This is a genomic window from Variovorax sp. AB1(2024) (assembly GCF_037482385.2).
Classification (GTDB): domain Bacteria; phylum Pseudomonadota; class Gammaproteobacteria; order Burkholderiales; family Burkholderiaceae_C; genus Variovorax.
Genome location: NZ_JBBHKP020000001.1, coordinates 4,738,101 through 4,793,335, shown reverse-complemented (window position 1 = coordinate 4,793,335; position 55,235 = coordinate 4,738,101). Strand labels below are relative to the sequence as shown.

Sequence of the window (55,235 nt, the reverse complement as noted above, 5' to 3'; positions counted from 1 at the left end):
TGTTCCGCGAAGTCCCACCCCTCGTCGGGCCCCAGCACGGTCAGCACGGTGGCCAGTGCGTCGGCTTCCATGCACTGCGCATGCAGCACGGTGACGCTGGCCAGCGCATGGGCGACCGGCTCCCCGGTGCGCGGGTCGATGGTGTGCGACCAGCGCTTGCCTTCGTGCGCCCGCTGGTGCCACCGGTCGCCGGAGGTCGCGACAGCCATGTCGGCCAACGCGATGCGCTGCGCGGCTGCAAGGCCGGTGTCGACCTGCACCTGCCACGGCTGCCCGCCGGGACGCCGCCCGACGCCCCGCAGCTCGCCGCCTATTTCAAACAGGAAATCGGCGAGGCCCAAAGCCCGGAGCGCCTGCGTACCGTGATCGACCGCGAAGCCCTTGGCGATGCCGGAAAGGTCGAGCGCCACGCCACCCGGCTGCGTCAGCGAGCCTTCGGCTGCATCGAAGGCCAACCGCTGCCAGCCGACCTGCGAGCGTGCCGCGGCAAGAGCCTGCGCGGAAGGCAAGCCGGATTCATCCGCCGAGGGCCCGAAGCCCCAGCAGGCGACAAGAGGTCCCACCGTCGGATCGATTGCCCCGCCGCTGGCAGCTGCCCAGCTTGCCGCGCAGCGCATCACCTCGGCGAACTCCTTCGGAAGCACATGACGTGACCGGGCGGGCGCACGGTTGATCCGGCTGATGTCCGAATCCTGTTCCCAGTGGCTCATCTGCGCGACCACGACGCCCAGCGCGCCCTCGACAGCTGCGCGTACCGCCGCCAGCGGCAGCATCCGCGGGTTGTCGAACCGCAGCGACCAGGTGGTGCCCATCGTCTGGCCTGCCAACTGCTGGAGACTGGCAGGGTCGGCGGGGCGAGGGACGGCGGCGTTGGCGTAGCCGCCGGCGCGCCAGGTGCTGAACGAAAGTCCCAAGGGCGCTTGCCGCGTCAGGGCATCACTTCGAGGGTGGCGGCGTAGCTCAGGCGGCGTTCCCTGGCTTGCGGCACGGTGGTCTTGTTGTCCTTGGTGCTGGCGTCGAGCCAGTACATGCCGGCGGCCGGCCAGGTCACGCTGAACTGGCCCTTGTCGTCGGTCTTGAGCTTGATTTCCTCGAGCTTGTCGCGGTACTGCGTGTTGCCTGCCGTCACGGTCACTTCGAGGTCTTTCGCGGGCTGGCCGTCGAGGTTGAGCGTGAAGGTGGCTTTCTCGCCCTTGGCCAGGTCGGTCGGGCTGCCGGCGGAGACCAGTTCCAGGCCCTGGCCGACCGGCTTGAGCGCCGAAGGCTTGCCGACGGTCACGAAGGTCTCGATGCGGCCGGACGACTGCGTGATCGTCACGTCCGTTGCATCGGCCGGTACTTCCTTGGCAATGCTCTCGGCCGTGCCGCGTGCGCGCCTGGTCTGGCCGGTGGCCTTGTCCTTCCAGCTCGCGAACGCGCCGGCGTTGACCACTGCGATGCGGTAGGTGCCGGTCTGTGCCACGTTCACGTCGAAAACGTTGCGCAGCTTGAGCTTGGCTTCGGCCTCGGGCTTGACGGTGCTTCCGTCGGGCGCGGTGATCTGCAGGCCGTCCAGGCGCAGCGGCGCGTGGTTGGCGACGAACAGGTCGTTCGACACCGCGGCGTCGACCGAAACGGTGTCGGCCTTGGAAAACACGGTGGACGAGGGCAGCAGCCAGGCGTTGTGCGCTTGGGCCAGCGAGGCGATGGCGCTGAGGGCGATGGCGCTGAGGGCGATGGCGAGGCTGGCGGCGCGCAGTTTGAGATGGGTCATGCTGTTGGATCCTGGAAGTGACGGGCTGGCGGTGAGGGGCGGTCGGGCGGCTCGGTCAGGGCTTGAGTTCGAGCTTGATCTCGCCCAGCTCTTCCTTGCCGGAAGCGGTCGGCTGCGCGGCGGCGGTCGGCGGCCACTGGAAGGGAATGCTCACGACTTCGCGGCCGCCCACTTCGCGCGCGGCCTCCACCACCAGCTTGTAGGCGCCCGGCGCGAGCTTGGGCATCTGGGCCGAGCCTTCGGTGAAGCTCAGCTGATGCTTGCCGGCTGGCTTGGTGGCGCCCGTCACGCCGTCGACCGGCACCGCGAGTTCACGGCCGCCGCGGCGCCACCATTGGCGCAGGTCCTTCAGCCACTTCGTGCCTTCGCCCTCGGGGTTGTTGGTCTTGGTGCGCACGTCGTACCAGACGGCCAGCGTGCCGGCGACAGTGTTGTCGGCACGCTCGATCCAGGTCGCCACGTAGGGGCGGTGGTACTCGGAGACATTCAGCCGCGGAATCTCGATATTGACCGCCAGCCCGGCTGCGAAGGCCGGAGCCGCGAACAGTGCCGACATGGCAAGCGGCGCGAGTGAGTAGCGAACGTGCACGGGAACCTCTTTTTTTGTGAAAACGACGGATGGATCAGTGAATGAACAGCAGCGCGAGCAGCACCGGCACCACCAGTCCCATGCCCACCATGGGCCAGGTGAACGGACGGTTGCCGGCGTGCATCTTGAGAATGAACAGGCCGGTGATCGAGAAGACCAGCGCGGCGCCCGCGAAGATGTCGATGAACCAGCTCCAAGCAGCGCCGGTGTTGCGGCCCTTGTGGAGGTCGTTGAAGTAGGAGAGCCAGCCGCGGTCGGTGCGCTCGTATTCGATCTCGCCGTCGGCCAGGTTCAGGCGCAGCCAGGCGTCGCCGCCTGGGCGCGGGAGCGAAAGATAGATTTCCTCGTCGGACCACTCGGCGTCGCGGCCGGCGGTGGCGATGTCCCAGTGCTGTTGGACCCAGGCCTGGAGTTCCAAGGGCAGGGGGGCCTTGCCCTTCTCGGCCTTGGCGGCTGGCAACTGCTTTTCAAGCTGCGCGCGCAAGGCTTCGTCGACCGTGCCACTGAGCCTGGTGACGGCCGGCTTGGCCTCGATCTGGCCGGCGTGATTCAGCGTGAAACCCGTGACGCTGAACAGGATCATGCCGATCAGGCAGATCGCGGAGCTGACCCAGTGCCATTCATGCAGGGTCTTGAGCCAGTAAGCGCGGCGTCGGTTGTCAGGGCGGGCGGCAATCATTGAAGGCGCGGATTCTATCTGCGCAAATGAGAATGACTGCTAATTGAGGTCGGTTAAGTTACGTAAAGCAATAAAAAACGGGACCGAAGTCCCGTTGGCTGGCAAGCGCGGAAGCCTTGCTTATTCGAGTTCGCCCATCTGCGACTGCAGGTAGTTCTGCAGGCCGACCTTGTCGATCAGGTCGATCTGGGTTTCGAGGAAGTCGATGTGCTCCTCGGTGTCGTCCAGGATCTCCTGCAGCAGATCGCGCGACACATAGTCGCGCACCGATTCGCAATGCGCGATGCCGTCCTTGATGGTGGCTTGCGCGCCGGTTTCGGCGCCTAGGTCGCAACGCAGCAGCTCCGGCACGTCTTCACCGATGTTCAGCTTGCCCAGGTCCTGCAGGTTGGGCAGGCCGTCGAGCATGAAGATGCGGTCCATCAGCTTGTCGGCGTGCTTCATTTCGCCGATCGATTCCTCGTATTCCTTCTTCGCCAGCTTGTCCAGACCCCAATGCTTGAGCATGCGGTAGTGGAGGAAGTACTGGTTGATTGCGGTCAGCTCGTTCTTGAGCTGCGCCTGCAGATGTTCGATGACCTTGGGGTCGCCCTTCATGACTTTTTCCTTGTTCTGAAAGAGGGGATTGTCAGAGGAGCGTACACGCGCTTGCAAGCAATCCCATGCTGCGCCGGTCTGCATGCGTGTGATGCTGATACACGTTCGTATTGGTTCACATCCGACGGCGTTTCGCAGCCATCGTGAACATAGCAAGCTCCAATACTTTTAATAGTTACCAGCTATTGATTGTGTGCGATTGGTAGTTATACTAATGGCTCGCACTTATCTTTGTCCAACCGCAGCATCTAAGGAATTTCAATGTCCCTGATCAACACCCAAGTCCAGCCCTTCAAGACCCAGGCCTACCTCAACGGCAAGTTCATCGACGTGTCCGACGAGACGCTCAAGGGCAAGTGGTCTGTGCTGATCTTCATGCCGGCGGCGTTCACCTTCAACTGCCCGACCGAAGTCGAAGACGCGGCCGACAACTACCCCGAGTTCCAGAAGCTGGGTGCCGAGGTCTACATCGTGACCACCGACACGCACTTCTCGCACAAGGTCTGGCACGACACCTCGCCGGCCGTCGGCAAGGCCAAGTTCCCGCTGGTGGGCGACCCGACCCACACGCTGACCAACGCTTTCGGCGTGCACATCCCCGAAGAAGGCCTGGCGCTGCGCGGCACCTTCGTGATCAATCCTGAAGGCATCATCAAGACGGCCGAAGTGCACTCCAACGAAATCGCCCGCGACGTCAAGGAAACCCTGCGCAAGCTCAAGGCAGCCGTCTACACCGCCGCTCACCCGAACGAAGTGTGCCCGGCCAAGTGGAACGAAGGCGACAAGACGATCGCTCCGTCGTTCGACCTCGTCGGCAAGATCTAAGCATCCCGGTGCGAAAGCCCGGGCGCTCACGAGGCCCCGGGCTTTTTTGTCCCCCAGTTGATAGTTTCCAGTTATCGAAAGAGAGTTCCTCATGCTCGACGCAAACACCAAAGCCCAATTGAAGAGTTACCTCGAACGCGCCACGCAGCCGATCGAGATCGTCGCCTCGCTCGACGACAGCAAGGCCTCGGGCGAAGTGTTGTCGCTGCTGAAGGACGTGGCTGATGTGTCCCCGCTGGTCAAGCTGACCGAAAGCCGCGACGACAACCACCGCAAGCCCTCGTTCTCCATCAACCGCCCGAGCGAAAACCACGGCCCGCGCTTTGCCGGCCTGCCCATGGGCCATGAATTCACGTCGCTGATCCTCGCGCTGCTGCAGATCGGCGGCTATCCCCCGAAGGTCGAGCAGGCCGTGCTCGACCAGATCAAGGCGCTCGACGGCGACTTCGAGTTCGAAATCTACGTCTCGCTCACCTGCCATAACTGCCCCGACGTGGTCCAGGCGCTGAACCTGATGGCGGTGCAGAACCCGCGCATCCGCGCCACCATGATCGAAGGCGGCACCTTCCAGGAAGAGGTCAAGGAACGCCAGATCATGGCCGTGCCGACCGTGTTCCTGAACGGCACCGAATTTGGCCAGGGCCGCATGAGCCTGGAAGAAATCCTCGCCAAGATCGACAACAGCGGCGTCGAGCGCGAAGCGAAGAAGATTGCCGGCAAAGATGCATTCGACGTGCTGATCGTCGGTGGCGGCCCGGCCGGCGCCGCGGCAGCCGTGTACGCCGCGCGCAAGGGCATCCGCACCGGCGTGGCCTCGGAGCGCTTCGGCGGCCAGGTGCTCGACACCATGGGCATCGAGAACTTCATCTCGATCAAGGAAACCGAAGGGCCCAAGTTCGCCCACGCCCTCGAGGAGCATGTGCGCGACTACGAGGTCGACATCATGAACCTGCAGCGTGCCAAGGCACTGGTGCCGGGCAACGACCTCATCGAGGTGCAGCTCGAAAGCGGCGCCTCGCTCAAGAGCAAGACCGTGATCATTTCGACCGGCGCGCGCTGGCGCAACATCAACGTGCCCGGTGAGCACGAGTTCAAGAACAAGGGCGTGGCCTACTGCCCGCACTGCGACGGCCCGCTGTTCAAGGGCAAGCGCGTCGCGGTCATCGGTGGCGGCAACTCGGGCGTCGAAGCGGCGATCGACCTGGCCGGCATCGTGGGCCACGTCACGCTGATCGAGTTCGACACGCAACTGCGCGCCGACGCCGTTCTGCAGCGGAAGCTAAAGAGCCTGAACAACGTCGACATCTTCACCAATGCGCAGACCACCGAGATCACCGGCGACCAGAAGGTCAACGGCCTGGTCTTCAAGGACCGTGCGACGGGCGAACTGAAGACGGTTGAGCTCGAAGGCGTGTTCATCCAGATCGGCCTGGTGCCCAACACCGACTGGCTCAAGGGCACGGTCGAGCTGTCGAAGCACGGCGAAATCATCGTCGACGCACGCGGCCAGACCTCGGTGCCGGGCGTGTTCGCGGCGGGCGACGCCACCACCGTGCCGTTCAAGCAGATCATCATCGCGGCGGGCGACGGCGCGAAGGCGGCGCTGGGCGCGTTCGATCACCTGATTCGCACATCGGCTCCTGCCTGAGGGCGCGTCGGTCGAGCCATCCATGAAAAAGCGCCCGCCAGCCGGGCGCTTTTTGCTATCCAGAAGATAGCGGAATCAGTACGTCAGCCGCTCGGGCCGCAGTTCCTGCAGGATCGTCGTCGCGATTTCCTCGATCGACTTGGTGGTGGTCGACAGCCATCGGATGCCGGCGCGCCGCATCATCGCCTCGGCCTCGCTCACCTCGTGGCGGCAGTTCTCGAGGCTGGCGTAGCGGGAGTTCGGCCTGCGCTCGTTGCGGATCTCGCTGAGCCGGTCGGGCTGGATGGTCAGTCCGAAAATCTTCTTGCGGTGTGGCGTCAGGGCCGGCGGCAGCTGGCGGCGGTCGAAGTCTTCCGGTATCAGCGGATAGTTGGCCGCCTTCAGGCCGTGCTGCATTGCCAGGTAGAGGGAGGTAGGCGTCTTGCCGCTGCGGCTCACGCCCACCAGGATCACGTCGGCGCCCTCGAGGTCGCGGTTGCTCTGGCCGTCGTCGTGCTGCAGGCTGAAATCGATCGCGGCGATGCGGTCGTTGTATTCCTTGCTCTTGCTGACGTCGCTGAAGCGGCCGATGCGGTGGTTGGATTTCACGCCCAGCTCTATTTCCAGCGGCCGCACGAAGGTGCCGAACATGTCCAGCAGCATGCCCTTGCAGCCGGTTTCGATCACTTCCAGCACGTCCATGTTGGCCAGCGTGGTGAAGACGATGGGGCGCACGCCCTCGAGTTCGGCGGTGTGGTTGATCTGCCGCACTGCCTGGTGGGCCTTGTCGACCGTGTCGGTGAAAGGCAGCCGGACGTGGCGCGGTTTCATCTCGAACTGGGCCAGAACGGCGTTGCCGAAGGTCTCCGCGGTAATACCGGTGCCGTCGGAAATGAAGAAAACTGTGCGTGAATGCGTGGTCATGCGGCCTTGTCCTGCGGCGCGGACAACCTCGCCACGCCTACAATCCGGGCCATTATCGGGAATCCGCTTCCCGGCCCCAATTCTTTCCATGCACACCGCGCTCGCACCCAAAGCAACGACAACGATCGTGCCGCGCCGTCTGCATGCGGCACCGGTTTCAACTTCTGGAGCTTCCCCATGTCTGCACTTTTCGACGCGACCGCCCTGGTCGTACCGTTTGAAAACCTGAGAATGACCGACGTCGAGGCGGTTGGCGGCAAGAACGCCAGCCTCGGCGAAATGATCTCGCAGCTGCCGCAGGGCGTGCGGGTGCCGACCGGTTTCGCGACCACGGCGCACGCATTCCGCCAGTTCCTGGCCCACGACGGCCTGGCCGACAAGATCAGCAAGCGCCTGGCCGCCCTGGACACCGAAGACGTGCGCGCGCTGGCCGCCGCCGGCGCCGAGATCCGCGCCATGGTCGAGGCCCAGCCTTTCCCGGCCGACCTGCAGAAAGCCATCGGCGAGGCCTTTGCCACGCTGAGCGCCGGCAACCCGGCCGCGTCGTTCGCCGTGCGTTCCTCCGCCACCGCGGAAGACCTGCCCGACGCCTCGTTCGCCGGCCAGCAAGAGACTTTCCTGAACGTGGTCGGCATCGACGACGTGCTGCACAAGATGAAGGAGGTCTTCGCCTCCCTCTACAACGATCGCGCCATCAGCTACCGCGTGCACAAGGGCTTCGAGCACGACGTGGTCGCGCTGTCGGCCGGCGTGCAGCGCATGGTGCGCTCCGACCTCGGCGCCGCCGGCGTCATGTTCACCATCGACACCGAATCGGGCTTCGAAGACGTGGTGTTCATCACCTCCAGCTACGGCCTGGGCGAAACGGTGGTGCAGGGCGCCGTGAACCCCGACGAGTTCTACGTGCACAAGCCGACGCTCAAGGCCGGCAAGAAGGCCGTGATCCGCCGCAACCTCGGCTCCAAGCTGATCCAGATGGAGTTCGCGACGCCCGAAGAGAAAAAGGCGAGCGGCAAGCTGGTGAAGACCACCGACGTCAAGGCCGAGCAGCGCAACCGCTACTCGCTGAGCGACGCCGACGTCGAGCAACTGGCCAGGTATGCGCTGGTCATCGAAGAGCACTACGGCCGCCCGATGGACATCGAGTGGGGCAAGGACGGCACCGACGGCCACCTCTACATCCTGCAGGCACGCCCCGAGACGGTGAAGAGCCAGCAGCAGGGCAAGGCCGAGCAGCGCTACAAGCTGCTGGGCAAGGGCGCAGTGCTGGCCGAGGGCCGCGCCATCGGCCAGAAGATCGGCACCGGCCCCGTGCGGCTGGTGCACAACATCAGCGAAATGGACAAGGTGCAGGCCGGCGACGTGCTCGTCACCGACATGACCGATCCCAACTGGGAGCCGGTGATGAAGCGCGCCGCCGCCATCGTCACCAACCGTGGCGGGCGTACCTGCCACGCGGCCATCATCGCGCGTGAACTCGGCATTCCGGCCGTGGTCGGCTGTGGCGACGCCACCGACCTGCTGAAAGACGGCACCCTGGTGACCGTGAGCTGCGCCGAGGGCGACACCGGCTTCATCTACGACGGCCTGCTCGAGACCGAAGTGACAGAAGTGCAGCGCGGCGTGATGCCCGAGATCGATCTCAAGATCATGATGAACGTGGGCAACCCGCAGCTCGCCTTCGACTTCGCGCAGTTGCCGAACCACGGCGTGGGCCTCGCCCGCCTGGAGTTCATCATCAACAACAACATCGGCGTGCACCCGAAGGCGATCCTCGACTATCCGAACGTCGACAACGACCTGAAGAAGGCCGTCGAGTCGGTGGCCCGCGGCCACGCCTCGCCGCGCGCGTTCTACGTCGACAAGGTGGCCGAAGGCATCGCGACCATCGCGGCGGCGTTCTGGCCCAAGCCCGTCATCGTGCGCCTGTCCGACTTCAAGTCGAACGAGTACCGCAAGCTGATCGGCGGCAGCCGCTACGAGCCGGAAGAAGAAAACCCGATGCTGGGTTTCCGCGGCGCAGCGCGCTACCTGAGCGCCGATTTCGGCGAAGCCTTTGCCATGGAATGCGAGGCGCTGAAGCGTGTGCGCAACGACATGGGCCTGACCAACGTGCAGATCATGGTGCCCTTCGTGCGCACGCTGGGCCAGGCAGAGCGCGTGACCGGCCTGCTCGGCGAGCACGGCCTGAAGCGCGGCGAGAACGAGCTCAAGCTGATCATGATGTGCGAGGTGCCCAGCAACGCCATCCTGGCGGACGAGTTCCTGCAGTTCTTCGACGGCTTCTCGATCGGCTCGAACGACCTGACCCAGCTCACCCTGGGCCTGGACCGCGACTCGGGCCTCGAACTGCTGGCCGCCGACTTCGACGAGCGCGACCCTGCCGTGAAGGCCATGCTGAGCCGCGCCATCAAGGCCTGCAAGGCGCAGGGCAAGTACGTCGGCATCTGCGGTCAGGGCCCCAGCGACCACCCCGACTTCGCGCTGTGGCTGGCGGAGCAGGGCATCGAGTCGATCTCGCTGAACCCCGACAGCGTGATCGACACCTGGCAACAACTCGCCAAGCGCTGAAGCCCGTGGATTGCGGAAATCCCCCATGGGGGATTCCCGCGTCATCGGCCTGTTTTTGAAACAAATTGCGTATTTGCTGCCAGACTTGAGGGAACTCACGGGCGCATCCCGGAACGGGGACCACCATGATTCTTCTCAAGACCGAAGCGGGCCACCAGGCCCTCAAAGACCGGTCGGTCCCGCTGTCGCCGCGCCAGCGCTCGGCGTTCATCCTGTTCGACGGCAAGCGGTCGGTCGATGACGTGCTCGCCGCGGGCATGGGCATTTCGCGGGAGGACATCGATCAGATGATCTCGCTCGGCGTGCTGGAGCCTGTGGGCGGCAAGGCCGCGCAGCCTGTTGCCGCGGGCCCGGCCCCTGCCGAGGAGCCGAAGCCGGCCGCCAGCGGCTCCGGCCGCAGCAAGCAGCAGCGCTACAAGGACGCCTATCCCATCGCCACCCAGCTCACCGGCAGCCTGGGCCTGATGGGCTTCCGGCTCAACCTCCAGGTCGAGGGCACGACCAGCTACGACGACCTGATGGCGCTGGCGCCCAAGATCCGTGCCGCGGTCGGCCCGGAGAAGGCTGCCGCCCTGGACAAGGCGCTGGGCGACTGAGCCGCCTTGCCGGAGTGCCGATTACAGGGCTATAATCGCCGGCTTTGCCTTGCCACACTGCGCCCGACGCTGCAGGTGGCTTTTCCTCTTCTTCGGAAGAATCCACAAGGAGTGCCATGCGTCACTACGAAATCATTTTGCTGATCCACCCGGATCAGAGCGAACAAGTTCCGGCCATGCTGGAGCGCTACAAGGGCCTGATCACGGCCGGCGGCGGCAATGTCCACCGCGTTGAAGACTGGGGCCGCCGTCAGCTGGCTTACCAGATCAACAAGCTCAACAAGGCGCACTACCTGTGCGTCAACATCGAAGCCGAACAAGCCGTGATGGCCGAACTGGAACACGCGTTCAAGTTCAACGACGCCGTGCTGCGCCACCTGACCGTCCAGAAGAAGAAGGCCGAAACCGGTCCTTCGTCGATGATGAAGACGGTCGAGCGCGAAGAGGCCCGCAAGGCCCAGCAGGCCGAGTACGCCGCCAACAACAACTGATGGTGTGACTGCTGCCGCTGCGGCAACCGGGGTCAACCAGCTTCTGCTGTCCGCCTCCGTTGCCGAACTCGGAGCCTTGCGATTCACGCCGGCCGGCTTGCCCGCCATCGACCTGAAGCTCGAACACGAGTCGACGCTCCAGGAAGAGGGCAAGCCCCGGCAGGTCAAGACGGCCCTCAAGGCCGTGGCCTTCGGCGCAATCGCCGAACGGCTCGCAAAGCAGTCGATGGGGAGCCTCTGGCGTTTTCAGGGCTTTCTCGCGACACCGGGCAACGGCAAGCATCCGGTCCTGCATATCCAGGATTTTCAGCAAGATTAATTTTCGAAAAGAGGTCCTCAAATGGCCACGTTCAAGAAATTCAACAAAGACAAGCGCCCGAAGCGCAACACCCAGTCGCTGCTGTTCAAGCGCAAGCGCTTCTGCCGCTTCACCGTCGCTGGCGTCGAAGAAATCGACTACAAGGACATCGACACGCTGCGTGACTTCATCAGCGAAAACGGCAAGATCATTCCCGCCCGCCTGACCGGCACGCGCGCGATCTACCAACGCCAGCTGAACACCGCCATCAAGCGCGCGCGCTTCCTGGCCATGGTGCCGTACAGCGACCAGCACCGCGTCTAAGGAGTCGAGAACATGCAAATCATTCTTCTGGACAAGGTTGTCAACGTCGGTGCCCTGGGCGATATCGTCAAGGTCAAGGACGGCTACGCTCGCAACTTCCTGATCCCGACGGGCCTGGCCCGCCGTGCCACCGCTGCCAACAAGGCCGAATTCGAAGCCAAGCGCGCCGAACTCGAAAAGGCTGCGGCCGCCAAGCTGGCCGAATCGCAAGCTCAAGGCGAAAAGCTCGGTGGCACGACCATCAAGCTGACGCAAAAGGCTGGCGTCGACGGCCGTCTGTTCGGCTCGGTCACCAACGGCGACATCGCCGAAGAGCTGGGCAAGCAAGGCTACAAGGTTGTCAAGTCGCAGGTTCGCCTGCCCAACGGCCCGATCAAGGTCGTCGGCGACAGCACCGTGAGCGTTGCCCTGCACACCGACGTGGTGGTCGACATCACCGTGACGGTCTACGGCGAAACCGCCTGATCGCTCACAGCGCCTTGTGCGCTGCAGCAGAAGCCGCCTTCGGGCGGCTTTTCTTTTTTCGCGCACGTGTTTTCCAGCGCATTGCACTGGAAGATCACCGTTTATTCACAACCTTGTCCACACACGCATCGGCGTGCGCGGCTTAGCATGCAGGGTTGCAAGGGAAGTCCATGTCCGCCGTTTTCTCCTATGCCGACAATGACCCGTCGGCCGACCGCCAGATCGCCCAACTGCGCATTCCGCCTCATTCCATCGAGGCCGAATCGAGCGTGCTCGGCGGGCTGCTGCTCGACAACGGGGCTTGGGACCGCATGGGCGACCTGCTGGTTGACGGCGACTTCTACCGGCACGAACACAAGCTGATCTATGCCGCCATCGGCGGGCTGATCAACGCCAGCAAGCCGGCCGACGTGATCACGGTCTACGAGCAGCTGCAGAACCTCGGCAAGGCCGACGAGATCGGCGGGCTGGTCTACCTGAACTCTCTCGCGCAGTACGTGCCAAGCGCGAGCAACATCCGGCGCTATGCGGAGATCGTGCGCGAGCGCTCGATCCTGCGAAAACTGGTGTCCGCCAGCGACGAGATCGCGACGCAGGCCTTCAACCCGCAGGGCAAGCCGGTCGACAAGATCCTGGACGAGGCAGAGCAGAAGATCTTCAACATCGGCGAAGAAGGCACGCGGATGAAGCAGGGCTTCCAGAGCATGGATGCCCTGGTTGTCGAACTGCTCGACCGCGTCACCGAGATGGCCGAGAACCCGAACGACATCACGGGCATCCGCACCGGCTTCCACGACTTCGACAAGATGACCTCGGGCCTGCAGCCCGGCGACATGATCGTGCTGGCCGCGCGTCCATCGATGGGCAAGACCTCGCTCGCCATCAACATCGCCGAGCACGTGGCGCTCGACGAAGGCCTGCCGGTGGCCGTGTTCTCGATGGAAATGGGCGCCTCCCAGCTTGCGGTGCGTATCGTCGGCTCCATCGGCCGCATCGACCAGGGCCATCTGCGCACCGGCAAGCTCAGCGACGAGGAGTGGCCGCGCCTGACCGAGGCCATCGAGAAGCTGCGCACGGTGTCGCTGCACATCGACGAGACGCCGGGCCTCTCGACCAGCGAACTGCGCGCCAATGCGCGGCGGCTGGCGCGCCAGTACGGACGGCTCGGCCTGATCGTGGTCGACTACCTGCAGCTGATGTCGACCAGCAGCTCCGACGAGAACCGGGCCACTGCCGTGGGCGAAATCTCGCGCGGCCTGAAGATGCTGGCCAAGGAACTGAAGTGCCCGGTGATCGCGCTGTCGCAGCTCAGCCGCGGCGTCGAGAGCCGCACCGACAAGCGCCCCATGATGAGCGACTTGCGCGAATCCGGCGCCATCGAGCAGGACGCGGACATCATCATGTTCATCTACCGCGACGACTACTACGACAAGAACAGCAAGGAGCCGGGCGTGGCCGAGGTGATCATCAGCAAGCACCGCAACGGCCCCACGGGCACCGTCAAGCTGGCCTTCCTGAAGCCGCTCACCAAGTTCGAGAACCTGGCCGGCTACAGCAACAACGAGCAGTACTGAGCGGGCCTACTTGATCGGCACGATCTGCCCCTGCACCTTCTCGACCTTGAAGGTGCGAAGCAGGTCGGCCAGCGTCTTGCCGGGCTCGTCGCGAAAACGATCGGGCAGCATGTCGATCGCGTCCATGCGGTCCAGCCGGAAGCCGCGGAAGTCGTCGCGCAGCTCGCACCACGCCGACAGCGTCCACACCTTGCCCCAGTAGAAGCAGCCCAGCGGCCGCACCGTGCGTTCGCTGGCGTCGCCCGACACGTCGCGGTAGGCCAGCCGCAGCTTGTTGCGCGACTGCACGGCCTCGCGCAGCGTCTGCAGCCGCGCACGCAAGGCGGGGTCCAGGCCCATCGCGGGAGCGTAGAGCGCCAGCGCCTCGGCCGACACCCGCGCCGCCGCCGGCAGCACCGACAGGATCTTGCCGAGGCCGGTCTCGATGTCGCGTGCGAGTGCCGGATCGACCCAGCTCTGCGCCATCCGCGCGGCAGCCACCAGGGCCGACGCCTCGTCCTGCGTGAACATCAGCGGCGGCAGCTCGAAGCCCATGCCCAGCCGGTAGCCCATGCCGGCCTCGCCTTCGATGGGCACGCCCTGGTGCTGCAGGTCGGCCACGTCGCGGTACACCGTTCGCTCCGACACCTCGAGCCGCTGCGCCAGGAAGGCGGCCGTGGTGAGGCGCCGCCCGCGAATGAGCTGCACGATCTGGAAGAGGCGGTCGGCGCGGCGCATCGGCTTGTTCCGTTCAGTTCTTTCCGGGGCTCATGCAACGCCGATGTGGATCGCCACCTTGTCCGGTCCTTCATAGGCCTCGAAATCGCTGCGGTAGCTGCGTGTGACCTCCGGGTGCGTCTCGAAGTATTGCCATATGCGTTGCCAGGCGGCGATCACCATGTGCGGCATCTCGCCCTGTCCGGTGAAGACGAGGTAGTCGCCGGCTTCGACGGAAATGCTGCCTTGCCCGTTCGAGACGGCGACACCGGCGGTCACGTCGAACGCGCCATCGGCGTCCGACTCGTAGCCCGAGTAGACGCCGAAGATGCGGGTGTCCGCCGTCCGGTTCGGTGTCGACGCGTAAGTCTCTTCGCCGAAGAAGCGTCCCCACAGCGCGCCGAGGCGCGCAGTGGCCGGCGTGCTCTCTTCGCGGTTGGTGGTGCGCACGGTGATGCCCGAAACGCGAAAGGCGTCGACGTGCTGGCGGATGGGTTCCATGTTTCTTCTTCTCCTCAAAACGATAGTGTCTTCGCTTCCGCCTTCATGGCCTGGGCGATCAGCCGCATGTCGCCATCGTTGACCTCGAACATGCCGAAGCGGAATTTGTAGCCCCACTGCCTGGGGTTCTCGATGAAGGCGAGCCGTTCGATCAACGGCGCGATGGGCGCTTCATGCGACGTGGCATATGCCACGTCGCGGCGCCACGGCACGAAACCGTTGCCCATGTCGAACTCGTACGGCCCGCCCGACTGCACGATGCCGATCGCGACGAAGCTCTGCAGCCTGTCGGTGCCGCCGAACACTGTGGCCGGCGAATAGTAGGCCACGCGGTCTCCGGGCGACAGCCGCTTGAGCGGCGCGTGCTTGCCGTGGCCCACCTGCATGAAGCCGGTGGGCCGGTGGTCGCGGCCACGCCGGGCATGCTCGGCGCTGGCCACGGCGATCCAGTTTCGCTGCGTCATGGTGGTTCAGTCCGGTGCGTGCAGGCCGACTTCGTTGCCTTCGGTGTCGCGCATATAGGCGATGAAACCCATGCCCGGAGGCAGCGCGGACTTGGCCCCCACGATCTGTCCGCCAGCCGCCTCGACGCGTGCCAGCACGGCGTCGATGCCGGGCGTGCAGTCGAGGTAGATGCGGATTCCGGTGCCTGCACGTGCGCTGCCGCTCGCGCCGGCTTGCAGGGCGCCGCCCGTGGCGGGCTTGTCGTGGGGGAACACGGCCAGCGTGTCGGCGCCGAAGGTCTCGCGACGCAGCTTGCGGCCCAGTACGGTCTCGTAGAAGGCCTGGGCGCGGTCCATGTCGGCGACCGGGATCTCGAACCAGCTGATGGCGTTTTGCATTTGGAGGGCTCTCTTTCGTGTGTTGTTGAGGAGCCCCGATGGTGCTGGCGGGCTACTGACAGCGTCTTGTCAGTAGCCTGTCGGCAGGTCGAAAAAAAGCCCGCGCACGCTCCGGGGAGCATGCGCGGGCCCTGTGCGGGACGAAGCGAAGGCTAGAGCACGTCGCTCGCGAAATCGGCCAGCCGCGAGCGTTCGCCGCGCGCCAGCGTGATGTGCCCGCCGTGCGGCCAGCCCTTGAACTTGTCGACCGCGAAGGTCAGGCCGGAGGAGCCTTCCGTGAGGTACGGCGTGTCGATCTGCGCGAGGTTGCCCATGCAGATGATCTTGGTGCCGGGGCCTGCGCGCGTGATCAGCGTCTTCATCTGCTTGGGCGTCAGGTTCTGCGCCTCGTCGATGATCACGTACTTGTTCAGGAAGGTGCGCCCGCGCATGAAGTTCATGCTCTTGACCTTGATGCGGCTGCGGATCAGCTCGTTGGTGGCCGCGCGGCCCCACTCGCCGGCACCGCCGCCGTCACCCTTGGCCAGGAACTCGAGGTTGTCGTCGAGCGCGCCCATCCAGGGGCCCATCTTTTCTTCCTCGGTGCCGGGCAGGAAGCCGATGTCTTCGCCCACGCTCACGGTGGCGCGGGTCATGATGATCTCGGTGTAGCGGCGGTCGTCCAGCACCTGCGTGAGACCGGAGGCCAGCGCCATCAGGGTCTTGCCGGTGCCGGCGGTGCCGGTCAGCGTGACGAAGTCGATTTCCGGGTCCATCAGCAGGTTCATCGCGAAGTTCTGCTCGCGGTTGCGGGTGTTCACGCCCCACACGGCGTTCTTGCCCGAGCTGTAGTCCTTGAGCGTCTTCAGCACCGCGGTCTTGTCGCGGATTTCGGTGACGCGCGCGTACATGCTCGGCTCGCCCGGCGCTTCGAAGAAGACGAACTGGTTGATGTACAGGTTGGGCACCAGCGGACCGCTGATCCGGTAGAAGGTGTTGCTGCCGCTCTGCCAGCTTTCGACCGTCTTGCTCTGGCGGGTCCAGAAGTCGGGCGGCAGGGCCAGCGAGCCGGCGTAGAGCAGGTCGCCATCTTCCAGCGTCTTGTCGTTCTGGTAGTCGTCGGCGGCCAGGCCGAGCGCGCGCGCCTTGACGCGCATGTTGATGTCCTTCGACACCAGCACGACCTCTTGCTTCGGCTTGCCTGGCTTGTCGGTGGCGTACTCGTCGCGCAGCGCCTGCACCACGCCGAGGATCTGGTTGTCCGCCTTGCCCTGGGGCAGGCTGACCGGCAGCGAGTAGTCCAGCGGTGCGGTCTGGAAGAACAGCCGGCCGCCGGCTTCGCGGTGGCCGGTGGTGTCGAGCTTCAGGCCCTTGTCGATGTCGGCATCCTGCGCGGCGGCCAGCGCGTCAAGCGTGCGGCTGGTCTGGCGGCCGTTGCGTGCGACTTCGGTCGTGCCTTTCTTGTGGCCGTCGAGCTCTTCCAGCACGATCATCGGCAGGAAGATGTCGTGCTCCTCGAAGCGGAACAGGCACATCGGGTCGTGCAGCAGCACGTTGGTGTCGAGCACGAAGAGCTTGGCGGGACCGGCGGACTTGCTGCGCTTGGGGCGGGCGGGAGTCTGCGGCGCCGACGAGACAGGTGCGGGAGCAGCGACCGGTGCGGTCGGCTGTACCTTCGTCTCGACCTGTATGAGGGCTTGCGGCTGGGGCGCGCTCACGGGCGCCGGTGCGGTCGCGGGAGTGGCAGCGGGCGCGGCTTTCGCCTTGGTCCGGCGCGCCGGGCGCGTGGCCGCGGATGCGCCGCCGGCACCGTCGGTGCCGATGCTGTCGAACAGTTCCAGCGGTTGCGGCGTGCGCGCGGGCGCCTCATCGGCGCGCTGGTCGGTAGCGCGGCGCGAGCCCCGGTGCGAGGAACGGGCGGGCGCGTCGATTGCGTCCGGCGAGAGCAATGCGGCGCGTTTCGTGGGGGCGGGGGGCAATGGCATGTGTCAGGTCGCTCGCAGGAAGTGGGAACCAGAAAACGAAAAAGCCGCCTGAAGACCAAGGCGGCTTTGTTCGGAGGATGCGGTCGTGGAGCTCAACGGCATGAGGCCATTATGCACACCGCAAATGAAGCACCGGGGGCTCTTTTGCGCGTGGCGTTGGGCATTTCCCACGCCGCGCCGCCAGAGCGCCCCTGCGGTGATCAGGCCGCCTTCTTGAGCGCCTTGACCGCCTTGAGCACGTCGTCGACGTGCCCCGGAACCTTGAGCCCGCGCCATTCGGCCTTCAGGATGCCGTCGGCGCCGATCAGGAAGGTGCTGCGCTCGATGCCCTTGACCTTCTTGCCGTACATGATCTTGTTCTTGACCACGCCGAACATGTGGCACATCTTTTCTTCGGTGTCGGCGATGAGTTCGAAGGGGAGTTCGAGCTTGGCCTTGAATTCGTCGTGCGACTTCATGTTGTCGCGGGACACGCCGAAGACGGTGGCACCGGCTTTTTCGAAGTCTTTGTAGCGGTCGCGAAACTGCATCGCTTCGGTAGTACAACCCGGAGTGTTATCTTTCGGGTAAAAATACATGACCAGCACGTGGCCGAGATGCGAGGTATTCGAGACCTTGAGGCCGCCCGTGGCGTTGGCGTCGAATTCAGGAATGGGTTTGTTGACAACGATCGCCATGAAACTTGTTTTCTCCGTTAGATTCCGTTCTTCGAGCCCTCTCAGCCTTTTTCGGGGCTCGCTCGATGAATGGAGGATTGGTCGTTGCTAACTTTGGGGTAGCTGGCCTGTTCGCAACCTAGTATTTTACCCCGAAAACGCCTCTATCAGCCACCCGCCGGGCTCTCGACCAGCAGCGCGGCGATTACGTGGCGGCCTTCCCCGGCCAGGATGTTGTAGGTCCGGCAGGCGGCGGCTGTGTCCATGGTCTCGACCCCGGTGCGCTGCGCCATGAGGGGCTTCAGCCACGCCGGCTGGGGAAAGCGGATGCGGTTTCCGCTGCCGAAGATGATCAATTCCGCGCCCAGCGCGGTCAGTTGCGCGAAATGCTCCGGCCCGAGCTGGTCGAAGCTGGCGCAGTTCCACTCGAAGCGCTCGCCGCGCGAGCCGACGACCACGCTGCCTTCGACTTTTTCGTTGTTGATTGCAACCCAGCCGGGGCCGTGCGCGGTGAGGGACTGGGCGTCTGATTTGTCGGGCTGGAGCTTCATCTGGGCACTGGGAACTGTGGTCAAATTATAGGTTTTCCCTGGTGCCAGAGGGCCTGCAAGGGCTTTCGCAAGCCAACCTCGCCGGCCTGTATCTCCGAGTAACAAACCCGTCTCAACCCGTTAATCCGCGCCCGGGAGGGCCCTTTGAAGCAGCTCAAGAAATCGGCCAAGCTGGCCAACGTCCTCTACGACATCCGCGGTCCCATCATGGATGCCGCCAAGCAGATGGAAGAGGACGGCCAGAAGATCATCAAGCTCAACATCGGCAACCTGGCCGTGTTCGGCTTCGACGCGCCCGAGGAAATCCAGCAGGACATGATCCGCAACCTGCCGACCTCGGCGGGCTATTCGGACAGCAAGGGTGTCTTCGCCGCGCGCAAGGCCGTGATGCACGAGACGCAGAAGCAGGGTGTCGTGGGCGTCACACTCGACGACATCTACCTCGGCAACGGCGCCAGCGAGCTGATCGCCATGTCCACCAACGCGCTGCTCAACGACGGCGACGAGCTGCTCCTGCCTGCCCCCGACTATCCGCTGTGGACCGCTTCCACGAGCCTGTCCGGCGGCACCCCGGTGCACTACCTGTGCGACGAGGCCAACGGCTGGATGCCCAACCTGGACGACATCCGCGCCAAGATCACGCCGCGCACCAAGGGCATCGTGGTCATCAATCCGAACAACCCGACCGGCGCGCTGTATTCCGACGACCTGCTCAAGAGCATCGTGGCCATCGCGCGCGAGCACGACCTCGTGATCTTCGCCGACGAGGTCTACGACAAGGTGCTCTACGACGGCGTCAAGCACACCGCCATCGCGAGCCTGTCGACCGACGTGCTCACGCTGACCTTCAATTCGCTCTCCAAGAGCTACCGCTCGTGCGGCTACCGTGCCGGCTGGCTCGCGGTGTCGGGCAACAAGCGCGCCGCGCAGGACTACATCGAGGGCCTGAACATGCTCTCGAACATGCGCCTGTGCGCCAACGTGCCGGGCCAATGGGCCATCCAGACGGCGCTGGGCGGCTACCAGAGCATCAACGACCTCGTGTGCGAAGGCGGGCGCCTGCGCCGCCAGCGCGACCTGGCCTACGAGCTGATCACCGCCATTCCCGGCGTGAGCTGCGTCAAGCCGAGCGCCGCGCTCTACATGTTTCCCAAGCTCGACCCCGAGGTCTACCCGATCGAGGACGACCGCCAGTTCTTCCTCGAGCTGCTGAAGGAAACCCGCGTGATGCTGGTGCAGGGCACCGGCTTCAACTGGGCCACGCCCGACCATTTCCGCATCGTGTTCCTGCCCCACGAGGACGACCTGCGCGAAGCTATCAACCGCATCGCCAAGTTCCTGGAGCAGTACCGCCTGCGCCGCAAGACGGGCTCATGAACCTCGCCCGTGTCGCCGTGGCGCTGTCCCTGGTCGCGCTGTCCGTTGGCGCCGCCGGCAAGGAACCGGTTGCGTTCTCGCACAACGACTGGGAGCTGGCCTGCGACAACACGCTGACCTGCCGGGCCGCCGGCTACCAGGCGGACAGCGGCGGCAGCGAGCCGGTGTCGATGCTCGTTACCCGCAAGGCCGGCCCCGGCACGCCGATCGACATCCAGCTCCAGATCGGCGACGCCGACGGCGTCAAGGGCACGCTGCGCTTCAAGGTCGGCAAGGCCACGGTCTCGGGCCTCGAGGCGGGAACCGCCAGCTTCGACGACAGCCAGGTCCGTTCCGTGCTGCCCGAACTCCTCAAGGGCGACGAAGCCCAGGTCACGGCGGGCGGCGGCAAGAAGTGGGTTCTTTCGCTGTCCGGCCTCAATGCCGTGCTGCTGAAGATGGACGAGGCGCAGGGCCGGGTCGGCACGCCGGGTGCGCTGGTGCGCAAGGGCAGCAGGCCCGAATCCTCGGCGCTGCAGCCTGTGCCCATGCCCGTCGTCAACGTGCCGAGGCCGCCGAAGGCGCGTCCCGGCGATGCCGCCCTGGCCGCGCGCATCTTCCCCTCGCTCGACCTGAAAGACGCGCTCGAGCAGTGCAACAACCAGGAACAGGTCAACGCCAAGTCGGTGGAAGTCCACCGCCTGAACGACCGCAAGGTGCTGCTGGCCCTGGGCTGCGGCGTGGGGGCGTACAACTACACCACGCTGCTCTGGATTGCCGGCGACAAGCCGCCTTATGCGCCCGTGTCCCTCGAGGCGAGCGGCGAGTTCGACGAAAAGGACGCCAGCGTCACCTCTTCCATGAAGGGGCGCGGCATCGGCGACTGCTGGTCGGCCGAGACCTGGAATTTCAACGGCAAGGACTTCGTGCGCACCGGCGCGACGGGCGACGGCATGTGCCGTGGCTTCGCCGGTGGTGCCTGGAGCTTGCCCCGCTACGTCAGCCGCGTCGTCGTGACCGAGCCGGCCGCCACCCCATCCAAACCATGAACGCGACTCTCCCAATGAAATCCATCCAAGTAGGCCTGCTCGGCGCAGGCACGGTCGGCAGCGGCACCTTCAAGGTGCTCCAGCGCAACCAGGAAGAAATCAAGCGCCGTGCCGGCCGCGGCATCGAGATCACCATGGTGGCCGACCTCGACACCGCCCGCGCCCGCGAAGTGGCCGGCGAAGGCGTGAAAGTGGTTGCCGATGCGCGCGAAATCATCGCCAACCCCGACATCGACATCGTCATCGAGCTGATCGGCGGCTACGGCATCGCGAAGCAGCTGGTGCTCGAAGCCATCGCGGCCGGCAAGCACGTGGTCACGGCCAACAAGGCGCTGCTCGCGGTGCACGGCACCGAGATCTTCGCGGCCGCGCACGCCAAGGGCGTGATGGTGGCCTTCGAGGCCGCGGTGGCCGGCGGCATCCCGATCATCAAGGCGCTGCGCGAAGGCCTCACGGCCAACAGCATCCAGTGGCTGGCCGGCATCATCAACGGCACCACCAACTTCATCCTGTCCGAGATGCGCGACAAGGGCCTGGACTTCGCGACCGTGCTCAAGGAAGCGCAGCGCCTGGGCTACGCCGAAGCCGACCCGACCTTCGACATCGAAGGCGTGGACGCCGGCCACAAGGTCACGCTGATGAGCGCCATCGCCTTCGGCATTCCGGTGCAGTTCGACAAGGCCCACATCGAGGGCATCACCAAGCTCGCCGCGCAGGACATCAAGTACGCCGAGCAGCTCGGCTACCGCATCAAGCTGCTGGGCGTGACCAAGCGCACCGCCAAGGGCATCGAGCTGCGCGTGCACCCGTCGCTGGTGCCGTCGAAGCGCCTGCTGGCGAACGTCGAGGGCGCGATGAACGCGGTGGTGGTGCACGGCGACGCCGTGGGCACCACGCTCTACTACGGCAAGGGCGCGGGCAGCGAGCCCACGGCCAGCGCCGTGATCGCCGACCTGGTCGACATCACCCGCCTGCACACGGCCGACGCGGCGCACCGCGTGCCGCACCTGGCCTTCCACCCCGACGCCATGAGCGACCTGAAGGTGCTGCCGATGACCGAGGTCGTCACCAGCTACTACCTGCGCCTGCGCGTGGCCGACCAGGCCGGCGTGCTCGCCAAGGTGACGGGCCTGCTCGCCACCGCCGGCATCAGCATCGACGCGGTGCTGCAGCGCGAGGCCGACGAAGTGGGTGGCGAGGGCTCGACGCAGACCGACCTCATCATCCTCACGCACGACGCGCGCGAAGGCACCGTCAACGATGTGCTGGCCGAACTGCAGGCGCTGCCCACCGTGCTGCAGCCGATCGTGCGCATCCGCAAGGAAGAGCTGTCCTGAGCGACGGCGCGCCCAAGCCAAACAACCGAGCATTCAAAGTGAACTACCTGAGCACCCGCGGCCACCCCGACCGCAAGCGCTTCTGCGAAATCCTCCTCGAAGGCCTCGCGCCCGACGGCGGGCTCTACCTGCCCGAGCAATACCCGCAGGTCGACACCGCCACGCTCGCCAAGTGGCGCGCGCTGCCGTACGCCGAGCTGGCCTTCGAGATCCTCTCGCTCTACATCGACGACATTCCGCCGGCCGACCTGAAGGCGCTCTGCGCGAAGACCTACACCGCCGAAGTGTTCGGTACCGACGAGATCGTGCCGCTGCGCGAGCTCGAAGACGGCGTGTACCTCGAAGCCCTGTCCAACGGCCCCACGCTGGCCTTCAAGGACATGGCGATGCAGCTGCTGGGCAACCTGTTCGAGTACGAACTGGCGCGCCGCGGCTCGGAGCTCAACATCCTGGGCGCCACCAGCGGCGACACCGGCAGCGCTGCCGAGTACGCCATGCGCGGCAAGAAGGGCGTGCGCGTCTTCATGACCTCGCCGGACGGCCGCATGAGCCCGTTCCAGCAGGCGCAGATGTTCAGCCTGCAGGACGAGAACATTCACAACATCGCCATCACCGGCGTGTTCGACGACTGCCAGGACATCGTCAAGGCGGTGTCGAACGACTTGGGCTTCAAGCGCAAGTACCGCATCGGCACGGTCAACTCGATCAACTGGGCGCGGCTGCTGGCGCAGGTGGTCTATTACTTCGCTGGCTACTTCCAGGCCACGGCGAGCAACGACAAGCCGGTGAGCTTCACCGTGCCCTCGGGCAACTTCGGCAACGTCTGCGCGGGCCACGTGGCACGCATGATGGGCCTGCCGATCCAGACGCTGGTGGTCGCCACCAACGAGAACGACGTGCTCGACGAGTTCTTCCGCACCGGCGTGTACCGCGTGCGCGGCGCGGCCGACACGCACGAGACCTCCAGCCCGTCGATGGACATCAGCAAGGCCAGCAACTTCGAGCGCTTCGTGTTCGACCTGGTGGGCCGCGACGCCGCCCGGCTGCGCAAGCTGTTCGTGGAAGACCTGGGCGTGCAGGGCAGCTTCGACCTGAGCGGCGACCCGGCGTTCCAGCAGGCCGCCGGGCGCTTCGGCTTCAAGAGCAGCCGCAGCACGCATGCAGACCGCCTGGCCGTCATCCGTGACACCGACAAGCGCTTTGCAACGCTGGTCGACCCGCACACGGCCGACGGCCTGAAGGCCGCGCGCGAGCACATCGTGCCGGGCGTGCCGATGGTGGTGCTCGAAACCGCCTTGCCCATCAAGTTCGCGGCCACGCTGGTCGAGGCGCTGGGCGAAGAGCCCGCGCGCCCGAAGAAGTTCGAAGGCATCGAGGCGCTGCCCAAGCGCGTCGTCAAGCTGCCGGCCGACGCGGAAGCCGTCAAGGCCTACATCGCGCAGAACTGTGACTGACCACGGCCGGGCCCGCGCATGAAGGTCGTCGCATGAAGGTGGTCGGGTTTGCCGGCTATTCGGGCGCGGGCAAGACCACGCTGCTCGAGCGCCTGATTCCGGCGCTCAAGCGGCACGGGCTGCGCGTGTCGGTGGTCAAGCATGCGCACCACAAGTTCGACATCGACCATCCGGGCAAGGACACCTGGCGCCACCGCCAGGCCGGAGCCTTCGAGGTGGTGGTGGCGTCCGACCAGCGGCTGGCGGTGATGCGCGAGTTCGAGGTGCCCGTCGAGCCCAGCGTGCACCAACTGCTGGCCGAAGTGCATGCCGCGGCCGACTGGGTGCTGGTCGAGGGCTTCCGGCACAGCGACCTGCTCAAGATCGAGGTCTGGCGCGAGCCGGGAGCGGGCGAGCCTTCGCGGCCCGTGCTGTACCCGGACGACCCCTTCGTCACCGCCGTGGCCACTGACGCGCCGGGCAGCCTGCCGTCGCCCACCGCGCGCCCGCTGTTCGACCTCAACGACGCCGAGGCCATTGCGAAGTGGTTGATCGACAGCGGCGACCGCTTCGAATACAACCCCGAACACCATGGCTGATTCACCCGTTCCCTTCTCCGCTTCTTCGTCGCGTCCGCCGCTGATGCCGCTGGACGAGGCCATCGCCGTCCTGCTCGCGAAGGCGCAACCGGCGCTCGCGACCGAAAGCATCGTCACCTTCGACGCCGATGGCCGCGTGCTGGCGCAAGACCTCGTCTCCGGCCTCACGGTGCCGCCGCGCGACAACAGCGCCATGGACGGCTATGCCGTGCGCGTGGCCGACTGCGCCGCGCCGGGCGCCGAGCTGAAGGTGGCGCAGCGCATTCCCGCGGGCACCGTCGGCACGCCGCTCGCGGCAGGCACGGCGGCGCGCATCTTCACGGGCGCGCAGATCCCCGAAGGCGCCGACGCGGTCGTGATGCAGGAAGACACGGCCGCCACGCCGCAGGAGGGCGGCCTGGGCTCGGTGCGCATCGCCATCGTGCCGGCAGCCGGCCAGTGGATTCGCCGCGCAGGGGAAGACGTGGCCTCCGGGGATGTCGTGCTCAAGAAGGGCGAGCGCCTGACGCCCGCCGCGCTCGGCCTGGCGGCCAGCATCGGCTTCCACAAGCTGCCGGTGGCCCGCAAGCCACGCGTGGCGATGCTCTCCACCGGCGACGAGCTGGTGATGCCCGGCGAGGTCGCGCCCGACGCGATGAAGCCCGGCGCCATCTACAACTCCAACCGCTTCTTCATGCGTGCGCTGCTGCATCGCCTGGGCTGCGAGGTGAACGACTTGGGCATCGTGCCCGACAACCGCGAGACCACCATCGCGGCGCTGCGCGATGCGGCCGAGTCCAGCGACCTGATCATCACGACCGGCGGCGTGTCCGTCGGCGAGGAAGACCACATCCGCGCGGCCTTGCAGTCGCTGGGCGAACTGCAGCTGTGGTCGCTGTCGATGAAGCCCGGCAAGCCTTTCGCCTATGGCTCCATCGCGCGCGGCAACGGGCAGGGCGCCTGCCATGTGACCGGGCTGCCGGGCAACCCGGTGTCGAGCTTCCTGACCTTCCTGATGCTGGTGCGGCCCTTCCTGCTGACGCTGCAAGGCGCCACGCGCGTTGCGCCGGAGCCGGTGAAGATGCGCGCCGATTTCGACTGGCCGCGCGCCGACAAGCGCCGTGAGTTCCTGCGCGCGCGGCGCAACGCGGCGGGCGGCCTCGAGCTCTTCGGCAACCAGAGTTCGGGCGTGCTCACCTCGATGGTCTGGGGCGACGGCGTGGTCGACAACCCGGCGGGGCAGACGATCCAGTCCGGCGACACCGTCGACTTCATTCCCTTCGCTTCGCTGCTGGGCTGAATCCGCTCATGAAAGTCCAGGTCCGTTATTTCGCCTCGGTGCGCGAGGCGCTTTCCAGCAGTGGCGAAGCCGTCGACACGAAGACCGAAACGCTCGCCGCCCTGCGCGACGAACTCATTGCCAGGGGCGGCGCCTACGCCACCGCGCTGGCCCGGGGCAGGGCGGTGCGCATGGCGCTCGACCAGGCGATGAGCGATGAAGCCGCAGCCCTGCACGAAGGCTGCGAGGTCGCCTTCTTTCCTCCGGTCACGGGCGGTTGAGCGAGGCGTCGAGCGCCACCAGGCGCTCGCGCAGGCCATCTGACGCACGGGTCATCGGCGAGCGCAATTCATCCTGCATTTCGCCCGCGTGCGCGAGCAGCGCCTTCACCGGGCCGGGGTTCGGTTCGGCAAAGAGCATTTCCACCAGCGGTTGCAGCGCCTGCCACTCGGCGCGCGCCTCGGCCAGCCGGTTCTGCGCCAGCAGCCGCACCAGTTGCACGAAGCGCCGCGTCTGCACGTTGCCGCTGGCCGCGATCGCGCCCACGCCGCCTTCGGCCATGGTGCTGAATATCTGGTGGTCTTCGCCCGTCAGCACCTGCAGCCGGCCATCGGCGATCACGGCGCGCGTCTTGGCCATGTCGCCGCCGCAATCCTTGATGCCGCGGATGCGCGGGTGCCCGGCCAGCGCCAGCAGCGTGTCGCGCGCGATGGTGACGCCGGTGCGGTAGGGAATGTCGTAGACCAGCACCGGCACTCTGCTGGCATCGGCGATGGCGTGGAACCATTCAATCAGTCCGGCCTGCGCGGGACGCACGTAGTGCGGCGCGGACACCAGCAGGCCCGCCAGAGGGCGCTCCGAGAGCTTGCGCGCCCATGCCGTGGCCTTGCCCAGGTGGTAGCCGGACATGCCCATCACGACCGGCAGGCCGCCCGCGGCTTCCAGCACGGTGTCCAGCATGGCCAGTTGCTCGGCCTCGTCGAGCGCGGCCGCCTCGCCGGTGGAGCCGCAGGGCACGAAGCCTGTCACGCCGTCGCTCGCGAGCCGGCGGACCAGCGCGGCAAGCGCGGCGTGGTCGACGGCGCCATTGCGCAACGGGGTGACGAGGGCCACCCAGAAGCCGGAAAAGTCGGGGGTGGTGGGGTTCTGTTGTTGAGGCACGCGGGCTTCCTTTCAGGAATCGACCGATGGAAAGAACCATCGTCCGATGCGCGCGCAACCCAGGAGGGGCCAAGGCCTTGGCGGGTTCCGTCGCTCATCCGACGACGGAACCTCGGCTCCGGTCAGACGAGCTTTGGTTTTTTGGCTTTGTTGTTGCCCCGGTGCGCACGGCGGTCTTCGGGGTGCGAAGGCACCGGGAAGAGCGTGGGCGTGGCAAGGCAGGGCATCGGCGCAGTCTATCGCGATGCCACAATTCGGACATGAGCGTTGCCCGTGTTTCGATCCAGACGACCGATTTCGACCTCTCGCAGGAGGTTGCCGCGTTGCGCGACGGCGACAAACGCGTGGGCGCCGTCTGCAGCTTCGTGGGCACCGTGCGCGACCGGAACGACGGCAGCAGCGTTTCGTCGATGGAGCTGGAGCACTACCCCGGCATGACCGAGAAAGCCATCGAGGCCATGATCGACGAGGCGCACAGGCGCTTCGACATCCTCGGTGCGCGCGTGATCCATCGCGTGGGCCTGCTGAAGCCGCCGGACCAGATCATGATGGTGGCGGTGGTCTCGGCGCACCGCGGCCAGAGCTTCGAGGCCTGCGAGTTCCTGATGGACTACCTCAAGACCCAGGCGCCGTTCTGGAAGAAAGAGCAGACGCCCGAAGGCGCCCGCTGGGTCGATGCGCGCGTGGCCGACGACGCGGCGCTGGCGCGCTGGGGCATCAGCGCCCCGAATGCCTAGAGAGGCTTGAAGCCGCTGGACTGGATGATCCGCTCCCAGGTCTGCGTGTACGTGCGAACGCGGCCCGCGAACTGGCCCTGCGGCTCGTAGCCGACCGTCAGGCCCATCGTGGTGAGCTTCTGCTTCACGTCGGGCATGGCCAGCACCTTCTGCAGCGCGTCGCCGTACTTGTCGATGATGGGCTGCGGCGTGCCCACCGGCGCGAAGATGCCGTAGTAGGGCAGGTCGTCCAGGTTCGCGAAGCCCAGTTCGGTGAAGGTCGGCACGTTCGGGATGACCGCCTGGCGCTTGGCGCCGATGGACGCGACGATGCGCACCTTGCCCGCCTTGTGGTTCTCGATGAAGTCCGGCACCGAGGCAATGCCCGCGGTGATCTGGTTGCCCAGCATGTCGGCCGTCATGGGCGCGCTGCCGCGGTAGGGCGCGGGCTGCACGTCGATCTTGTACTTGTCCGAGATCATCTTCACCAGGAACTCGGGAATGGAGGCCGGCGCGGGAATGCCGATGGTTTCCTTGCCGCCCTTTTGCGTGCGCACCCACTTCACGTATTCGTCCATGGACTTGGCCGGCGTGCCGCCCGAGACGGCCAGCACGTTGGCGAAGGTGGCGAAGCCGGCCACGGGCACGAAGTCGGTGGCCGGGTTGAAGCCGGGGTTCTTCACGACCTGCGGCAGGATCGATATGGTGTGGTCATGCGACAGGAACAGCGTGTGGCCGTCGGCCGGCGAAGACTTCAGCACCGTGGCCGCGATCTGCCCGCCCGCGCCCGCCCGGTTCTCGACCACCACGGGCACGCCCAGCACGTCCTTGAGCTTTTCGCCCAGCGTGCGTGCAATGGCGTCGGTGCCGGCCCCTGCCGGAAAGCCCACCAGCAGGCGGATGGGGGTGCCGCTTTGCGCCTGCGCAAGGCCGCACAGGCCCATGGCGGCTAGAAAGAGGCCGGCGCCGATCGCCCGGCGGACCGGCTGAACGCGCTGCATTGAAAAAACCATGATCGACTCCATTCGAGAGAGAGAAATGCCTACGGGCAGGAAACGGGTCTCGTGCAATACCCGTGCCCAGTGCGCCGGCTTGGCCGGCAGCCTTGAATCGTGCCCGAACGGCCCTATTTTGGATGCAGGAATACCACCATGCGACAAGACAAACTCACCACCAAATTTCAGGAAGCACTGGGCGACGCACAGTCGCTCGCGCTGGGCAACGACAACGCCTACATCGAGCCGGCTCACCTGCTGGCCGCGATGCTGCGGCAGGACGACGGTCCCCGCGCCCTGCTGGAGCGTGCCGGCGTCAACGTGCCCGGCCTGCTGAACGGGGCCGAGGCAGCCATCAAGAAGCTGCCGCAGGTGCAGGGCCACGACATCGTGCAGGTCGGCCCCGAACTCGGCAAGCTGCTGCAGGCCACCGAGAAGGAAGCCATCAAGCGCAACGACCAGTTCATTGCAGGCGAACTCTTCCTGCTGGCCCTGGCCGACAGCAAGGCCGACATCGGCAAGACCGCCCGCGAAAACGGCCTGAGCCGCAAGTCGCTCGAATCGGCCATCGACGCCGTGCGCGGCGGCCAGGGCGTGAACAGCGCCGATGCCGAAGGCCAGCGCGAGGCGCTCAAGAAATACACCTTGGACCTGACCGAGCGGGCCCGGCTGGGCAAGCTCGACCCGGTCATCGGCCGCGACGAGGAAATCCGCCGCGCCATCCAGGTGCTGCAGCGCCGCACCAAGAACAACCCCGTGCTCATCGGCGAACCTGGCGTGGGCAAGACCGCCATCGTCGAAGGCCTCGCGCAGCGCATCGTCGCGGGCGAGGTGCCCGATTCGCTCAAGGGCAAGCGGGTGCTGTCGCTCGACATGGCCGCGCTGCTGGCCGGCGCCAAGTTCCGCGGCGAATTCGAAGAGCGCCTGAAGACCGTGCTCAACGAACTCGCGAAGGACGAAGGCCAGACCATCGTCTTCATCGACGAGCTGCACACCATGGTCGGGGCCGGCAAGGCCGAAGGCGCCATGGATGCGGGCAACATGCTCAAGCCGGCCCTTGCGCGCGGCGAGCTGCACTGCGTGGGCGCCACCACGCTCGACGAATACCGCAAGTACATCGAGAAGGACGCCGCGCTGGAGCGCCGCTTCCAGAAGATCATCGTGGGCGAACCGAGCGTGGAGGCCACCATCGCCATCCTGCGCGGCCTGCAGGAAAAATACGAAGTGCACCACGGCGTGCAGATCACCGACCCGGCCATCGTGGCCGCGGCCGAACTGAGCGACCGCTACATCACCGACCGCTTCCTGCCCGACAAGGCCATCGACCTGATCGACGAGGCCGCGGCCAAGATCAAGATCGAGATGGACTCCAAGCCCGAGGTCATGGACCGGCTCGACCGCCGCCTCATCCAGCTGCAGATCGAGCGCGAAGCCGTGCGCCGCGAAAAGGACGAGGCCTCGCAGAAGCGCCTCGGCCTGATCGAGGACGAGATCGTCAAGCTGCAGAAGGAAATCGCCGACTACGACGAGATCTGGCAGGCCGAGAAGGCGCAGGCCCAGGGCAGCGCGCAGGTGCGCGAAGACGTCGACAAGATCAAGTTCCAGATCGAGGAATGGAAGCGCAAAGGCGACTTCAACAAGGTCGCGGAGCTCCAGTACGGCCAACTGCCGGCACTTGAAAAGCGCCTGAAGGAAGCCGAGGCCAGCGAGGCGAGCAAGGGCAAGTCGAGCGCGCCCACGCTGCTGCGCACGCAAGTTGGCGCGGAGGAAATCGCCGAGGTCGTGGCGCGTGCCACCGGCATTCCGGTCGCCAAGCTGATGCAGGGCGAGCGCGACAAGCTGCTCGTGATGGAAGACAAGCTGCACGAGCGCGTGGTCGGCCAGGACGAGGCCATCGGTGCGGTCGCCAACGCGATCCGCCGTTCGCGCTCGGGCCTGTCCGATCCGAACCGCCCCACGGGCTCGTTCCTGTTCCTGGGCCCCACGGGCGTGGGCAAGACCGAGCTGTGCAAGGCGCTCGCGGGCTTCCTGTTCGACAGCGAAGACCACCTGATCCGCATCGACATGAGCGAGTTCATGGAGAAGCATTCGGTCGCCCGCCTGATCGGCGCGCCGCCGGGCTACGTGGGCTACGAGGAGGGCGGCTACCTCACGGAAGCCGTGCGCCGCAAGCCCTACAGCGTGGTGCTGCTCGACGAGGTCGAGAAGGCCCACCCGGACGTGTTCAACGTGCTGCTGCAGGTGCTGGACGATGGCCGCCTGACCGACGGCCAGGGCCGCACCGTGGACTTCAAGAACACCGTGATCGTGATGACGAGCAACATCGGCTCGCCCATCATCCAGGCCATGGTGGGCAAGCCTTCGGAAGAGATCAAGGAAGCGGTGTGGGACGAGCTGAAGAACTACTTCCGCCCCGAGTTCCTGAACCGCATCGACGAGACCGTGGTGTTCCATGCGCTCGACGCGAAGAACATCGAATCGATCGCGGCGATCCAGCTCAAGGTGCTGCAGGCGCGGCTCGCGAAGATGGACCTGGGCCTGGAGGTGTCGCCGGCGGCGCTGGCGGAGATCGCCAAGGTCGGCTTCGACCCGGTGTTCGGCGCGCGTCCGCTGAAGCGCGCCATCCAGCAGCGCATCGAGAACCCGCTGTCGAAGCTGTTGCTGGACGGCAGCTTCGGGCCGAAGGACACGATCGAGGTCACGACCGACCCGATCCGGTCGCCGGGCCAGTTCTCGTTCACGAAGACCGGGGAACCAACCGCGGCTGCCTCGGCCTAAAGTCGGATGATGAACTTCATTTTTCGCGTCATTCTTCTGCTTCTGGGGCTGGTCTTCGCGGCCAGCCTGGCCGTGGCGGTCATGCTGCTGGCGGCTGTGTGGGGTGTGCGCTATGCCTGGGGGCGTCTCACGGGCAAGCCCGTGAGCCCTTGGGTGATGCGCTTCAACCCCCGCTCCGGCTTCGACAAATTTCGCAATGCGGCACAGCCGGCCGAACCCAGCGCCGCAGACGTGGCCAATGCCCGGGCGCGCGGCGAATCGGTGGAGCGCCCGGTGCGCATTCGCGGCAGCGCCAGCGACGTGACCGACGTGTCGCCCAAGTCGGTCTCGCGCGGCTGAGCCTGCGCTATTCCACGCGCGACAACCCGTCGCGCCGTTCGCCGTCAGAATCGTCCTCCTGCAGCCGCCGCTTCTCGCGGCTTTCGCTTTCATCCAGGAGAGACATCCCATGACTTCGCGCGACATCTTCGTGGTCGGCACCGCCCGCACCGCCATCGGCACCTTCGGCGGTGCCTTGAAGGATGTACCCAACACCCAGCTGGCCACCACGGCAGTGAAGGCCGCCATCGAGCGCAGCGGCCTCGCGGGCGATGCCATCGGCCATGTGGTGATGGGCAACGTGATCCCCACCGACGTGAAGGACGCCTACCTGAGCCGCGTGGCGGCCATCGACGCGGGTTGCCCCATCGAAACGCCGGCCTTCAACGTCAATCGCCTGTGCGGCTCGGGCCTGCAGGCCATCGTGTCCGCGGCGCAGGCCATCGCGCTGGGCGACTGCGACATCGCCATCGGCGGCGGCTCGGAGTCGATGAGTCGCGGCCCGTACTTCGACACCTCGGCGCGCTACGGCGCGCGCATGGGCGACGCGGTGCTGGTCGACTACATGCTCGGCATCCTGCACGACCCGTGGGAGAAGATCCACATGGGCATCACCGCCGAGAACGTGGCCGCGCGCTACGGCATCACGCGCGAGCAGATGGACGAACTGGCCGTTGCCAGCCAGCAGCGCGCGGCGGCCGCCATCGCGGCGGGCCGCTTCAAGGAGCAGATCGTTCCGGTCGAGGTGAAGACGCGCAAGGGCGTGGTGCTGTTCGACACCGACGAGCATGTGCGCGCCGACAGCTCTGTAGAGACGCTGTCGAAGATGAAACCCGCATTCAAGAAGGACGGCCTCGTCACCGCCGGCAATGCCTCGGGCATCAACGACGGTGCCGCCGCGGTGGTGCTGGCTGCCGGCGAGAGCGTCAAGGCGCGCGGCCTGAAGCCGCTCGCACGCCTGGTGGGCTATGCGCATGCCGGCGTCGAGCCCGCCTACATGGGCATCGGCCCGGTGCCGGCCACACGCAAGGTGCTGGAGCGCACTGGCCTGAAGGTAGGCGACTTCGACGTGATCGAGTCGAACGAAGCCTTCGCGGCGCAGGCCTGCGCGGTCATCAAGGAGCTGGGCTTCGACCCCGCCAAGGTGAACCCGAACGGCTCGGGCATTTCGCTGGGCCATCCGGTGGGCGCGACCGGCGCGATCATCACCACGAAGGCGATCGCCGAGCTGCATCGCACGGGCGGGCGCTATGCGCTGGTCACGATGTGCATCGGCGGCGGGCAGGGCATTGCCGCCGTCTTCGAACGGGTCTGAACGTCGTGCTGCGTCCGCCCGTGCTGATCGATCCCGACGAGGTCGAGATCAGCGCCATCCGGGCGCAGGGCGCGGGCGGGCAGAACGTCAACAAGGTGTCGAGTGCGGTGCACCTGCGCTACGACATCCACGCCAGTTCGCTGCCGCCCGACGTGAAGGAACGGCTGCTCGCCCTGCGCGACAGCCGCATCACGCAGGAAGGCGTGCTGGTGCTCAAGGCACAGCAGCACCGCACGCAGGAAATGAACCGCGCCGACGCCTTCGCGCGCCTGCAGGCGGTGGTCGACAGCGTGGCCGCGCCGCCGCGCGTGCGGCGTGCCACCAAGCCGACCTACGGTTCGAAGCAGCGCAGGCTCGAAGGCAAGAGCCAGCGCTCGCAGATCAAGAACCTGCGCGGGCCGGTGCGGGACTGAGCGCGCCGGCGCCTTGACGTATGCCGAGGCCGGGGGGAGGGACAAAGCCGGGGCTTTATCTGCCTGAAACATCGCCCCCGCACAATCAGGCGAATGAGAAGTCTTTTCGCACGCGTCCTGTTGTCGGCGCTTCTGCTGACACCGCTGGCCGTGCTGCTCGACGGCTGCGCGCCGGACGCAGCATCGGGGCAGGTTGCCAGCAACGCCGCGGCGCCCGAACTCAAATGGGAAGCGCTGATCCCCAAGAGCTGGGACCCGACCAGGCGCTACCGCAACATCAGCCTCGAGGCGCTGCGCGACAACGATCCCCAGGCCATCCAGATGCTCGACGAGATGCGCGCCGTCTGGGACAACGCGCCGGTCAACGTCGAGCTCGACGGCAAGGCGGCCAAGCTCGCGGGCTTCGTCGTGCCGCTGGATGCCTCGCAGGAGGGCATCCGCGAGTTCCTGCTGGTGCCGTACTTCGGCGCCTGCATCCACACCCCGCCGCCGCCCGCCAACCAGATCGTGCACGTGATAGCGCCAGGCCCCGTGAAGGGCCTGCATGCGATGGACACGGTGTACGTCAGCGGCACGCTGAAGGCGGCGCGCTATGCGTCGGCGGACATGGGTGTGAGCGGCTACGAGATCGCTTCCGCGACGGTCGAGCGTTTCGTGCCCCGGCAGCCGCAGTGACGCGGGGCCTTCAGGCCATGCGCTGCGAGAGGAAATCCAGGAACGAGGTGATGCGCGCCGACAGCTGCGTGTTGCGGTAGTACACCGCGTTCACCGGCTGGCGCACGTCCACCGTGTCCTTGGCCAGCAGCTGGACCAGCGCGCCGCTGGCCCGGTCGGCGCCTGTCATGAAGTCCGACAGGCAGACGATGCCCACGCCGGCCAGTGCGAGCTGGCGCAGCGTTTCGCCGCTCGATGCCATCAGCGTCGGCGCGATGGTCCACTCGTCGCCGTGCGGACCTCGCAGCGGCCAGCGGTTGAGCGACTCCGGCTGTGTGAAGCCGAGCAGTGCATGCCCGGCCAGCTCGTCCACCTTGCGCGGCTTGCCGCTGGCCTCGAGATACGCGGGGCTGGCGAGCACGCGCAGCCGGTGGGTGCCCAGCGGGCGCGCATGCAGCGTGGAGTCGCGCAGCGGGCCGATGCGGATCGCGATGTCGGTGCGGCGCTCCAGCAGGTCGATGGGCAGGTCGTCGGTGTCCAGCTCCAGGCTGATCTGCGGATAGAGCCGCCGGAATTCAGGCACCAGCGGCACGATGGCATGCAGCATGAAGGGCGAGGCTGCGTTCACCCGCAGACGCCCGGCGGGCTGCTGGCGGCGCGCGGCCATCTGCTCTTCGGCATCGTCGATCGCATCGAGGATGGCGCGCGTGCGCTGCAGGAAGGCCGCGCCTTCCTCGGTGAGTTCGAGCCGCCGCGTGGTGCGGCGCAGCAGCGTGGTGTCGAGCTTCTGCTCGAGCCGGCTCAATGCGCGGCTGATGCCGGAGACCGTTTGCGCCAACTGCTCCGACGCGGCGGTGATCGAGCCCGTGTCCACCACCGCGCGGAACGCAACCAGTTCTTCGATGGTGGTTTTCATGGGGGCGCTTCAGGCGGCGGATTCGGTCTCGGCGGAGGCCGCCGGCACGTCGATGCGCGGCATCAACGCGGCGAGCGCTTCGCCGTCGGTGCGGTAGCTGAACAGCATGGGGCCCGGGGCCAGCAGGCCGGCGCGTTCCAGCACCTGCATCGCGGGCAGCTTGAGGCCGCTCAGGTGCAGGCGGATGCCCTTGGATTCCATCATCCGGCGGATCGAGCCGAACACTTCGGCGCCGGTGATGTCGATGCGGTTGATCGGCTGCGCGAACAGGCACACGTCGGTGAGTCCGGGCCGTTCGGCCAGCGCCACGGTGAGCGCGCGTTCGAGCGTGGAGGCCGAGGCGAAGTCGAGCTCGGCGTCCATGCGCAGCGCATAGAGCTGCGGCGCCAGCGGCGGCAGCTTCCAGAGATTGCGGTCGCGCAGGCTGCCGTCGGGGTGCAGGCCCACTTCGATGATGCGCGGATGCAGGTGGCGGTACATGTAGTGCGCCAGCGCCGCCAGCAGCCCGCCGAGCACGCCCCAGTAGATGCTGGGCGCGGTCGCGATGGTCAGCACGAAGGTGCCGAAGGCAATGCCCGCCTCGATGCGCGAGATGCGCCACAGCGCGGTGAAGCTCGCCGGCTTCACCAGCCCCAGGATGGCCGTGACCACCACCGCCGCCAGCACTGCCTGCGGCACGTGATAGAGCAGCGGCATCAGCCACAGCAGCGCGCCCGCCACCACCATCACGCTGAACAGCGTCGCCCAGCCGGTCTGCGCGCCCGCATAGAGCGTGATGGCCGAGCGCGAGAACGACGAGCTGGTCGGGAACGCGCCCGAGAAGCCCGAGGCCAGCTTGGCCAGGCCCTGGCCGATCAGGTCCTGGTTTTCGTTCCAGAGCGTGCCGGCGCGTGCGTTGTCGACCTTGGCGCTCGATGCGGTTTCCAGAAAGCTCACCAGCGTGATCATCAGCGCCGGCAGCACCAGCGCGCCGAGCGTGCCCATCGGCAGCAGGCCGGGCCAGTAGAAGGACGGCAGGCCCGAAGGCAGGCTGCCGACCACCGCGCCGCCGCGCAGCGCGTAGTTGATCACCCAGCTGATCGCGGCCGCGCCGGCCACCAGCGCCATCGTGGTCGGAAAGCGCGGCAGCAGCCGCTTGCCGAGCCACAGCACCGCGATGCTGCCGAGCCCGAAGGCGATGGCCACCAGGTCGGGCAACGGGCCGCCGCGCAGCACCTGCGGAATGGTGCGGCCGGTGAAGCCCAGCAGCGCGGGCAGCTGCGAGATGGCGATCAGCACCGCCGCCCCCTGCGTGAAACCGATCAGCACCGGCGAATTGACCAGCCGCAGCAGCCAGCCGAAGCGCCCCGCGCCCAGCACGATCTGGATGGCCCCGGACATCAGCGTGAGCCACACCGCCATCGCCACCCACTCGGCGCTGCCCGCCACCGCCAGCGGCGCGAGCGAGGCACCGACCAGCAGGCTGGTGAGCGCCGTGGGGCCGACCGACAGCCGCTGGGACGAGCTGAACATCACCGCGATCAGCGCCGGGAACAGCGCGGCATACACGCCCGTCACCAGCGGCATGCCGGCCAGCGCGGCATACGCCACGCCCTGCGGAATGACCATCAGCGCGACGGTGATGCCGGCCATCGCCTCGTTGCGCAGCAGCGCGGCGGAGGGACGGGGCCAGGCAAGGCAGGGGACCCAGCGGGAGAGGCGCTGGCGCAGGGAGGGGGAGGTGGTGGCCGGATTCATGGATGACGGATGGCGCCCGCAACGGTGCTTGATGCCGCGCGGGCGCGGAGAGCTTACGCGGCTGCGCGAAGCATGGGGAGCTGAGGCGTGCCTAGATCAGCGACGTCGCGTTCTTGAGAACGTAGTCGCAGGCCTTGGTCTTGAGCTTGGACGACAGGATCTTGAAGTTCAGCGTCTGCCCGTCGCCGCCCTTGAGCAGGCCCTTGGCGCCGTTGGCGAAGCCGGTTTCCTGGGGCTTCTGGCCGGTGATCTTGGCGAGCAGCTTGTCTTTCACCGAGGCCGCGTCGCCGCCCAGATAGTTGTTCTTGACGCAGTACTGCAGCACCCCTGCCGCGTTGCCGATGGTGCTGGAGCCGATGGCGGGCATCTTGAAGCCGAGGTTGCTGCCCAGGCCGCCGAGCGAGGAACCGCCGGTGCCTCCCTGGGTGTTGGCGCTGGCGGCCTCGCCGGCTTTTTCCTTCAGCTGGTCGAGCAGGTTGTTGGCTTGCGCCGAGGCACCTGCCGCGAGCAGTGCCAGGGCGATGAGGGTGGAGCGGGCGTGCATGGTGTCCTCCTGTCGGTCAGCGTGATGGAAAGCGGCCATCAGCATACCGGAGACTTTCAGGGGCACAGCCCCTGGCACGCGCCTGGCCTACTTCGTGCGGGGCGGGCGCTTTTCCAGCAAAGGCGCACTCGTGCCCTGCACGCCGACCAGCCCCAGCACCGTCACCAGCGAGTTCTGCGCGCCTTTCCAGCCGTCGGTCACGTCGATCCATTCGCTCAGCGCGTGGAAGCCGCCCGTCTTGCCGCCGCCGCCGATGATGATGGCCGGAATGCCCAGCGACATCGGCACGTTCGCGTCGGTGCTCGCGCCGGTCAGCAGCGTCTTGTGGCCGAAGGCCGCGTTCGAGCGCGTGGCGGCCTCGACGATCACCGTGTCCGACTGCGTGCGGCCGCCCGGGCGGTCGCCGATGAGCTTGGTGCTCACGCTCAGCGTGTTGACGTTCCAGCGCTTGTTTTCCTCCACCACGGCCTCGTCGATGGCCGCGAGGATCTTCTTCTCGGTCTCCAGCAGCGGCGCCATTTCGTCGGAGCGGATGTCGACCGCCATGCGCGCGTCGGGTGCGATGGTGTTGACCGAGGTGCCGCCGCCGACCGTGCCCACGGTGAACGTCGTCTTGGGGAAGGTGGGCGTGCGCACGTCGGCGATCTTGGCAATGGCGCGGCCCATGCCGTGGATGGCGCTCGGCACCTGGCCGAACGCACCGAAACTGTGGCCGCCCGGGCCCTTGAAGGTCACTTCGTAGCGATGGCTGCCGGTGCCGAGCATCAGCACCGTGCCTTCGGGCGCGGGCTCGAGGCCGACCATGCCGTCGATGTCGAGGTTGTCGCGGAAGATGGCTTTCATGCCGCGCAGGTTGCCCAGTTCTTCCTCGCCCACGTTGCCGACGAACAGCAGGTCGCCCACGGTCTGGATCTTGTTGTCGTTCAGCACCTTGAGCCACGACAGCAGCACCGACAGGCCGCGCGTGTCGTCGGAGATGCCGGGCGCGTAGAGCTTGCCGTCGCGCTCCTTCACCTTCACGTCGGTGCCGGCGGGGAACACGGTGTCGAGGTGGGCCGAGATCAGCAGCTTGGGCCCGTTGCCCGTGCCCTTGCGCAGGCCGACCACGTTGCCTTCGGCGTCGATCTTCGCGTCGTCGAGGCCCAGGGCCTTCATGCGCGCCAGGAAGGCTTCGGCGCGCTTCTGTTCCTTGAACGGGGGCGCCTCGATCTCGGTGAGCATCTTCAGGTCCTCCACCGAGCGCGCATGGTCGGCCTTCACCGCGTCGAGCAGCTTCTGGATCTGCGGCGACGCCATCAGCTGCGTGTAGGCCTTGTCAACCTCGGGGCGCACCTGCGCGGGCGTGGCGGCGACCGAGCCGGTCTGGGCATGCGCGAAGCCGGCGGCGGCGGACGCCAGGGCAAGGACGAGCGGGGCGAGGCGAAGAGACGCGGGGCGAGGCATGGTGCGGGAATGTCCTTGAAAGAAAAACCGGTGAAAAGAGAGGCGCCGCCGACGCGGCGTCGTCAGCGATTCTTGCGGCTGTGCCAAGCGCGTGCTCTGGTTTAATCTTCCGCGTTGTCAGTTTTTCTAACGAAAGCCTCATGCGCCGCCATATTCCCAGCACCCGCGCGCTGCTGATCTTCGACGCGGTGGCGCGCCATCACGGCGTGGGCAAGGCCGCCGAGGAGCTCTGCCTGACCCACAGCGCGGTGAGCCAGCAACTGCGGCTGCTGGAGTCGCAGATCGGCGTGCGGCTGGTGCAGCGCACCGCGCGCGGCACCGAGCTGACCGAGCCGGGTCGGCGCTACCACGGCCAGATTTCCGGCGACCTGCTGCGGCTGCAGAACCACACGCTGGAGGCGATGGCGCAGCGCGCCGACGGCCTGCGCCTGCTGGTGGGCGCGGTGCCGGTGCTGGCCGAGGGCTGGCTCACGCCGAGGCTGCCGGAATTCATCGCGCAGCACCCGGGCTGCAGCCTGCATCTGCAGGTGTTTCCGACGCATCTCTACATGGAGGACCTGCCCTTCGACGTCGGCGTGCAGTACGACGACGCGGTGTGGCCCGGCGCCAATGCGCTGCCGCTGATGGGCGAGCCGTGCGTGGTGGTGTGCTCGCCGAAGGCGAAAGGCCGGGCGGCGATGGCGCGCGGCGACTTCCGTGCCGCGCCGCTGCTGCATCTGCGCACGCGCATGGGCGCCTGGGAGGAGTGGTTCGGCCAGTCGGCGAACGCGCGTGCCCCCGACAACCTGGTGGCGGGGCACCGCTTCGACCTGTTCTCGTCGCTGGTCGCGGCGGTGCGCGCCGACCTGGGCGTGGGGCTGGTGCCGGAGTACTTCATCGAACGCGAACTGCGCTCGGGCGAACTGGTGCTGGCCTGCCCGGAACGGGTGCCGTCGAGCCGTGGCTACAGCGTGTTCGTGGCGCCGAGCCGCGCCGACGATGCGCTGGTCGGCGCTTTCGTCGAATGGCTCCTCGCGGCGGCGTCGATACAATGAGAACAGTTCTTATTTGTATAGAGGGCCTTCGCCCCTTCGAATCCGCGTGCCGCCTTCCTCCGCAGCGTCCATTGCCCAGTCCGCCTCGCACCAGCAGGTCGAGACGCTGTACGCCAACCACCACGGCTGGCTGCAGGGCTGGCTGCGCAAGAAACTGGGCAACGCCTTCGACGCGGCGGACCTGGCGCAGGACACCTTCCTGCGCGTGATGCGCGCGCCGGGGCTGGACCGCGTTGAAGAGCCGCGCGCCTATCTCACCACCGTCGCGCGCAACCTGCTCATCAACCATGTGCGCCGCCGCGCCATCGAGCAGGCTTATCTCGATGCGCTGGCGCTCCTGCCCGAGCCCATGGCGCCCGCGCCCGAAGTGCGGCTCATGGTGCTGGAGACGCTGGTCCAGATCGACCGGCGCCTGCTTGGCCTGCCCGTGCAGGCCAAGCAGGCCTTCCTGCTGGCGCAGCTCGAGGGCCTGGGCCAGGCGGAGATCGCCGCGGAACTTGGCATTTCGGTGTCGACCGTGAAGCGGCACCTGGCGAAGGCGGCGATGCGTTGCTTTTTCTCGGAGTAGGCCGGATGGCTTTCTCCGGAACCGACGGCGCGCCCGTCTCGCAGGCGGTTGCGCAACAGGCCGTGCAATGGTGGGTCGAGCTGCGCGAGAGCGACATCAGCGCCGCGCGGCTGACCCTGTGGCGGCGCTGGCGCGAGGCCGACGCGGCGCACGAGGCAGCGTGGCAGCGCATCGAGACCGTCGGCGGCCGGTTCGCGGACATTCCCACGCCGCTGGCCAGGGCCGTGCTGAGCACCCCGCCGGACTCGCTGCGCCGACGCCGCAGCATGCAACTGCTGACCGTGCTCGTGGTCGCCGGCGGCAGCGCGCTGGCCGTGCGCCAGGCCACGCCGTGGCGTGCATGGACGGCCGACCACGTCTCGGGCGTCGGCGATCGGCAAACGGTGCAACTGCCAGACGGCGGCAGCGTGGTGCTCAACACCGACAGCGCCGTCAATGTCCGCTTCGACGCGGATCGCCGCGTGCTGCAGTTGGTGCGCGGAGAAATCCGTGTGCAGACCGCGCAGGACGCGCTGCGCCGTCCGTTCTTCGTCGAGACCGAGGCGGGCGCCGTGCGCGCCATCGGCACGCGCTTCACGGTGCGTGAACGGGGCAGCGAAGGTGGAGTCGACGTGGGCGTGCAGCAAGGCGCGGTAGAGCTGCGCCCCGCCGACGCGCCCGCCGCGTCGCGCATCCTCCAGGCCGGCGAGGCCGGGAGTTTCACGCGCACGCGGGCCATGTACGCCGGCGCGCTCGACAGCAATGCAGGTGCCTGGGCCGACGACGGCATGCTCGTGGTCTCGCGCATGCGCCTGGACGGCTTCCTGGCCGAAGTCGGCCGCTACCGGAAAGGGCGGCTGGGGTGCGACCCGGCTGTTGCCGGCCTGCAGGTGTCGGGCGCCTACCCGCTGGACGACACCGACCGCATCCTCGCGGCGCTGACTTCCTCGCTGCCTGTCGAGGTGCACACGTACACGCGGTACTGGGTCACGGTGCACGCCAGAAAAAATAAATGAGCTAGTTCGGCGGGGGTGCTTGTCAACGAAGGGAAGGGCGCGGATGCGTCACCTCTTTTTCTTTTCTCGTCACTCACCTTTCCATCGAAGGCACTTTCATGCTTGAGCATTCCGGCCGGCCGACTTTCGCGCCGAACTCCTCCCGTTCGAACTCCCGTGGCAAGGCGCGCCTGCACGTGCTGGCCCTGGCCTCGCGGACCTTGTGTTTCGCCGCGGTGGCCGGCATGGTCGCGGCAGGCCTTGCGGCGCCGCGCACTTCGCTCGCACAGCAGGCAGGCTCGCGCAGCCAGGACGTGCGTCGCTTCGACATTCCCGCAGGCCCGCTCGAGGGCGTTCTCAACCGTCTGGGGCGCGACGCCGGCGTGCTCATCACCTTCGGCTCCCAAGTCACCGAGGGGCTGAGCAGCCGTGGCGTGAGCGGCAGCCACACGGTGGCCGAGGCGCTGTCCCGGGCGCTCGAAGGCACGGGGCTCGGTGCCGTCCCCGCGGCCAGCGGCGGTTATGCGCTGCGGGCCCTGCCGGGAGGCGCGCCCTCCGCTTCCGCCGAGGGCGCGGCAGCCACCATGGCCACCGTGACCGTCACGGCGGACGCCGTGCGCGATGCAAGAACCGACGGTACCGGAAGCTACGCGGCCGGCCCGTCGTCCATGTCCACCGGCCTCGGCCTCTCCTTGCGCGACACGCCCCAAAGCGTGACCGTTGTGACGCGCCAGCAGATGGACGACGGGGGCGTCGTGAGCGTCTCCGACGTGATGAGCCAGAGCCCCGGCATCACCGTGCAGAGCTATGACAGCGACCGCTGGAGCTTCAGCGCCCGCGGCTTCGCGGTCACCAATTTCCAGTACGACGGCGTCGCCAAGGATTACGACGGCGTGTACGACTGGGGCGCCACCAACGGCGACCTGACGATCTACGACCGTGTCGAGATCCTCAAGGGCGCGACCGGCCTGATGAGCGGCACGGGCGACCCGTCGGCCACCGTCAACTTCATCCGCAAGCGTCCCACCGACCGTTTTGCCGGATCGGTAGCCGGCACGGTGGGCTCTTGGCACAACGGGCGCGGGGAGGTCGATCTGTCGGGGCCGCTCAACGCAAGCGGCACCGTGCGCGGCCGCTTCGTCGGCGCCTACCAGGACCGCGAGTCGTTCCTCGATTGCTATCGCCAGAAGAAAAGCGTGGCGTACGGCGTGATCGAAGCCGATCTTTCGCGCGACACCCTGCTCAGGCTGGGCGCCGACTATCAGGACACCGACCCCCGCGGCTCGACCTGGACCGGTTTCCCCATCTTCTACAGCGACGGCAGCCGCACCGATTTCAGCCGCTCGTTCAACCCCGCGACCGACTGGAGCCGGCGCCAGATGCGAACGCGCAATGTGTTCGCCACGCTGGAACAGCGGCTGAACGACGACTGGCGCTTCAAGCTCAACGTGAGCAATCAGGAAAGCAAGCACCGCTCGTTGCTCGGCTCGGCCAGCGGCGGCAACCCCGATCCGGTGACCGGCGATGGCATGTATCTGTTCTCGGGCGACTTCCGCGGCGACCGCACGCAGAACACCGTGAGTGCCAGCCTTAACGGCTCCTACAGCCTGCTGGGACGCAAGCACGAGGCGATGTTCGGCGCGTCCTGGTCGGACAGCAAGACGCACGGGCCGTGGTCCGAATCGCTCTATCCCATGCTGACGGGCAGCATCTTCAACTGGAACGGCGCGTTCGAGCAGCCGGCCTACCCGCCTATTGCCTCGTACTCGGAGCGCCGCCGGCAGAGCGGCGTGTACGGCGCCACCCGGCTGCGGCCGACCGATGCGCTGTCGGTGATCGTGGGGGCTCGCGTCAGCCGCGTCGTCGGCGGCGACGCCCGGGTCTTCAGCGACGGCGTCACGCCGGCGCTGGCCAGCAACTACCGGGAGAGCGGCGTGGTCACGCCGTATGCCGGCGTGGTCTACGACCTGAACGACACCTACTCGGTGTACGGCAGCTACACCAGCATCTTCTCGCCGCAGTCGCTGCTGGACGCCAACCGCCAGTTCCTGCCGGCCGTCGAGGGACGCGGCATCGAGGCGGGCATCAAGGCGGAGTACCTCGAGGGGCGCCTCAATGCAAGCCTGGCCGCGTTCCAGATCCGGCAGGACAACGTGGCGGAATACGTCGATTTCGTCGACGGCGCTTCGGTGTACCGCGCCGTGAAGGGCGTGACCAACAAGGGCATCGAGGCCGAGTTGTCGGGGCAGATCGCCACCGGCTGGAACCTGCAGGCGGGCTATGCCTACAACCATGTGCGTGACGCCAAGGGCCAGCGTGTCTACGGCGCGACGCTGATGGCCAGCCAGCCCGAACATGTGGTGCGTCTGTCGACCAGCTATAGGCTGCCCGGCGCATGGAACGCGCTCACGGTCGGCGGCGGCGTCAGCTGGCAGAGCGCCTTCTATGGCAAGGTGTGGAACCCGGCGGCGCAGGAGTACGCCGAGATCCGGCAGAAGGGCTATGCGCTGGTGAGCCTGATGGCGCGCTACCAGGTGAACAAGGCGCTGTCCGCCACGCTCAACATCCACAACCTGCTCGACAAGAAGTACTACGCGGGCATGGGCCTGTTCGAGACGGGCTTCTACGGCGAACCGCGCAACGTGACGTTGACGCTTCGCTACCAGTTCTGAGCCAGGAAGCCTAGGAAGCGTCCGGTCGGCGGAACAGCAGCACTGAGTTCGTGCCGCCGAAGGCGAAGGAATTGCTGACGGCGGCCTCGAGCGAAGGCGCCGCCGTGTCGCCCGGCTGCACCAGGTTCAGGCTGCACGCCGGGTCGATTTCCGCGCAGTGCGCATTGGGCGGCAGCTGCCGCTCGTGCACTGCGAGCACGGTGATGAGCGCTTCGAGCGCGCCCGCCGCGCCCAGCAGGTGGCCGTGCAGCGCCTTGGTCGAACTCACGCGCAGCGCGCCGAGGTCGTCGCCCCACACGTCGGCCAGTGCATTGCGCTCGACCACGTCGCCGATGCGCGTGGCCGTGCCGTGCGCGTTGCAATAGCCCACGTCGCGCGGCTGCAGGCCGGCTTGCCGCAGCGCGGCGCGCAGTGCGCGGGCCTGGCCGGGGGCGTCGGGCTTGGTGAGGTGGGTGGCGTCGCTGCTCAGGCCCCAGCCGGCCAGCGTGGCGTAGCTGCGGGCGCCACGGGCGCGGGCGCGCTCGGCGGATTCCAGGATCAGGAAGGCCGCGCCTTCGCCCAGCACGAAGCCGCTGCGGTCGGCCGCGAAGGGCCGCACCGCGCCGGCTGCTTCGCCGGGCTGGAAGGTGGCGAGCGTCTGCATCGCCTGCCAGGCCAGAACCACGCCCGGCACGATCAGCGCTTCGCTGCCGCCGGCAATCGCGATGTCGACCTCGCCGCGTTGCACCGCCTTGGCCGCTTCGGCAATGGCGGCCGACGACGAGGCGCAGGCGACCGAATAAGTGAGCACCGGGCCCTGAACGCCCTGGCGCATGGCCACGTGGGCGGCGGGTGCGTTGGGCATGAAGGCAGGAATGGTGAGCGGCGACACGCGGCCATTGCCGCGATAGGCGGCTTCCAGCGCCGCGGCGCCGCCCATGCCGCAACCGGCGAAGACGCCGATGCGTTCGGGGTCGGCATCGCCCGCCGCGATGCCCGCGTCGCGCATCGCCATGTCGGCCGCTGCCACGGCCAGCTGGCTCACGCGGTCGACGCCCGCGAGCTGCAGCTTGGTGAACCAGCGCGTCTCGTCGAATGCGACGGTGGCCGCGGCGGCCGGCTTGGGGAGTTCGGGGTAAACGGGCTGGATGGCCGAGCGGCCTTGCAGCAAGGCCTGGAACAGTGCGCCGGGCGAGTCGCCGTGCGGCGCCACGACGCCCAGTCCGGTGACGGCGACCTCGTGGTTCACGCTGCCTTTGCCGCGCGGACCTTGTCGACCAGCGCCGCGAGTTCGGCCAGGGTGTCGATGTTCGCGTCCTCGTCGGGCATGGTGATGCCGAAGTGGTCTTCGATGGCGAACAGGAATTCGGCGAGTGCCAGCGAATCGAGTCCGCCGGTTTCCCGCATCGAGGCGTGTGGGTCGAGCTTCGACGGCTCGATGCCGTACTTCTCGTGGATCAGGTCCTGCAATTCCTTCAGCGAACTCATCGTGCGATGCCTGTCGTCATGTGCTGCCGCTGATCGATTGCCACCCCTGCAGGGCATGCCATTGGATCGATCCCTTCCTCATTCCGGCTGTTGTGGTCAATGATGGCCAATGATATCCGCTCCCGCGTGAGGGGCATCCCCTCGCAAACGCTTCCCCGGGCGCCAGTACAGCGAGGGCAGGGCGAACACCACGCCCAGCAGGGCACCCGCCGCCGCGTCGAGCACCACGTGCTGCTTGACGGCCAGCGTCGAGTAGGCGATGGCGGCGAACCACGCCCAGTTCAGCACGCGCCACGGCGCCGGCGTGCGGGTTTCGCGCAGCACGTGCTCGATGCGGATGGCGGTGAAGATGGCCACCGCCACGTGCATGGAGGGACAGGCGTTGCCCGCCGCGTCCACGCCCTGCAGCATCGCAAAGCCGGGAAAGCCGGACACGTCGATGGACAGCGGTGGAATCTGCGTCGGCCAGAAATAGAACAGCCCCAGCCCGGTGATGCACAGCCCGCCGATCCACAGCCCGTACACCACCAGCTCGCGGAAGGTGAGCTGCAGCCCCGGCGCGATGCCGACGTAGAACCAGAGCGACAGATAGGCGCCCAATGCATAGGGCTGGAACGGAATGAGGTGGTCCAGCGGCGTCAGCGGCATCACCGTGATCGGGAACGACGGATTGCGCAGCAGGTGGAAGTAGCCGATGAAGAACAGCCACGTGAAGACCGTGGTGCCGACCGCCTTCAGCAGGAAATGGCGGCGCATGCGCAGCCAGATGTCGGCGGTCCATGTGGGCGCCGGGGCTTCGGGCGCCAGCTGCAGGGGGATCGGTGAGTGCATGGTGTCGGTCGCCGATCTTGCCAGAGCGGCATGACCCGCCGCGCGATGCCCCGCCGGTTCAGCTTGCCGCGGCGCGCTTGCGGTGCTGGAACGAGGTCGGCGAGCGGCCGGTCGCCGCCTTGAACATGGCGCAGAAGGCGCTGTCGGTGGCGTAGCCGCTGGCCGCCGCCACCTGGCTCACGGCCATGCCGCGCGCCAGCAGCGGCAGCGCATGGGCCATCACGGCCTGCTGGCGCCATTGCTGCCAGCTCATGCCGAGCTGGTCGCGAAACAGCCGCGCCACCGTGCGCTCGCTGGCGCCGATGGTGGCGGCGCGCTCGGCCAGCGTGGCGCGGTCGGCCGGGTTGCGCAGCAGCGCCTCGCAGAGCTGCCGCAGGCGCTTGTCGGCGGGCAGCGGCACGTCGATGCGGATCTGCGTGGCGCGCTCGACCTCGTCCACCAGGAGCGGCGCGATCATGCGTTCGCGCTGCGGCGCGTGCGGGTCGGCCGGCGGCAGGCCATCGGGCGTGGTGTCGAGCGCCAGCATCAGTGCGCGCAGCAGCGGGCTGATCTCCAGCACCTCGCATTTCTCCCAGGTGGGAGCGATCCAGGCGTGCAGGTAGACGGTGCGCAGCTCCGCGTCTTCGATCAGCGTGATGCTGTGCGGCATGTTGGCCGGCACCCAGAGCGCGCGGGAGGGCGGCACGATGTAGCTGCCGTCCTGCGTGCTGAGCCGGATCACGCCACGGGTCGAGAAGGTGAGCTGCGGCCACGGGTGCTCGTGCAACTCGACCAGGGTGTCGGCGCTCAGGAAATGTTCCTTGGCGCGCAGCGGGCGCACCGCGTCGGGGGCATAGAGGTGTGGCGTGAGCGGCCCGACGCTGTTGGCCGGCGCGGTCGCGGAAGAAGTCGCGACGGAAGAAGAGGCAGCGGTGGAGGCGGCGCTTGGCATGGTTTCGACAAATGTTGTCGCTGTATCGCCATTCTGCCGCGTCCCCGCCGCATAGGATCGAAGCCCGCCCCGGTTTTTTGTAGCAATCCATGTCCTCTTCATCCTCCGCCGCCGTTCCGGCCACCACCTTGCGCACCGACGCCAAGCTGATCGGGCTGGTCGGCCTGGCCCATGCGGTCAGCCACTTCAGCCAGCTCATCCTGGCGCCGTTGTTTCCCTGGCTGAAGGACGCGTTCAACGTGAGCTATGTGGAGCTGGGCGCGGTGCTCACGGTGTTCTTCGTGGTCTCGTGCATCGTGCAGGCGGCCTCGGGCTTCATCGTCGACAAGCTGGGCCCTCGCCCGGTGTTGTTCGTCGGGCTGGGCGCGCTGGGGCTTGCGGCTTTCGGCTACGCAGCGGCGCAGAGCTACTGGATGCTGCTGGCGTGCGCGGTGGTCGGCGGCATCGGCAACGGCGTGTTCCACCCGGTCGACTACACGCTGTTCAACCGCAAGGTCGCGCCCACGCGGCTGGGCCATGCCTACAGCGTGCACGGCATCACCGGCAGCCTGGGCTGGGCGCTGGCGCCGGCCTTCGTGGTGCCGATTGCCATTGCCTATTCGTGGCGCGTGGCGCTGGCGTCCGCGGGCGCCGTGGCCATCGTGGTGCTTCTGGTGCTGTGGGTCTACCGCAGCGCGCTGTCGCTCGACGCGGCGGCCGTGCACAAGGCCACCGGGCAGGGCGAGCCCGCGCCTGCCGGCGGCGAGTTCGACTTCCTGCGCATTCCCGCGGTGTGGATGTGCTTCGGTTTCTTCTTTTTCTACGCCGCCGTGATCAGCGTGGTGCAGACCTTCGCGCCGGTGGCGGCGGGCCACCTGCATGCGGTGCCGGTGGCGCTGGTGGCGGTGTGCCTCACCGTCTACATGGTGGCCAGCGCGGCCGGCATGGTGGTGGGCGGCTTTCTCGCGTCCGATCCGTCGCGCTGCGAGCGCATCGTGGGCGCTGGCTTCGGCGTGGCCGCCATGCTGGCCTTGGTGCTGGCCTTCGCGGACTTCCCGCCGATCGTGGTGCCGGTGCTCTTCGGCATGATGGGTTTCGTCTCCGGCGTGGCCGGCCCTTCGCGCGACCTGCTGGTGAAGAAGTCGACTCCGCCCAACGCCACCGGCCGCGTCTACGGCGTGGTGTACGCGGGCCTGGACATCGGCCAGGCCGTTGCGCCGCTGGTGTTCGGCCGCCTGATGGACCACGGGCAGTACACGAGCGTCATCGTCGGCCTGGCGGTGGTGCAGGGCGTGCTGATCGCCAGCGCCTTCAATGTGCGCCGGGTGCGCCGCACGGCGCTGGTGCCGGCCTCCGCCTGAGCCCCTGCCGGGTCGTTGAACAGCGGCCGATATCATCGGCCGCATGCAAGCCTTGTATGTGTCAGTGATCGCCGGTGCAGTGCTGGCGGGCTTCGTGCAGGGCCTGTCCGGCTTTGCGTTCGGCATGGTGGCCATGTCAGTGTGGGCCTGGACGCTGGAGCCTCAGCTGGCGGCGCTGCTTGCGCTGTTCGGGGCGCTCACCGGGCAGGTGATCGCTGCCGTCACGGTGCGCCGCGCCTTCGACAAGAGCCTGCTGTGGCCCTTCGTGCTTGGCGGACTCGTGGGCGTGCCTTTCGGTGTGTGGCTGCTGCCGCACCTGGACCTCGTGGTCTTCAAGCTGTGCATTGGCGTGCTGCTTGTGCTGTGGTGCCCGGCCATGCTGATGTCGCAGCACCTGCCGAAGATCGCCTTCGGCGGCCGCGTGGCGGACGGAGTTGCCGGCGCCATCGGCGGCGCCATGGCCGGCATCGGCGGTTTCTCGGGAACCATTCCCACGCTCTGGTGCACGCTGCGCGGCTTCCAGCGCGATACGCAGCGTGCGGTGATTCAGAACTTCAACCTGTCTATGCTGATGGTGGCGTTTGCTGTTCACCTTGCGAGTGGCAGCATTGCGCGTTCTACGATTCCACTGCTCGGTGTGGTGGCGCTTGCGGTTGCGTTGCCTGTGTTGCTGGGGGCTCGGCTTTATGTGGGGATCAGTGAGGCTGCGTTTCGGAAGTTGGTGTTGGGGTTGTTGACGGCTTCCGGGGTGGCTATGTTGGCTTCTGCTGTGCCTGCTTTGTTGGGTCGGGGCTGAGGGTTGTTTTTGCTTTTTGGTGGGTTTTTTTCCGGGGCCGGGTCTCGCCCCGGCGGGCGACTCACTTTCTTTTGCTTCGCCAAAAGAAAGTAAGCAAAGAAAAGGCGACCCCGCTGTCTGCGACCCCTTCGCTGCGCTACGGGGCAACCTGCGGTGCTCGCGTTTCGCGGGGTCTCGCCCAAACTCGCTTCGCTCAAACAAGGGCGAGCCCTGATCCGCGAAACGCTGCGCTCCTCGGCGCAGCCAGAGGGGAGGGGAAACTGGCCGGGCCTTTGCTGCGCTCGGCCACCGATGCTGCAGCAGGCGCTGCGCGCCTGCTGCAGCCCCGCGCCGAGCGCAGCGATGGCGCGTCCGGTTTCCAAATCCCTTCTGGCTGCGCCGAGGAGCGCAGACGCAGGCGGGATCAGGGCCGCAGCTGCTTGAGCGAAGCGAGTTCTGCGGACCCCCGCCGGAGTCGAGCACCGCAGGTTGCCCGCAGCGAAGCGGAGGGACGCAGACAGCAGGGTCGCCTTTCTTTTGCCTACGTTTCTTTGGCGAAGCAAAGAAAAGTAGGTCGGCCGCCGGGCCGAGACCCGGCCCCGGAACACAAAAAGAAAAGCAACTACCGAGGCAACGCCAAGGCAAACGGCAAGCTGAGCACCCCCAACAGCGTAGACAGCGTCACTAACCCCGCCACATAAGCCCCGTTGTATCCCATCCGCGCAGCCAGCACATAAGCACTCGAAGCAGTCGGCACCGCGGAAAAAGCCATCAGCACCGAAGCCTGCATCGCATCGAGCCGCAACGCCAGAGCCAGCCCCCATGCGACCAGCGGCAGGACGAGGTGCCGTATGCCCAGTATCGACACCGCCAGCACCTTGCCCGTGCCCAGCGTCGAGAACTTCATGCCCGCACCCGCGGCCAGCAGCCCCAATGCGAGCGATGCGGCGCCGATGCGCGTGAGCGTGGGCGTGGCCCAGCCCGGCACGGTGATCCCCAGCACATTGGCCAGCAGCCCCGCGACTGTCGCGACGATCAGCGGGTTGCGCACCAGCTGCTGCAAGAAGCCGGTCTGCGCATGGCGCGTCATTGGCCACACGGCCGCGATGTTGAAGATGGGCACGCACACGCCGATCAGCACGGCAATGAGCAGCAGGCCTTCGGACCCGGCCAGCCGCTCTGCCAGCGCGAGGCAGATGAACGAATTGAAGCGGAACGCGACCTGGGCGCTGGCTGCGTGGTCACGGCGGTCGATATGCGAGCCGATGCCGGGCATGAAGGGCAGGGCGTAGGCCAAGCCGATGCCGACCGCACCGATGCACAGGCCCGCTGTCAGCAGGTTCGACGTGGCGCCGAAGTCCAGCGGGCTGCGCACGATCGAGTGGAACAGCAGCACAGGAAAAAGAAAGTAGTAGACAAGGCTCTCGACCTGGTCCCACACGCGGCGGTCGAGGGCGGTGTAGCGGCACAGGAGCCAGCCGATGGCGATGAGCGAAAAGTCGGGGAAGAGCAGCTGCGCGTAGTTCACCGCTTCGAGGATAAACCGGACGGACCATGGGTAATCCACAGCACGGGTGCGGGCCGTGAGCCGCTAGCATCCGGGCTTTCGTTTTTTCGACATCAAAGTCAAGTCAAGGAGTTTTCGATGCAACGTCGTCAATGGAGCGCTCTGGTGGGCGCCGCCGCACTGGTCGCGGTAGCGGGCCCGAGCTTCGCGCAGGGATACCCCAGCAAGCCCGTCGAGCTGAGCGTGCCCTTCGCACCGGGCGGCACGACCGACATCGTGGCGCGCGTGATCTCCGACCCGCTGGGCAAGGTGCTGGGCCAGCCGGTGGTGGTGATCAACCGTGCCGGTGGCGGCGGCATCGTGGGTGCGGCCGAGACGGCACGCGCCACGCCCGACGGCTACAAGCTCGGCATCGCCACGGTGTCGAGCACGGCGGCCAATCCGGCCATCAACCCGAAGACGCCGTACGACCCGATCAACGACTTCACGCCGATCATCAACATCGCGGCCACGCCGAACATCATCGCCGTCAACCCGAGCTTCCCGGCCAAGAACTACGCCGAGTTCGTGGCCGAGCTGAAGAAGAACCCCGGCAAGTATTCGTATGCCTCGTCGGGCACGGGCGGCATCGGCCACCTGCTGATGGAGCTGTACAAGAGCCTGACCAACACCTTCGTCACGCACATTCCGTACCGTGGCGCGGGCCCGGCGCTGAACGACGTGGTGGCCGGCCAGGTGCCGATCATGTTCGACAACATTCCCTCGGCCATGCCCTTCATCACCAGCGGCCGGCTGATCCCGATCGTGGTGTCCGCGCCCCAGCGCCTGGCCGCGCTGCCCAACGTGCCGACCTTCAAGGAAGTGGGCCTGGAGCCGGTGAACCGCATGGCCTACTACGGCATCCTCGGCCCCAAGGGCCTGCCGAAGGAAGTGGTCGAGAAGATCAGCGCCGGCGTGAAGAAGTCGGTGGAAGAGCCCGCGGTGCGCAAGCGCATCGAGGACACGGGCTCGCTGATCGTGGCCAATACGCCCGAGCAGTTCGCCGCGCAGATCAAGGCCGAGTACGAGGTCTACAAGGACGTCGTGAAGAAGCAGAACCTGAAGCTCGACTGAGCCCGGTTTTTTCTTTCTTTAGACGCAAGCCGCCCGCGCCCCGGGCGGCTTTTTCTTTTTTGCTATCTTGCAACGCATGACCGAGGCCGCCGCCGCACCCACTCCCGATATCGACGACTTCATCGACGCCCTCTGGCTCGAGGACGGCTTGTCGAAGAACACGCTCGCCGCCTACCGCCGCGACCTCGCGCTGTTCGCGCAGTGGCTCGGCAAGCAGCAAGGCGGCGCCACGCTCGCCACCGCGCGGGAGACCGACCTGCAGGCCTACATGGGCGCGCGGCTCACCAACAAGGGCAAGGCAACGTCGGCCAACCGCCGGCTCACGGTGTTCAAGCGCTACTACCGCTGGGCGCTGCGCGAGCGGCGCATCACGGCCGACCCGAGCATCCGTCTCATGCCCGCGCGCCAGATGCCGCGCGCCATCAAGACGCTGTCGGAGAAGCAGGTCGACGACCTGCTGGCCGCGCCCGATGTCGAATCGCCCCTGGGCCTGCGCGACCGCGCGATGCTGGAGCTCATGTATGCGAGCGGCCTGCGCGTGAGCGAACTGGTGGCGCTCAAGGCCATCGACATGAGCCTGAACGACGGCGTGCTGCGCGTGCTGGGCAAGGGAAGCAAGGAGCGGCTGGTGCCCTTCGGCGGCGAGGCGCGGCGCTGGATCGAACGCTACCTGGAGGAATCGCGCCCCGCGATCCTCGACGGCCAGCAGACGCCCGACCTGTTCGTCACGGCGCGCAGGGCGGGCATGACGCGCGTGATGTTCTGGATCATCGTGAAGAAGCATGCGACCGCTGCTGGCATTCACGTGCCGCTGTCGCCGCACACGCTGCGCCACGCATTTGCCACGCACCTGCTGAACCACGGGGTCGACCTGCGCGCGGTGCAGCTGCTGCTGGGGCATGCGGACATCTCGACCACCACCATCTACACGCATGTGGCGCGCGAGCGCCTGAAGCAGCTTCATGCGAAGCACCACCCGCGCGGCTGAGCCTGTGCAGCCCTGGCGCATCGGCTGCGCCGGATGGAGCCTGCCGCGCGCGCTGTGGCCGGTGTTTCCGCCCGAGGGCTCGCACCTGGAGCGCTATGCGCAGCGCTTCGACGCGGTCGAGATCGACACCTCGTTCTACCGGCCGCACCGGCGCGAGACCTACGAACGCTGGGCCGCGAGCACGCCCGAAGGATTCCGCTTCGCGGTCAAGCTGCCGAAGGCGGTGACGCACGAACGCCGGCTGGTCGATGCGATGCCGGCGTTCGAAGAATTTGCCGCGCAGGTCGGAGGGCTCGGGAACAAGCTCGGTGCGCTGGTCGTGCAGTTGCCGCCGAGCCTGGCGTTCGATGCCGGCGTGGTGCGCGGTTTTTTCAGCGCGCTTAGGCGCAGGCACCCGGGCGCGGTGGTGCTGGAGCCCCGTCATCGCAGCTGGTTCACGCCGCAGGCCGAGGGGCTGCTGTCTATTTTCGAAGTGGCCCGTGTGCTCGCGGACCCGGTGCTGTTCGACGAAGCCGCGGCCCCCGGCGGCTGGCCGGGCCTTGTCTATCTGCGGTTGCACGGCTCGCCGCGGCGCTACTGGTCGGCCTACGGCGACGACCTGCTTGCGCGGCTCGCGCAGCGGCTGCAGCTCGCGAAAGAAGAAGGCGCGCAGTGCTGGTGCGTGTTCGACAACACGGCCGGCGGCGAGGCGACAGGCAACGCGCTGGCGCTGCAGCGGCTGCTGGAGAATCAACGATCAACAAGAGGAGACGGAACATGAAATTCACAACACTCTGCGCCGGCCTGGGCCTTGGCTTTGCAATGGCCGCGGCCACCGGCCTTGCCGCCGCCCAAGGCTTCCCGGGCGCCAGGCCCATTCGCCTGATCGTCGGCTATCCGCCCGGCGGTGGCATCGACTTTGCGGCGCGCACGGTGCAAGTGCCGCTGCAGGAGGCGCTCAAGCAGCAACTGGTGGTCGACTACAAGCCCGGCGCCAGTGGCATGATCGCGGCCACCGAACTCACGCGTCAGCTCGCCGACGGCTATACGCTGCTGCTGGCCAACACCGGGCCCTTCGCCATCGCGCCCTACCTGCAGAGCAAGCCGCCGTACGACCCGATCAGACAGTTCACCTACATCGGGCAGATCAGCCAGGGCAGCTACATCGCGGTGACGCGGCCCGACCATCCGGCGAAGAACCTCAAGGAGTTCGTGGCGTGGGCCAAGGGGCAGCCGGGCAAGGTCAACTTTGCCTCGGGCGGCAACGGCACCTCGACACACCTGAACGGCGAGCTGATGAACCAGGTGACGGGGCTCGACATGACGCACGTGCCCTACAAGGGCAGCGCGCCGGCCGTGCAGGACCTGATCGGCGGGCAGACGCAGATCCTCATCGACGCGGGCAGCGTGCTGCTGCCGCAGGTGAAGGGCGGCAAGCTCAAGGCGTTGGCAGTGACCGGCCCGGTGCGAGACCCGCAGCTGCCCGACGTGCCGACCGTGAAGGAACTGGGGCTGGCGGGCATGGAGTCGGTCGGCTTCCAGGGGCTGGTGGGGCCGGCGAACATGCCCAAGGACGTGGTCGATCGGCTCTCGGGCGAGTTGGCCAAGGCGCTGGCGCAGCCCGAGATCAAGGCCAAGTTCGCGACGGCGGGGGCCGAGGTGCATTCGCTGGGCCCGGTCGAGTTCGCGGCCTTCGTGAAGGCGGACAATGAGAAGTGGTCCAGGCTGATCAAGGAGCGCAAGCTGCAGCTGGACTGACGCAATCACGCAGACGACCCGATCCACAGACACCATGAATTTCCTCGCTTCCTCGAAGCCATCGCGCCGCACGGCGACCCGACTCCTCGCCGCCGCCGCGCTGTGCGCCGCTTCTGGCGCCTACGCGCAGGCCGTGCCCAAGACCGTGCGGCTCATCGTCGCCTACCCGGCGGGCGGCGTCAGCGACGTGGTCGCGCGGGCGCTGGGCGACCGGCTCGCGGCGCAGATGGGCATCACGGTGATCGTGGACAACCGTGCCGGCGCAAGCGGCGCCATCGGCATGGACGCGGTGGCCAAGGCCGCGCCCGACGGCGCGACGCTGGGCTTCTCGGCCATCAGTCCGCTGGTGCTGAGCCCGCACCTGGGCAAGCTGCCCTTCGATCCGCTCAAGGACGTGGCGCCCGTGGCCAGCGTGATGTATTCGCCGGTGCTGCTGATCGCCACGCCGGCGAGCAAGGCCAAGGACTTCAAGGCGCTCATCGACGACGCCAAGGCGCACCCGGGCGCGGTGCGCTGGGCCACTTCCGGCCCGGCGTCGCTGGGCCACATCGTGCTGGAGCAACTGCATGCGGCGGCGGGCGTGGACATCACGCACGTACCGTACAAGGGCGGCGGTCAGCAGCTCAACGATGCGATCGGCGGGCAGTTCGAGATTCTGTCGACCAACGCGAGCCCGACGCTGTCGTCGCACATCCAGTCGGGCAAGCTGCGCCCGCTGGCCGTGGGAGCGCCGGCCCGGCTCGACAGCCTGCC

57 protein-coding genes (2 of these 57 cut by a window edge) are annotated in these 55,235 nt (G+C 67.1%); 33 read left to right on the top strand and 24 right to left on the bottom strand.

The window, feature by feature from the left end:
- The 5 genes from WIX39_RS22340 to bfr all read right to left on the bottom strand — a co-directional run.
- Nucleotides 1–812, bottom strand: the 5' portion of a protein-coding gene (locus WIX39_RS22340) for an FAD:protein FMN transferase (protein WP_409195854.1). The gene continues 91 nt to the left of window position 1, outside the view; 812 of the gene's 903 nt are visible here — the first part of the coding sequence; its start codon is at nt 810–812; its stop codon lies beyond the left edge, outside the window.
- A gap of 116 nt (nt 813–928) precedes the next feature.
- On the bottom strand, nt 929–1,753 hold the full coding sequence (locus WIX39_RS22335) for a DUF4198 domain-containing protein (RefSeq protein WP_409195853.1): 825 nt from the start codon (nt 1,751–1,753) through the stop codon (nt 929–931).
- 55 nt (nt 1,754–1,808) lie between these two features.
- Nucleotides 1,809–2,309 (bottom strand): DUF2271 domain-containing protein, encoded by a 501-nt coding sequence (locus WIX39_RS22330; protein WP_409196358.1) that lies wholly within the window; start codon nt 2,307–2,309, stop codon nt 1,809–1,811.
- 67 nt (nt 2,310–2,376) lie between these two features.
- The gene (locus WIX39_RS22325; RefSeq protein WP_409195852.1) at nt 2,377–3,021 is read right to left on the bottom strand and encodes a PepSY-associated TM helix domain-containing protein; all 645 of its coding nucleotides are present in this window, start codon (nt 3,019–3,021) and stop codon (nt 2,377–2,379) included.
- 120 nt (nt 3,022–3,141) lie between these two features.
- A complete protein-coding gene (gene bfr, locus WIX39_RS22320) occupies nt 3,142–3,618 on the bottom strand; it encodes a bacterioferritin (RefSeq protein ID WP_081270476.1) in 477 nt (158 codons plus the stop codon).
- A 261-nt stretch (nt 3,619–3,879) separates the two neighbouring features.
- Here bfr and ahpC point away from each other — a divergent pair, with 261 nt between their 5' ends.
- Entirely contained in the window at nt 3,880–4,443 is a 564-nt protein-coding gene (ahpC, locus tag WIX39_RS22315) for an alkyl hydroperoxide reductase subunit C (protein WP_007830764.1), read from the top strand.
- Nucleotides 4,444–4,534: 91 nt separating this feature from the next.
- Entirely contained in the window at nt 4,535–6,091 is a 1,557-nt protein-coding gene (gene ahpF, locus WIX39_RS22310; RefSeq protein WP_081270475.1) for an alkyl hydroperoxide reductase subunit F, read from the top strand.
- A 75-nt stretch (nt 6,092–6,166) separates the two neighbouring features.
- Here the strand turns inward: ahpF and ppsR are convergent, their stop codons facing one another.
- Nucleotides 6,167–6,994: a posphoenolpyruvate synthetase regulatory kinase/phosphorylase PpsR gene (ppsR, locus tag WIX39_RS22305; protein ID WP_081270474.1), complete on the bottom strand. Its 828-nt coding sequence runs from the start codon at nt 6,992–6,994 to the stop codon at nt 6,167–6,169.
- A 177-nt stretch (nt 6,995–7,171) separates the two neighbouring features.
- Here ppsR and ppsA point away from each other — a divergent pair, with 177 nt between their 5' ends.
- From ppsA to dnaB, 7 genes are all read left to right on the top strand, one after another.
- Nucleotides 7,172–9,565 carry a phosphoenolpyruvate synthase gene (ppsA, locus tag WIX39_RS22300; protein ID WP_285414506.1) on the top strand — a complete coding sequence of 798 codons (2,394 nt, stop codon included), beginning with the start codon at nt 7,172–7,174 and terminating at the stop codon, nt 9,563–9,565.
- Nucleotides 9,566–9,690: 125 nt separating this feature from the next.
- Entirely contained in the window at nt 9,691–10,161 is a 471-nt protein-coding gene (locus WIX39_RS22295) for a hypothetical protein (RefSeq protein WP_106933886.1), read from the top strand.
- Nucleotides 10,162–10,277: 116 nt separating this feature from the next.
- Nucleotides 10,278–10,652 (top strand): 30S ribosomal protein S6, encoded by a 375-nt coding sequence (gene rpsF / locus WIX39_RS22290; RefSeq protein WP_081270471.1) that lies wholly within the window; start codon nt 10,278–10,280, stop codon nt 10,650–10,652.
- Between the two features lie 4 nt (nt 10,653–10,656).
- Complete coding sequence (gene priB / locus WIX39_RS22285; protein WP_081270470.1) at nt 10,657–10,971, top strand: primosomal replication protein N; 315 nt, start codon at nt 10,657–10,659, stop codon at nt 10,969–10,971.
- Nucleotides 10,972–10,992: 21 nt separating this feature from the next.
- Entirely contained in the window at nt 10,993–11,274 is a 282-nt protein-coding gene (rpsR, locus tag WIX39_RS22280) for a 30S ribosomal protein S18 (RefSeq protein ID WP_007830781.1), read from the top strand.
- Nucleotides 11,275–11,286: 12 nt separating this feature from the next.
- Entirely contained in the window at nt 11,287–11,739 is a 453-nt protein-coding gene (gene rplI / locus WIX39_RS22275; protein ID WP_081270469.1) for a 50S ribosomal protein L9, read from the top strand.
- Nucleotides 11,740–11,909: 170 nt separating this feature from the next.
- Complete coding sequence (gene dnaB / locus WIX39_RS22270; RefSeq protein WP_081270468.1) at nt 11,910–13,313, top strand: replicative DNA helicase; 1,404 nt, start codon at nt 11,910–11,912, stop codon at nt 13,311–13,313.
- A 6-nt stretch (nt 13,314–13,319) separates the two neighbouring features.
- Here the strand turns inward: dnaB and WIX39_RS22265 are convergent, their stop codons facing one another.
- From WIX39_RS22265 to WIX39_RS22235, 7 genes are all read right to left on the bottom strand, one after another.
- Nucleotides 13,320–14,030, bottom strand: a complete 711-nt coding sequence (locus WIX39_RS22265; RefSeq protein ID WP_106933887.1) for a helix-turn-helix transcriptional regulator — start codon at nt 14,028–14,030, stop codon at nt 13,320–13,322.
- Between the two features lie 30 nt (nt 14,031–14,060).
- On the bottom strand, nt 14,061–14,510 hold the full coding sequence (locus tag WIX39_RS22260) for a GyrI-like domain-containing protein (protein ID WP_081270466.1): 450 nt from the start codon (nt 14,508–14,510) through the stop codon (nt 14,061–14,063).
- Nucleotides 14,511–14,524: 14 nt separating this feature from the next.
- Nucleotides 14,525–14,974: an EVE domain-containing protein gene (locus tag WIX39_RS22255; RefSeq protein ID WP_106933889.1), complete on the bottom strand. Its 450-nt coding sequence runs from the start codon at nt 14,972–14,974 to the stop codon at nt 14,525–14,527.
- A 6-nt stretch (nt 14,975–14,980) separates the two neighbouring features.
- Nucleotides 14,981–15,352, bottom strand: a complete 372-nt coding sequence (locus WIX39_RS22250) for a VOC family protein (RefSeq protein WP_106933890.1) — start codon at nt 15,350–15,352, stop codon at nt 14,981–14,983.
- 152 nt (nt 15,353–15,504) lie between these two features.
- Complete coding sequence (locus WIX39_RS22245) at nt 15,505–17,316, bottom strand: PhoH family protein (protein ID WP_106933891.1); 1,812 nt, start codon at nt 17,314–17,316, stop codon at nt 15,505–15,507.
- Between the two features lie 200 nt (nt 17,317–17,516).
- Entirely contained in the window at nt 17,517–17,993 is a 477-nt protein-coding gene (locus tag WIX39_RS22240) for a peroxiredoxin (RefSeq protein WP_007830801.1), read from the bottom strand.
- Between the two features lie 146 nt (nt 17,994–18,139).
- Nucleotides 18,140–18,523, bottom strand: a complete 384-nt coding sequence (locus WIX39_RS22235) for an Mth938-like domain-containing protein (RefSeq protein ID WP_081270462.1) — start codon at nt 18,521–18,523, stop codon at nt 18,140–18,142.
- Between the two features lie 144 nt (nt 18,524–18,667).
- On the opposite strand from WIX39_RS22235, the gene WIX39_RS22230 reads away from it, so the two are divergent.
- From WIX39_RS22230 to moaD, 7 genes are read left to right on the top strand one after another with little or no spacing between them, the layout of a single operon-like run.
- Nucleotides 18,668–19,900, top strand: a complete 1,233-nt coding sequence (locus WIX39_RS22230; protein WP_106933892.1) for a pyridoxal phosphate-dependent aminotransferase — start codon at nt 18,668–18,670, stop codon at nt 19,898–19,900.
- On the top strand, nt 19,897–20,928 hold the full coding sequence (locus tag WIX39_RS22225) for a DUF1176 domain-containing protein (RefSeq protein ID WP_106933893.1): 1,032 nt from the start codon (nt 19,897–19,899) through the stop codon (nt 20,926–20,928). Before WIX39_RS22230 ends, WIX39_RS22225 begins: the two co-directional genes overlap by 4 nt.
- 14 nt (nt 20,929–20,942) lie before the next feature.
- Nucleotides 20,943–22,265, top strand: a complete 1,323-nt coding sequence (locus tag WIX39_RS22220; RefSeq protein WP_285414529.1) for a homoserine dehydrogenase — start codon at nt 20,943–20,945, stop codon at nt 22,263–22,265.
- A gap of 38 nt (nt 22,266–22,303) precedes the next feature.
- Complete coding sequence (gene thrC / locus WIX39_RS22215; RefSeq protein WP_106933895.1) at nt 22,304–23,719, top strand: threonine synthase; 1,416 nt, start codon at nt 22,304–22,306, stop codon at nt 23,717–23,719.
- Nucleotides 23,720–23,751: 32 nt separating this feature from the next.
- Nucleotides 23,752–24,297, top strand: coding sequence for a molybdopterin-guanine dinucleotide biosynthesis protein B (mobB, locus tag WIX39_RS22210; protein WP_106933896.1), 546 nt, complete (start codon nt 23,752–23,754; stop codon nt 24,295–24,297).
- Complete coding sequence (locus WIX39_RS22205; RefSeq protein ID WP_106933897.1) at nt 24,290–25,576, top strand: molybdopterin molybdotransferase MoeA; 1,287 nt, start codon at nt 24,290–24,292, stop codon at nt 25,574–25,576. The genes mobB and WIX39_RS22205 overlap by 8 nt, the downstream gene beginning before the upstream one ends.
- 8 nt (nt 25,577–25,584) lie before the next feature.
- A complete protein-coding gene (gene moaD / locus WIX39_RS22200; RefSeq protein WP_106933898.1) occupies nt 25,585–25,836 on the top strand; it encodes a molybdopterin converting factor subunit 1 in 252 nt (83 codons plus the stop codon).
- On the opposite strand, the gene dapA is transcribed toward moaD, so the two are convergent.
- Nucleotides 25,823–26,716, bottom strand: a complete 894-nt coding sequence (gene dapA, locus WIX39_RS22195; protein ID WP_409195851.1) for a 4-hydroxy-tetrahydrodipicolinate synthase — start codon at nt 26,714–26,716, stop codon at nt 25,823–25,825. The two genes, moaD and dapA, sit on opposite strands and share 14 nt — an antisense overlap.
- Nucleotides 26,717–26,976: 260 nt before the next feature.
- Between dapA and WIX39_RS22190 the strand changes: the two genes are divergently transcribed.
- Nucleotides 26,977–27,453, top strand: a complete 477-nt coding sequence (locus WIX39_RS22190; RefSeq protein ID WP_409195850.1) for a molybdenum cofactor biosynthesis protein MoaE — start codon at nt 26,977–26,979, stop codon at nt 27,451–27,453.
- Here WIX39_RS22190 and WIX39_RS22185 read toward each other — a convergent pair.
- Complete coding sequence (locus WIX39_RS22185) at nt 27,450–28,445, bottom strand: Bug family tripartite tricarboxylate transporter substrate binding protein (protein ID WP_409195849.1); 996 nt, start codon at nt 28,443–28,445, stop codon at nt 27,450–27,452. The genes WIX39_RS22190 and WIX39_RS22185 overlap by 4 nt on opposite strands.
- A 138-nt stretch (nt 28,446–28,583) precedes the next feature.
- Between WIX39_RS22185 and clpB the strand changes: the two genes are divergently transcribed.
- From clpB to WIX39_RS22160, 5 genes are all read left to right on the top strand, one after another.
- Nucleotides 28,584–31,205: an ATP-dependent chaperone ClpB gene (gene clpB / locus WIX39_RS22180; protein WP_106933900.1), complete on the top strand. Its 2,622-nt coding sequence runs from the start codon at nt 28,584–28,586 to the stop codon at nt 31,203–31,205.
- A gap of 9 nt (nt 31,206–31,214) precedes the next feature.
- Nucleotides 31,215–31,544, top strand: coding sequence for a hypothetical protein (locus WIX39_RS22175; protein WP_240204907.1), 330 nt, complete (start codon nt 31,215–31,217; stop codon nt 31,542–31,544).
- A 109-nt stretch (nt 31,545–31,653) separates the two neighbouring features.
- A complete protein-coding gene (locus tag WIX39_RS22170; protein ID WP_409195848.1) occupies nt 31,654–32,838 on the top strand; it encodes an acetyl-CoA C-acyltransferase family protein in 1,185 nt (394 codons plus the stop codon).
- Between the two features lie 5 nt (nt 32,839–32,843).
- Entirely contained in the window at nt 32,844–33,251 is a 408-nt protein-coding gene (arfB, locus tag WIX39_RS22165) for an alternative ribosome rescue aminoacyl-tRNA hydrolase ArfB (RefSeq protein WP_081270448.1), read from the top strand.
- A gap of 93 nt (nt 33,252–33,344) precedes the next feature.
- Entirely contained in the window at nt 33,345–33,926 is a 582-nt protein-coding gene (locus tag WIX39_RS22160) for a DUF3299 domain-containing protein (RefSeq protein WP_205367154.1), read from the top strand.
- Between the two features lie 10 nt (nt 33,927–33,936).
- Here WIX39_RS22160 and WIX39_RS22155 read toward each other — a convergent pair whose 3' ends face one another.
- The 4 genes from WIX39_RS22155 to WIX39_RS22140 form a co-directional block, all read right to left on the bottom strand.
- Entirely contained in the window at nt 33,937–34,821 is an 885-nt protein-coding gene (locus WIX39_RS22155; protein WP_106933904.1) for a LysR substrate-binding domain-containing protein, read from the bottom strand.
- A gap of 9 nt (nt 34,822–34,830) precedes the next feature.
- Nucleotides 34,831–36,558: a SulP family inorganic anion transporter gene (locus tag WIX39_RS22150; RefSeq protein WP_106933905.1), complete on the bottom strand. Its 1,728-nt coding sequence runs from the start codon at nt 36,556–36,558 to the stop codon at nt 34,831–34,833.
- 91 nt (nt 36,559–36,649) lie between these two features.
- Nucleotides 36,650–37,102 (bottom strand): DUF2501 domain-containing protein, encoded by a 453-nt coding sequence (locus tag WIX39_RS22145; protein WP_234382463.1) that lies wholly within the window; start codon nt 37,100–37,102, stop codon nt 36,650–36,652.
- Nucleotides 37,103–37,189: 87 nt separating this feature from the next.
- Nucleotides 37,190–38,545, bottom strand: a complete 1,356-nt coding sequence (locus tag WIX39_RS22140) for a M20/M25/M40 family metallo-hydrolase (protein WP_081270443.1) — start codon at nt 38,543–38,545, stop codon at nt 37,190–37,192.
- A 140-nt stretch (nt 38,546–38,685) separates the two neighbouring features.
- On the opposite strand from WIX39_RS22140, the gene WIX39_RS22135 reads away from it, so the two are divergent.
- The 4 genes from WIX39_RS22135 (at nt 38,686) to WIX39_RS22120 (ending at nt 43,793) form a co-directional block, all read left to right on the top strand.
- A complete protein-coding gene (locus tag WIX39_RS22135) occupies nt 38,686–39,579 on the top strand; it encodes a LysR substrate-binding domain-containing protein (RefSeq protein ID WP_285414547.1) in 894 nt (297 codons plus the stop codon).
- A gap of 46 nt (nt 39,580–39,625) precedes the next feature.
- Nucleotides 39,626–40,147 carry a sigma-70 family RNA polymerase sigma factor gene (locus WIX39_RS22130; protein WP_409195847.1) on the top strand — a complete coding sequence of 174 codons (522 nt, stop codon included), beginning with the start codon at nt 39,626–39,628 and terminating at the stop codon, nt 40,145–40,147.
- A gap of 5 nt (nt 40,148–40,152) precedes the next feature.
- Complete coding sequence (locus WIX39_RS22125) at nt 40,153–41,142, top strand: FecR domain-containing protein (RefSeq protein ID WP_409195846.1); 990 nt, start codon at nt 40,153–40,155, stop codon at nt 41,140–41,142.
- A 98-nt stretch (nt 41,143–41,240) separates the two neighbouring features.
- Nucleotides 41,241–43,793: a TonB-dependent siderophore receptor gene (locus tag WIX39_RS22120; RefSeq protein WP_409195845.1), complete on the top strand. Its 2,553-nt coding sequence runs from the start codon at nt 41,241–41,243 to the stop codon at nt 43,791–43,793.
- 10 nt (nt 43,794–43,803) lie between these two features.
- On the opposite strand, the gene WIX39_RS22115 is transcribed toward WIX39_RS22120, so the two are convergent.
- The 4 genes from WIX39_RS22115 to WIX39_RS22100 form a co-directional block, all read right to left on the bottom strand.
- A complete protein-coding gene (locus WIX39_RS22115; RefSeq protein ID WP_409195844.1) occupies nt 43,804–45,021 on the bottom strand; it encodes a beta-ketoacyl-[acyl-carrier-protein] synthase family protein in 1,218 nt (405 codons plus the stop codon).
- Nucleotides 45,018–45,260 (bottom strand): acyl carrier protein, encoded by a 243-nt coding sequence (locus WIX39_RS22110; protein ID WP_081270439.1) that lies wholly within the window; start codon nt 45,258–45,260, stop codon nt 45,018–45,020. The genes WIX39_RS22115 and WIX39_RS22110 overlap by 4 nt, the downstream gene beginning before the upstream one ends.
- Before the next feature lie 96 nt (nt 45,261–45,356).
- Entirely contained in the window at nt 45,357–46,091 is a 735-nt protein-coding gene (locus WIX39_RS22105) for a phosphatase PAP2 family protein (RefSeq protein WP_285414553.1), read from the bottom strand.
- Between the two features lie 58 nt (nt 46,092–46,149).
- A complete protein-coding gene (locus WIX39_RS22100; protein ID WP_409195843.1) occupies nt 46,150–47,022 on the bottom strand; it encodes an AraC family transcriptional regulator in 873 nt (290 codons plus the stop codon).
- 89 nt (nt 47,023–47,111) lie between these two features.
- Here WIX39_RS22100 and WIX39_RS22095 point away from each other — a divergent pair, with 89 nt between their 5' ends.
- Together WIX39_RS22095 and WIX39_RS22090 are read left to right on the top strand one after the other, a co-directional pair.
- Nucleotides 47,112–48,362, top strand: coding sequence for an MFS transporter (locus WIX39_RS22095; protein ID WP_081270436.1), 1,251 nt, complete (start codon nt 47,112–47,114; stop codon nt 48,360–48,362).
- Nucleotides 48,363–48,405: 43 nt separating this feature from the next.
- Nucleotides 48,406–49,158, top strand: a complete 753-nt coding sequence (locus WIX39_RS22090) for a sulfite exporter TauE/SafE family protein (RefSeq protein ID WP_106933915.1) — start codon at nt 48,406–48,408, stop codon at nt 49,156–49,158.
- Between the two features lie 601 nt (nt 49,159–49,759).
- Here the strand turns inward: WIX39_RS22090 and WIX39_RS22085 are convergent.
- Complete coding sequence (locus tag WIX39_RS22085; protein ID WP_081267237.1) at nt 49,760–50,665, bottom strand: AEC family transporter; 906 nt, start codon at nt 50,663–50,665, stop codon at nt 49,760–49,762.
- A 117-nt stretch (nt 50,666–50,782) separates the two neighbouring features.
- Here WIX39_RS22085 and WIX39_RS22080 point away from each other — a divergent pair, with 117 nt between their 5' ends.
- The 5 genes from WIX39_RS22080 to WIX39_RS22060 form a co-directional block, all read left to right on the top strand.
- Nucleotides 50,783–51,757 carry a tripartite tricarboxylate transporter substrate binding protein BugE gene (locus WIX39_RS22080; protein WP_106933916.1) on the top strand — a complete coding sequence of 325 codons (975 nt, stop codon included), beginning with the start codon at nt 50,783–50,785 and terminating at the stop codon, nt 51,755–51,757.
- Nucleotides 51,758–51,833: 76 nt separating this feature from the next.
- The gene (gene xerD, locus WIX39_RS22075) at nt 51,834–52,745 is read left to right on the top strand and encodes a site-specific tyrosine recombinase XerD (protein ID WP_409195842.1); all 912 of its coding nucleotides are present in this window, start codon (nt 51,834–51,836) and stop codon (nt 52,743–52,745) included.
- Complete coding sequence (locus WIX39_RS22070; RefSeq protein ID WP_106933917.1) at nt 52,720–53,505, top strand: DUF72 domain-containing protein; 786 nt, start codon at nt 52,720–52,722, stop codon at nt 53,503–53,505. Before xerD ends, WIX39_RS22070 begins: the two co-directional genes overlap by 26 nt.
- Nucleotides 53,502–54,482, top strand: coding sequence for a Bug family tripartite tricarboxylate transporter substrate binding protein (locus WIX39_RS22065; protein ID WP_409195841.1), 981 nt, complete (start codon nt 53,502–53,504; stop codon nt 54,480–54,482). The genes WIX39_RS22070 and WIX39_RS22065 overlap by 4 nt, the downstream gene beginning before the upstream one ends.
- Nucleotides 54,483–54,516: 34 nt before the next feature.
- Nucleotides 54,517–55,235, top strand: partial view of a Bug family tripartite tricarboxylate transporter substrate binding protein gene (locus tag WIX39_RS22060; RefSeq protein ID WP_106933919.1) — the 5' portion only. Its footprint extends 274 nt past the window's final position; 719 of the gene's 993 nt are visible here — the first part of the coding sequence; its start codon is at nt 54,517–54,519; the stop codon falls past the right edge of the window.

Coding starts and splice junctions, on each gene's coding strand:
- WIX39_RS22185 (WP_409195849.1), bottom strand. CDS start 28,445: ATGGTTTTTTCAATGCAGCGCGTTCAGCCGGTCCGCCGGGCGATCGGC.
- WIX39_RS22065 (WP_409195841.1), top strand. CDS start 53,502: ATGAAATTCACAACACTCTGCGCCGGCCTGGGCCTTGGCTTTGCAATG.
- WIX39_RS22235 (WP_081270462.1), bottom strand. CDS start 18,523: ATGAAGCTCCAGCCCGACAAATCAGACGCCCAGTCCCTCACCGCGCAC.
- rplI (WP_081270469.1), top strand. CDS start 11,287: ATGCAAATCATTCTTCTGGACAAGGTTGTCAACGTCGGTGCCCTGGGC.
- WIX39_RS22335 (WP_409195853.1), bottom strand. CDS start 1,753: ATGACCCATCTCAAACTGCGCGCCGCCAGCCTCGCCATCGCCCTCAGC.
- WIX39_RS22155 (WP_106933904.1), bottom strand. CDS start 34,821: ATGAAAACCACCATCGAAGAACTGGTTGCGTTCCGCGCGGTGGTGGAC.
- WIX39_RS22160 (WP_205367154.1), top strand. CDS start 33,345: ATGAGAAGTCTTTTCGCACGCGTCCTGTTGTCGGCGCTTCTGCTGACA.
- mobB (WP_106933896.1), top strand. CDS start 23,752: ATGAAGGTGGTCGGGTTTGCCGGCTATTCGGGCGCGGGCAAGACCACG.
- ppsA (WP_285414506.1), top strand. CDS start 7,172: ATGTCTGCACTTTTCGACGCGACCGCCCTGGTCGTACCGTTTGAAAAC.
- WIX39_RS22090 (WP_106933915.1), top strand. CDS start 48,406: ATGCAAGCCTTGTATGTGTCAGTGATCGCCGGTGCAGTGCTGGCGGGC.
- WIX39_RS22330 (WP_409196358.1), bottom strand. CDS start 2,309: ATGTCGGCACTGTTCGCGGCTCCGGCCTTCGCAGCCGGGCTGGCGGTC.
- WIX39_RS22295 (WP_106933886.1), top strand. CDS start 9,691: ATGATTCTTCTCAAGACCGAAGCGGGCCACCAGGCCCTCAAAGACCGG.
- rpsF (WP_081270471.1), top strand. CDS start 10,278: ATGCGTCACTACGAAATCATTTTGCTGATCCACCCGGATCAGAGCGAA.
- WIX39_RS22140 (WP_081270443.1), bottom strand. CDS start 38,545: ATGCCTCGCCCCGCGTCTCTTCGCCTCGCCCCGCTCGTCCTTGCCCTG.
- dnaB (WP_081270468.1), top strand. CDS start 11,910: ATGTCCGCCGTTTTCTCCTATGCCGACAATGACCCGTCGGCCGACCGC.
- WIX39_RS22220 (WP_285414529.1), top strand. CDS start 20,943: ATGAAATCCATCCAAGTAGGCCTGCTCGGCGCAGGCACGGTCGGCAGC.
- rpsR (WP_007830781.1), top strand. CDS start 10,993: ATGGCCACGTTCAAGAAATTCAACAAAGACAAGCGCCCGAAGCGCAAC.
- WIX39_RS22145 (WP_234382463.1), bottom strand. CDS start 37,102: ATGCACGCCCGCTCCACCCTCATCGCCCTGGCACTGCTCGCGGCAGGT.
- WIX39_RS22125 (WP_409195846.1), top strand. CDS start 40,153: ATGGCTTTCTCCGGAACCGACGGCGCGCCCGTCTCGCAGGCGGTTGCG.
- WIX39_RS22150 (WP_106933905.1), bottom strand. CDS start 36,558: ATGAATCCGGCCACCACCTCCCCCTCCCTGCGCCAGCGCCTCTCCCGC.
- WIX39_RS22070 (WP_106933917.1), top strand. CDS start 52,720: ATGCGAAGCACCACCCGCGCGGCTGAGCCTGTGCAGCCCTGGCGCATC.
- WIX39_RS22240 (WP_007830801.1), bottom strand. CDS start 17,993: ATGGCGATCGTTGTCAACAAACCCATTCCTGAATTCGACGCCAACGCC.
- bfr (WP_081270476.1), bottom strand. CDS start 3,618: ATGAAGGGCGACCCCAAGGTCATCGAACATCTGCAGGCGCAGCTCAAG.
- ahpC (WP_007830764.1), top strand. CDS start 3,880: ATGTCCCTGATCAACACCCAAGTCCAGCCCTTCAAGACCCAGGCCTAC.
- WIX39_RS22260 (WP_081270466.1), bottom strand. CDS start 14,510: ATGGAACCCATCCGCCAGCACGTCGACGCCTTTCGCGTTTCGGGCATC.
- WIX39_RS22170 (WP_409195848.1), top strand. CDS start 31,654: ATGACTTCGCGCGACATCTTCGTGGTCGGCACCGCCCGCACCGCCATC.
- ahpF (WP_081270475.1), top strand. CDS start 4,535: ATGCTCGACGCAAACACCAAAGCCCAATTGAAGAGTTACCTCGAACGC.
- WIX39_RS22225 (WP_106933893.1), top strand. CDS start 19,897: ATGAACCTCGCCCGTGTCGCCGTGGCGCTGTCCCTGGTCGCGCTGTCC.
- xerD (WP_409195842.1), top strand. CDS start 51,834: ATGACCGAGGCCGCCGCCGCACCCACTCCCGATATCGACGACTTCATC.
- WIX39_RS22245 (WP_106933891.1), bottom strand. CDS start 17,316: ATGCCATTGCCCCCCGCCCCCACGAAACGCGCCGCATTGCTCTCGCCG.
- WIX39_RS22175 (WP_240204907.1), top strand. CDS start 31,215: ATGAACTTCATTTTTCGCGTCATTCTTCTGCTTCTGGGGCTGGTCTTC.
- WIX39_RS22135 (WP_285414547.1), top strand. CDS start 38,686: ATGCGCCGCCATATTCCCAGCACCCGCGCGCTGCTGATCTTCGACGCG.
- WIX39_RS22120 (WP_409195845.1), top strand. CDS start 41,241: ATGCTTGAGCATTCCGGCCGGCCGACTTTCGCGCCGAACTCCTCCCGT.
- WIX39_RS22255 (WP_106933889.1), bottom strand. CDS start 14,974: ATGACGCAGCGAAACTGGATCGCCGTGGCCAGCGCCGAGCATGCCCGG.
- WIX39_RS22095 (WP_081270436.1), top strand. CDS start 47,112: ATGTCCTCTTCATCCTCCGCCGCCGTTCCGGCCACCACCTTGCGCACC.
- ppsR (WP_081270474.1), bottom strand. CDS start 6,994: ATGACCACGCATTCACGCACAGTTTTCTTCATTTCCGACGGCACCGGT.
- WIX39_RS22190 (WP_409195850.1), top strand. CDS start 26,977: ATGAGCGTTGCCCGTGTTTCGATCCAGACGACCGATTTCGACCTCTCG.
- WIX39_RS22110 (WP_081270439.1), bottom strand. CDS start 45,260: ATGAGTTCGCTGAAGGAATTGCAGGACCTGATCCACGAGAAGTACGGC.
- WIX39_RS22250 (WP_106933890.1), bottom strand. CDS start 15,352: ATGCAAAACGCCATCAGCTGGTTCGAGATCCCGGTCGCCGACATGGAC.
- WIX39_RS22265 (WP_106933887.1), bottom strand. CDS start 14,030: ATGCGCCGCGCCGACCGCCTCTTCCAGATCGTGCAGCTCATTCGCGGG.
- WIX39_RS22325 (WP_409195852.1), bottom strand. CDS start 3,021: ATGATTGCCGCCCGCCCTGACAACCGACGCCGCGCTTACTGGCTCAAG.
- WIX39_RS22105 (WP_285414553.1), bottom strand. CDS start 46,091: ATGCACTCACCGATCCCCCTGCAGCTGGCGCCCGAAGCCCCGGCGCCC.
- WIX39_RS22100 (WP_409195843.1), bottom strand. CDS start 47,022: ATGCCAAGCGCCGCCTCCACCGCTGCCTCTTCTTCCGTCGCGACTTCT.
- moaD (WP_106933898.1), top strand. CDS start 25,585: ATGAAAGTCCAGGTCCGTTATTTCGCCTCGGTGCGCGAGGCGCTTTCC.
- clpB (WP_106933900.1), top strand. CDS start 28,584: ATGCGACAAGACAAACTCACCACCAAATTTCAGGAAGCACTGGGCGAC.
- WIX39_RS22080 (WP_106933916.1), top strand. CDS start 50,783: ATGCAACGTCGTCAATGGAGCGCTCTGGTGGGCGCCGCCGCACTGGTC.
- WIX39_RS22205 (WP_106933897.1), top strand. CDS start 24,290: ATGGCTGATTCACCCGTTCCCTTCTCCGCTTCTTCGTCGCGTCCGCCG.